Origin of the sequence: Limnobacter thiooxidans, assembly GCF_036323495.1 — a bacterium.
Lineage (GTDB): Bacteria > Pseudomonadota > Gammaproteobacteria > Burkholderiales > Burkholderiaceae_B > Limnobacter > Limnobacter thiooxidans.
In genome coordinates this window covers 172629-227429 of the sequence record NZ_AP028947.1, presented here as the reverse complement: position 1 = coordinate 227429, position 54801 = coordinate 172629, and the positions used below count along the sequence as shown (strand labels likewise).

At 54.9% G+C, this 54801-nt stretch carries 63 protein-coding genes (2 of these 63 running past the window's edge); 33 read left to right on the top strand and 30 right to left on the bottom strand.

Going from position 1 to position 54801, the window contains the following annotated elements; all coding sequences use genetic code 11:
* From RGQ30_RS01065 to RGQ30_RS01055, 3 genes are all read left to right on the top strand, one after another.
* On the top strand, window positions 1–439 hold the end of the coding sequence (locus RGQ30_RS01065) for a cytochrome D1 domain-containing protein (protein WP_130557051.1). It extends 671 nt beyond the left edge of the window; 439 of the gene's 1110 nt are visible here — the last part of the coding sequence; its start codon lies beyond the left edge, outside the window; the stop codon is at window positions 437–439.
* 3 nt (window positions 440–442) lie between these two features.
* Entirely contained in the window at window positions 443–907 is a 465-nt protein-coding gene (locus RGQ30_RS01060) for a cupredoxin domain-containing protein (RefSeq protein WP_298218565.1), read from the top strand.
* 193 nt (window positions 908–1100) lie between these two features.
* Window positions 1101–1595: a TRAP transporter TatT component family protein gene (locus RGQ30_RS01055; protein WP_130557052.1), complete on the top strand. Its 495-nt coding sequence runs from the start codon at window positions 1101–1103 to the stop codon at window positions 1593–1595.
* A 4-nt stretch (window positions 1596–1599) separates the two neighbouring features.
* Here RGQ30_RS01055 and RGQ30_RS01050 read toward each other — a convergent pair whose 3' ends face one another.
* From RGQ30_RS01050 to RGQ30_RS01030, 5 genes are read right to left on the bottom strand one after another with little or no spacing between them, the layout of a single operon-like run.
* Window positions 1600–2253 (bottom strand): response regulator, encoded by a 654-nt coding sequence (locus tag RGQ30_RS01050; RefSeq protein WP_130557053.1) that lies wholly within the window; start codon window positions 2251–2253, stop codon window positions 1600–1602.
* Between the two features lie 12 nt (window positions 2254–2265).
* A complete protein-coding gene (locus tag RGQ30_RS01045; protein WP_130557054.1) occupies window positions 2266–3597 on the bottom strand; it encodes a histidine kinase in 1332 nt (443 codons plus the stop codon).
* A 13-nt stretch (window positions 3598–3610) separates the two neighbouring features.
* Entirely contained in the window at window positions 3611–4369 is a 759-nt protein-coding gene (locus RGQ30_RS01040; protein ID WP_130557055.1) for a transporter, read from the bottom strand.
* Window positions 4370–4417: 48 nt separating this feature from the next.
* Window positions 4418–5962, bottom strand: coding sequence for a DUF5666 domain-containing protein (locus tag RGQ30_RS01035; protein WP_130557056.1), 1545 nt, complete (start codon window positions 5960–5962; stop codon window positions 4418–4420).
* A complete protein-coding gene (locus RGQ30_RS01030) occupies window positions 5955–6764 on the bottom strand; it encodes a DUF6502 family protein (RefSeq protein WP_130557057.1) in 810 nt (269 codons plus the stop codon). The genes RGQ30_RS01035 and RGQ30_RS01030 overlap by 8 nt, the downstream gene beginning before the upstream one ends.
* Window positions 6765–6901: 137 nt before the next feature.
* Between RGQ30_RS01030 and RGQ30_RS01025 the strand changes: the two genes are divergently transcribed.
* Window positions 6902–7435, top strand: coding sequence for a hypothetical protein (locus RGQ30_RS01025; RefSeq protein WP_338284621.1), 534 nt, complete (start codon window positions 6902–6904; stop codon window positions 7433–7435).
* A 74-nt stretch (window positions 7436–7509) separates the two neighbouring features.
* Here RGQ30_RS01025 and RGQ30_RS01020 read toward each other — a convergent pair whose 3' ends face one another.
* On the bottom strand, window positions 7510–8448 hold the full coding sequence (locus tag RGQ30_RS01020) for a polysaccharide pyruvyl transferase family protein (protein ID WP_130557059.1): 939 nt from the start codon (window positions 8446–8448) through the stop codon (window positions 7510–7512).
* Between the two features lie 243 nt (window positions 8449–8691).
* Between RGQ30_RS01020 and rpoH the strand changes: the two genes are divergently transcribed.
* From rpoH to RGQ30_RS01000, 4 genes are all read left to right on the top strand, one after another.
* The gene (gene rpoH, locus RGQ30_RS01015) at window positions 8692–9621 is read left to right on the top strand and encodes an RNA polymerase sigma factor RpoH (RefSeq protein ID WP_130557060.1); all 930 of its coding nucleotides are present in this window, start codon (window positions 8692–8694) and stop codon (window positions 9619–9621) included.
* A gap of 71 nt (window positions 9622–9692) precedes the next feature.
* Window positions 9693–10370, top strand: coding sequence for a glutathione S-transferase (locus RGQ30_RS01010; protein WP_130557061.1), 678 nt, complete (start codon window positions 9693–9695; stop codon window positions 10368–10370).
* A gap of 5 nt (window positions 10371–10375) precedes the next feature.
* A complete protein-coding gene (locus tag RGQ30_RS01005) occupies window positions 10376–11101 on the top strand; it encodes a FecR family protein (protein WP_130557062.1) in 726 nt (241 codons plus the stop codon).
* A gap of 201 nt (window positions 11102–11302) precedes the next feature.
* Window positions 11303–11938, top strand: coding sequence for a cysteine peptidase family C39 domain-containing protein (locus RGQ30_RS01000; RefSeq protein WP_130557063.1), 636 nt, complete (start codon window positions 11303–11305; stop codon window positions 11936–11938).
* On the opposite strand, the gene RGQ30_RS00995 is transcribed toward RGQ30_RS01000, so the two are convergent.
* Genes RGQ30_RS00995 through RGQ30_RS00975 form a run of 5 tightly spaced genes read right to left on the bottom strand, consistent with a single transcriptional unit; the run spans window position 11939 to window position 15940 of the window.
* A complete protein-coding gene (locus RGQ30_RS00995) occupies window positions 11939–12541 on the bottom strand; it encodes an SCO family protein (protein ID WP_130557064.1) in 603 nt (200 codons plus the stop codon).
* A 5-nt stretch (window positions 12542–12546) separates the two neighbouring features.
* Window positions 12547–13449, bottom strand: a complete 903-nt coding sequence (gene cyoE, locus RGQ30_RS00990) for a heme o synthase (protein WP_130557065.1) — start codon at window positions 13447–13449, stop codon at window positions 12547–12549.
* 8 nt (window positions 13450–13457) lie between these two features.
* On the bottom strand, window positions 13458–14465 hold the full coding sequence (locus tag RGQ30_RS00985; RefSeq protein WP_130557066.1) for a COX15/CtaA family protein: 1008 nt from the start codon (window positions 14463–14465) through the stop codon (window positions 13458–13460).
* Window positions 14466–14480: 15 nt separating this feature from the next.
* Complete coding sequence (locus RGQ30_RS00980) at window positions 14481–15113, bottom strand: SCO family protein (RefSeq protein ID WP_130557067.1); 633 nt, start codon at window positions 15111–15113, stop codon at window positions 14481–14483.
* Window positions 15110–15940 carry an SURF1 family protein gene (locus tag RGQ30_RS00975; RefSeq protein ID WP_130557068.1) on the bottom strand — a complete coding sequence of 277 codons (831 nt, stop codon included), beginning with the start codon at window positions 15938–15940 and terminating at the stop codon, window positions 15110–15112. The genes RGQ30_RS00980 and RGQ30_RS00975 overlap by 4 nt, the downstream gene beginning before the upstream one ends.
* A 53-nt stretch (window positions 15941–15993) precedes the next feature.
* Here RGQ30_RS00975 and RGQ30_RS00970 point away from each other — a divergent pair, with 53 nt between their 5' ends.
* Window positions 15994–16194: a twin transmembrane helix small protein gene (locus RGQ30_RS00970; RefSeq protein ID WP_130557069.1), complete on the top strand. Its 201-nt coding sequence runs from the start codon at window positions 15994–15996 to the stop codon at window positions 16192–16194.
* Between the two features lie 69 nt (window positions 16195–16263).
* On the opposite strand, the gene RGQ30_RS00965 is transcribed toward RGQ30_RS00970, so the two are convergent.
* The 8 genes from RGQ30_RS00965 to RGQ30_RS00930 form a co-directional block, all read right to left on the bottom strand.
* Entirely contained in the window at window positions 16264–17118 is an 855-nt protein-coding gene (locus RGQ30_RS00965; RefSeq protein ID WP_130557070.1) for a cytochrome c oxidase subunit 3, read from the bottom strand.
* A gap of 63 nt (window positions 17119–17181) precedes the next feature.
* On the bottom strand, window positions 17182–17412 hold the full coding sequence (locus tag RGQ30_RS00960; RefSeq protein ID WP_130557071.1) for a DUF2970 domain-containing protein: 231 nt from the start codon (window positions 17410–17412) through the stop codon (window positions 17182–17184).
* Window positions 17412–17978, bottom strand: coding sequence for a cytochrome c oxidase assembly protein (locus RGQ30_RS00955; protein WP_130557072.1), 567 nt, complete (start codon window positions 17976–17978; stop codon window positions 17412–17414). The genes RGQ30_RS00960 and RGQ30_RS00955 overlap by 1 nt, the downstream gene beginning before the upstream one ends.
* 30 nt (window positions 17979–18008) lie before the next feature.
* A complete protein-coding gene (locus tag RGQ30_RS00950; RefSeq protein WP_338284620.1) occupies window positions 18009–18146 on the bottom strand; it encodes a cytochrome oxidase small assembly protein in 138 nt (45 codons plus the stop codon).
* Between the two features lie 110 nt (window positions 18147–18256).
* Window positions 18257–19867 carry a cytochrome c oxidase subunit I gene (ctaD, locus tag RGQ30_RS00945; protein WP_130557073.1) on the bottom strand — a complete coding sequence of 537 codons (1611 nt, stop codon included), beginning with the start codon at window positions 19865–19867 and terminating at the stop codon, window positions 18257–18259.
* A gap of 19 nt (window positions 19868–19886) precedes the next feature.
* Complete coding sequence (gene coxB / locus RGQ30_RS00940; protein ID WP_338284892.1) at window positions 19887–21005, bottom strand: cytochrome c oxidase subunit II; 1119 nt, start codon at window positions 21003–21005, stop codon at window positions 19887–19889.
* A 104-nt stretch (window positions 21006–21109) separates the two neighbouring features.
* On the bottom strand, window positions 21110–21613 hold the full coding sequence (locus RGQ30_RS00935) for a DUF2244 domain-containing protein (RefSeq protein WP_130557075.1): 504 nt from the start codon (window positions 21611–21613) through the stop codon (window positions 21110–21112).
* Window positions 21614–21792: 179 nt separating this feature from the next.
* Window positions 21793–22707: a methyltransferase domain-containing protein gene (locus tag RGQ30_RS00930; protein WP_338284618.1), complete on the bottom strand. Its 915-nt coding sequence runs from the start codon at window positions 22705–22707 to the stop codon at window positions 21793–21795.
* Window positions 22708–23086: 379 nt separating this feature from the next.
* Between RGQ30_RS00930 and RGQ30_RS00925 the strand changes: the two genes are divergently transcribed.
* The 3 genes from RGQ30_RS00925 (at window position 23087) to RGQ30_RS00915 (ending at window position 24472) form a co-directional block, all read left to right on the top strand.
* Complete coding sequence (locus tag RGQ30_RS00925; RefSeq protein ID WP_130557077.1) at window positions 23087–23500, top strand: ComF family protein; 414 nt, start codon at window positions 23087–23089, stop codon at window positions 23498–23500.
* A complete protein-coding gene (trmL, locus tag RGQ30_RS00920; protein WP_130557078.1) occupies window positions 23497–23967 on the top strand; it encodes a tRNA (uridine(34)/cytosine(34)/5-carboxymethylaminomethyluridine(34)-2'-O)-methyltransferase TrmL in 471 nt (156 codons plus the stop codon). Before RGQ30_RS00925 ends, trmL begins: the two co-directional genes overlap by 4 nt.
* Before the next feature lie 202 nt (window positions 23968–24169).
* Window positions 24170–24472, top strand: a complete 303-nt coding sequence (locus tag RGQ30_RS00915) for a hypothetical protein (protein ID WP_130557079.1) — start codon at window positions 24170–24172, stop codon at window positions 24470–24472.
* A gap of 37 nt (window positions 24473–24509) precedes the next feature.
* Here RGQ30_RS00915 and RGQ30_RS00910 read toward each other — a convergent pair whose 3' ends face one another.
* From RGQ30_RS00910 to RGQ30_RS00895, 4 genes are read right to left on the bottom strand one after another with little or no spacing between them, the layout of a single operon-like run.
* Window positions 24510–25523: an NAD(P)H-dependent glycerol-3-phosphate dehydrogenase gene (locus RGQ30_RS00910; protein ID WP_130557080.1), complete on the bottom strand. Its 1014-nt coding sequence runs from the start codon at window positions 25521–25523 to the stop codon at window positions 24510–24512.
* 13 nt (window positions 25524–25536) lie between these two features.
* Window positions 25537–26016: a protein-export chaperone SecB gene (secB, locus tag RGQ30_RS00905; protein ID WP_130557081.1), complete on the bottom strand. Its 480-nt coding sequence runs from the start codon at window positions 26014–26016 to the stop codon at window positions 25537–25539.
* A 53-nt stretch (window positions 26017–26069) separates the two neighbouring features.
* A complete protein-coding gene (grxC, locus tag RGQ30_RS00900) occupies window positions 26070–26345 on the bottom strand; it encodes a glutaredoxin 3 (RefSeq protein WP_130557082.1) in 276 nt (91 codons plus the stop codon).
* Between the two features lie 2 nt (window positions 26346–26347).
* Window positions 26348–26833 (bottom strand): rhodanese-like domain-containing protein, encoded by a 486-nt coding sequence (locus tag RGQ30_RS00895; RefSeq protein ID WP_130557083.1) that lies wholly within the window; start codon window positions 26831–26833, stop codon window positions 26348–26350.
* A gap of 105 nt (window positions 26834–26938) precedes the next feature.
* On the opposite strand from RGQ30_RS00895, the gene gpmA reads away from it, so the two are divergent.
* The 5 genes from gpmA (at window position 26939) to RGQ30_RS00870 (ending at window position 31812) form a co-directional block, all read left to right on the top strand.
* Entirely contained in the window at window positions 26939–27685 is a 747-nt protein-coding gene (gpmA, locus tag RGQ30_RS00890) for a 2,3-diphosphoglycerate-dependent phosphoglycerate mutase (RefSeq protein ID WP_130557084.1), read from the top strand.
* A 5-nt stretch (window positions 27686–27690) separates the two neighbouring features.
* The gene (locus tag RGQ30_RS00885; RefSeq protein ID WP_130557085.1) at window positions 27691–28983 is read left to right on the top strand and encodes a peptidoglycan DD-metalloendopeptidase family protein; all 1293 of its coding nucleotides are present in this window, start codon (window positions 27691–27693) and stop codon (window positions 28981–28983) included.
* Window positions 28984–28985: 2 nt separating this feature from the next.
* The gene (locus RGQ30_RS00880; RefSeq protein WP_420915185.1) at window positions 28986–30374 is read left to right on the top strand and encodes a S41 family peptidase; all 1389 of its coding nucleotides are present in this window, start codon (window positions 28986–28988) and stop codon (window positions 30372–30374) included.
* Between the two features lie 27 nt (window positions 30375–30401).
* Window positions 30402–31151 carry a molybdopterin-synthase adenylyltransferase MoeB gene (locus tag RGQ30_RS00875; RefSeq protein ID WP_130557998.1) on the top strand — a complete coding sequence of 250 codons (750 nt, stop codon included), beginning with the start codon at window positions 30402–30404 and terminating at the stop codon, window positions 31149–31151.
* 106 nt (window positions 31152–31257) lie between these two features.
* Window positions 31258–31812 carry a DUF3455 domain-containing protein gene (locus RGQ30_RS00870; protein WP_130557087.1) on the top strand — a complete coding sequence of 185 codons (555 nt, stop codon included), beginning with the start codon at window positions 31258–31260 and terminating at the stop codon, window positions 31810–31812.
* A 71-nt stretch (window positions 31813–31883) separates the two neighbouring features.
* Here RGQ30_RS00870 and RGQ30_RS00865 read toward each other — a convergent pair whose 3' ends face one another.
* Window positions 31884–32576, bottom strand: a complete 693-nt coding sequence (locus tag RGQ30_RS00865) for an HAD family hydrolase (RefSeq protein ID WP_130557088.1) — start codon at window positions 32574–32576, stop codon at window positions 31884–31886.
* A 5-nt stretch (window positions 32577–32581) separates the two neighbouring features.
* On the opposite strand from RGQ30_RS00865, the gene RGQ30_RS00860 reads away from it, so the two are divergent.
* Together RGQ30_RS00860 and RGQ30_RS00855 are read left to right on the top strand one after the other, a co-directional pair.
* Entirely contained in the window at window positions 32582–33052 is a 471-nt protein-coding gene (locus tag RGQ30_RS00860; RefSeq protein ID WP_130557089.1) for a D-Ala-D-Ala carboxypeptidase family metallohydrolase, read from the top strand.
* Window positions 33053–33072: 20 nt separating this feature from the next.
* Window positions 33073–33846, top strand: coding sequence for a DUF3108 domain-containing protein (locus RGQ30_RS00855; RefSeq protein WP_298218506.1), 774 nt, complete (start codon window positions 33073–33075; stop codon window positions 33844–33846).
* Window positions 33847–33862: 16 nt separating this feature from the next.
* Here the strand turns inward: RGQ30_RS00855 and RGQ30_RS00850 are convergent, their stop codons facing one another.
* Window positions 33863–34348 (bottom strand): type II secretion system protein N, encoded by a 486-nt coding sequence (locus RGQ30_RS00850; protein WP_130557091.1) that lies wholly within the window; start codon window positions 34346–34348, stop codon window positions 33863–33865.
* 332 nt (window positions 34349–34680) lie between these two features.
* Between RGQ30_RS00850 and gspG the strand changes: the two genes are divergently transcribed.
* The 14 genes from gspG to RGQ30_RS00780 all read left to right on the top strand — a co-directional run bounded on the left by gspG (window position 34681) and on the right by RGQ30_RS00780 (window position 48717).
* A complete protein-coding gene (gspG, locus tag RGQ30_RS00845) occupies window positions 34681–35130 on the top strand; it encodes a type II secretion system major pseudopilin GspG (RefSeq protein ID WP_130557092.1) in 450 nt (149 codons plus the stop codon).
* On the top strand, window positions 35102–35611 hold the full coding sequence (locus RGQ30_RS00840) for a prepilin-type N-terminal cleavage/methylation domain-containing protein (RefSeq protein ID WP_130557093.1): 510 nt from the start codon (window positions 35102–35104) through the stop codon (window positions 35609–35611). The genes gspG and RGQ30_RS00840 overlap by 29 nt, the downstream gene beginning before the upstream one ends.
* Window positions 35608–35982: a type II secretion system minor pseudopilin GspI gene (gene gspI / locus RGQ30_RS00835; protein WP_130557094.1), complete on the top strand. Its 375-nt coding sequence runs from the start codon at window positions 35608–35610 to the stop codon at window positions 35980–35982. The genes RGQ30_RS00840 and gspI overlap by 4 nt, the downstream gene beginning before the upstream one ends.
* The gene (locus tag RGQ30_RS00830; RefSeq protein WP_130557095.1) at window positions 35979–36734 is read left to right on the top strand and encodes a PulJ/GspJ family protein; all 756 of its coding nucleotides are present in this window, start codon (window positions 35979–35981) and stop codon (window positions 36732–36734) included. The genes gspI and RGQ30_RS00830 overlap by 4 nt, the downstream gene beginning before the upstream one ends.
* Window positions 36734–37693: a type II secretion system minor pseudopilin GspK gene (gspK, locus tag RGQ30_RS00825; protein ID WP_130557096.1), complete on the top strand. Its 960-nt coding sequence runs from the start codon at window positions 36734–36736 to the stop codon at window positions 37691–37693. Before RGQ30_RS00830 ends, gspK begins: the two co-directional genes overlap by 1 nt.
* Window positions 37694–38947, top strand: coding sequence for a type II secretion system protein GspL (gene gspL / locus RGQ30_RS00820; protein ID WP_130557097.1), 1254 nt, complete (start codon window positions 37694–37696; stop codon window positions 38945–38947).
* A complete protein-coding gene (gene gspM / locus RGQ30_RS00815; RefSeq protein ID WP_298218493.1) occupies window positions 38944–39474 on the top strand; it encodes a type II secretion system protein GspM in 531 nt (176 codons plus the stop codon). Before gspL ends, gspM begins: the two co-directional genes overlap by 4 nt.
* Window positions 39471–40202 (top strand): type II secretion system protein N, encoded by a 732-nt coding sequence (gene gspN, locus RGQ30_RS00810; protein ID WP_130557099.1) that lies wholly within the window; start codon window positions 39471–39473, stop codon window positions 40200–40202. Before gspM ends, gspN begins: the two co-directional genes overlap by 4 nt.
* Window positions 40203–40228: 26 nt before the next feature.
* Window positions 40229–42574 carry a type II secretion system secretin GspD gene (gspD, locus tag RGQ30_RS00805; RefSeq protein ID WP_298218490.1) on the top strand — a complete coding sequence of 782 codons (2346 nt, stop codon included), beginning with the start codon at window positions 40229–40231 and terminating at the stop codon, window positions 42572–42574.
* The gene (gene gspE, locus RGQ30_RS00800) at window positions 42571–44034 is read left to right on the top strand and encodes a type II secretion system ATPase GspE (RefSeq protein ID WP_130557101.1); all 1464 of its coding nucleotides are present in this window, start codon (window positions 42571–42573) and stop codon (window positions 44032–44034) included. The genes gspD and gspE overlap by 4 nt, the downstream gene beginning before the upstream one ends.
* 18 nt (window positions 44035–44052) lie before the next feature.
* The gene (gene gspF / locus RGQ30_RS00795) at window positions 44053–45267 is read left to right on the top strand and encodes a type II secretion system inner membrane protein GspF (protein ID WP_130557102.1); all 1215 of its coding nucleotides are present in this window, start codon (window positions 44053–44055) and stop codon (window positions 45265–45267) included.
* Complete coding sequence (locus RGQ30_RS00790; protein ID WP_130557103.1) at window positions 45264–45992, top strand: response regulator; 729 nt, start codon at window positions 45264–45266, stop codon at window positions 45990–45992. The genes gspF and RGQ30_RS00790 overlap by 4 nt, the downstream gene beginning before the upstream one ends.
* A gap of 101 nt (window positions 45993–46093) precedes the next feature.
* Window positions 46094–46807, top strand: a complete 714-nt coding sequence (locus RGQ30_RS00785) for a response regulator (RefSeq protein WP_130557104.1) — start codon at window positions 46094–46096, stop codon at window positions 46805–46807.
* Window positions 46807–48717 (top strand): sensor histidine kinase, encoded by a 1911-nt coding sequence (locus RGQ30_RS00780; protein WP_130557105.1) that lies wholly within the window; start codon window positions 46807–46809, stop codon window positions 48715–48717. Before RGQ30_RS00785 ends, RGQ30_RS00780 begins: the two co-directional genes overlap by 1 nt.
* Window positions 48718–48731: 14 nt before the next feature.
* Here the strand turns inward: RGQ30_RS00780 and RGQ30_RS00775 are convergent, their stop codons facing one another.
* The 5 genes in view from RGQ30_RS00775 to RGQ30_RS00755 are tightly spaced (at most 60 nt apart) and all read right to left on the bottom strand, a layout consistent with a single transcriptional unit that may run on beyond the window.
* Complete coding sequence (locus RGQ30_RS00775; RefSeq protein ID WP_420915184.1) at window positions 48732–49655, bottom strand: hydroxymethylglutaryl-CoA lyase; 924 nt, start codon at window positions 49653–49655, stop codon at window positions 48732–48734.
* A gap of 11 nt (window positions 49656–49666) precedes the next feature.
* Window positions 49667–51724, bottom strand: coding sequence for an acetyl/propionyl/methylcrotonyl-CoA carboxylase subunit alpha (locus tag RGQ30_RS00770; protein WP_130557107.1), 2058 nt, complete (start codon window positions 51722–51724; stop codon window positions 49667–49669).
* A gap of 19 nt (window positions 51725–51743) precedes the next feature.
* Window positions 51744–52547, bottom strand: a complete 804-nt coding sequence (locus RGQ30_RS00765) for an enoyl-CoA hydratase-related protein (RefSeq protein WP_130557108.1) — start codon at window positions 52545–52547, stop codon at window positions 51744–51746.
* Window positions 52548–52607: 60 nt separating this feature from the next.
* Window positions 52608–54218, bottom strand: coding sequence for a carboxyl transferase domain-containing protein (locus tag RGQ30_RS00760; RefSeq protein ID WP_130557109.1), 1611 nt, complete (start codon window positions 54216–54218; stop codon window positions 52608–52610).
* Between the two features lie 2 nt (window positions 54219–54220).
* On the bottom strand, window positions 54221–54801 hold the 3' portion of the coding sequence (locus RGQ30_RS00755; protein ID WP_130557110.1) for a 2-hydroxychromene-2-carboxylate isomerase. 28 nt of this gene lie beyond the right edge of the window; 581 of the gene's 609 nt are visible here — the last part of the coding sequence; its start codon lies beyond the right edge, outside the window; its stop codon occupies window positions 54221–54223.

The window sequence follows — 54801 nt, the reverse complement described above, 5'->3', positions numbered from 1 at the left end:
CATTCGCCCACGCGGCGTGAAGCGTTCGCCCGATGGTGAGCAGTTTGTAGTCACGCTGGAATACGGCAACAAGATGCTGATTCTGGACAAGGAATATAACGTGATCAACGAAGCACCCACGGGCGAGGTGCCTTACGGTGTGACCTACACGCGGGATGGCTCTGAAATCGTGGTTGCCTTGGCGCGTGGCAAAGCCATTCAGGTATTTGATGCCAAAACACTGGAACTGAAACGGGAAATGCCCGCGGGCGACCGTTGCTGGCATTTCAGCTTCACACCCGATGACAAGCAGTTGATCGTGGCTTGCGGCCGCAGCAACAACATCCTGGTACTGGACTACGCAACCGGCAGCTTGATCAAGGACATTCCCGAAGGCAACATGCCGTGGGGTGTCATGGTGTCGCCGAAATCGGTGGGTTCACTTGATATTCCAGGTTAAACCATGAAACAGATTCGAAACTGCCTTGTGCAAGGCCTTTTTGCAGCGACCCTTGTCACAACTTGTGGCCTGCTTCACGCAGCCGGCGACCTGACCCAGCAAGAACCCAGACGGGTGTCGGTTGAGTTGAGCAACACCGCAGGCGACAAGGTTTTCACGCCCGGCCAGCTCAACTTTGAAACCGGCACTCTGACTATCCTGACTATTCAAAACAACAGCGAGAAGTCGTATTACTTCGGTTCAAACGGTTTTGCCGATTCAGTGTATACCCGCAAGCTGGTAGTTTTGGCTGCCGACAAAAAGCAGCCACTTGCTGAAATTTATGGCCCCGTGAGAAGAATTGAACTGTACCCAGGGCAAACACTGGAATGGTGGTTTGTGCCCATTCGTACAGGCACATTCGATGATTTGATGTCAAGAAAATCAGAGGCTGCGGCAGGGATGAAAGGTGTGATTGAAATCAAATAGACACACCGAACATATTCACCGATCAATCAAAGAAACAAAAAGGGAGCCTGACGTAGCTCCCTTTTTTATTACACAATTCTCGACCATTTGTATTCCTAAAACTAATTTCCGCGTTAATCAATGAAACGGTTGCACTTGCACAACACATGGAGCAACACTTTTCAAACAGCACAACGCTGCTTAGGAGTTACAGATGAGACGTATTTTCAGTGTAATTGAAGCGAACAACTCCGTGCCTGCCACACCACCGGCTCAGGCCCATGTTCAAGCCCCGGAAGAATGTATCAATGCCATTCAGGCTGCATGGGCGGAAGCATTGCGTTGCGACTTTGGGAGAGCACGAGAAGCCCTGTTGTGCAGGCTTGCTGACACCTGCAGCGAATTGGCACGCCTGTACCCCAACGATGCGAAAGTGCTACTTTGGAATGGCATCGTGATGACAGGCTATGCAAAGTCACTGGGTGGTTTGTGCGGCCTGCAGCTTCAATTGCAAGCCAAAATTGCCTTGGAGCAGGCTATGGCCTTGGCCCCCCAAGACGGCGCACCCTGCTTGTACCTGGGTTTGTTGTACGACCAAGCGCCCGAGGCCCCTTACGGATTTGGCGACGAAGCCAGGGCCAAAGCCTTGCTTGAGAAAGGGCTCAACCTGATGTTGAATTCCGGGCAGGTCGACCGCAGAACAGCATGATCATCTAAACAATCGACGGGCTCGTCAGGCCCCAGGCAATGGCGAGCTTGGTCAATTCAATGTCATTACCAACCTGTAATTTCTTTTTGATTTGGTAATGTATGTTGTGGATGGTTTTTGCACTCAGAAACAGCAACTCGGCGATTTGTTCTGTTGATTGCCCTGCTACTAACAGACACAACACCTCGAATTCACGGCTGCTCAGTTCGTCAAGGCCATTGCGGTTGTCCCGCAAGCGGGAAAGCGCCATCAGTCGCGACAGGTCGGCACTGATGAATGTGCGCCCCGCCAACACTTCACCAATAGCCCGCAGCAATACTTCGGGCCGACTGCTCTTGGTGACGTAGCCCTTCGCGCCGGCTTCCATGCAGGCCCGCGCCAATTCAATTGAATTGTGCATGGTGAACATCAGGATTTTGGCCTTGGGCCAACGCCCCAGAATCCGCTGAATCAGGCTCAAGCCAACTGGCTCGGGCATGCTGATGTCGCAGATCACCAAGCCAGGCAATTCCTTCTGACAAACAGCGTAGGCTTCTTGCGCATTTTCTGCTTCCAGCACCTGCCTGAAGCCGCCTTGTGTCTCCAGCAAATGGCGATAACCGGCCCGCACCACGGCATGGTCATCCACCAACAATATACTGATCTGTGTGTCCAGCATGAAGAACCCTTTTTAATCCAGTGTGGCCGAAACCACGAAGTTGCCGTCCACTGCCTGCGCGCGAAACACACCACCATGCACCCGAATACGTTCTGCAAGCAAATTCAAACCCATGCCGCCCGTGGGGCCATTGTATTCCTGCCCTTGGACCAGGCTGTTCTGAATCGTCAACTCAAAAGCAGCACCCAACTGGCGAAAACGTACCAACACAGGAGAGCCCCCAGACCCATGGCGCTTTACATTGGCCAAACACTCCTCAACTGTGCGGTACACACACAAGGCCCTGTCTTTGCCCAAGCTGGCCAGGGCTGCGGGATCAAGCTGCAAATTGACTGACCAGCCACTACCCGAATCAATTTCCCAACGGGTGCACAGGTCCTGAATGGCCATGGCCAGGTCGGCGCCTTCCAGGACAGGGGGGCATTTGTTGACCAAGACCGCGCGCATTCGGTCGAAGGCTTCTTCAATCAGGCAATCAATCTCCTCCAGTTTTTCCTGCGCGGGCATATTGCCTTCCTGCTTTAACTGCACGCGCAATTGCGTGCAATTCACCGCGATCAGGCTCAGCGATTGCCCCAAATCTGCGTGCACCAGGTGCGCCAGTTCGCGCCGCTCCTCTTCCTGCACATTCAACAATTTCATCATCAATTTGCGACGGGTTTGGGTCAATCGCCAAAGCCGGTCGTTCAGGCGATTTACGCCCTGCGCAATACGACCAAATTCCCGGGGCTGCACATCGGGCAACTGCTGCGGTGGGGGGCTGTCCTCGGAAATGGCGATGGAATCCAGTTTTTCGACCAACGTGGCAGCAGGCTGTAATGCGCGGCCTATCACCACATAGGTCAAGGCGGCCAGACTTGCCACAATCAAAGTGCTCAACAGCAAAAGGTCGCGCAGGGTGTGCCAGAACTTGACCAGTACCAGCTGCGGGTCGGCAGTGATGAACAATTCGCCAAAAGCCTGCCCCCACAAACCCACCGGCCGAGGTTCGGACTGAACCTGCACGCCCAACAGCTTCATCAGCCGTGCCTCCACTGGGTGCCCGGTCTGGCTTTCGCAACCTTCCTCGCGAACCTGGCCGTTCCAGCCTTCATAACGAATGCAGTAAGGCGCAAGCAGCAAACCATACTGGCTACCCACCAGCACCGGTGAGCCTTCAATTTCAGGGTTGATCTGGCGTTTGTACATGGAGTACTCCACCATCTCGTGCAGCCTGGAGGCGTCGTTGCTCAAGGCCTGCCCCACCTCGCCCGCTGTGCGCCACACCACATAAGCGGAAATGACCACCCAGCACAACAGGCCCAAGGTGATCATTCGTACCAGCAAATAGCGTTTCAGATTCAAGTATGCATTTCCGTTACCAGGTTACAGCCAGAATGGCTCCGCCCCCGATGTCCACACTAGAGGTTGTGTCGCCTGTGACAATGTAGGTTTGCAGCTTGTAAGTTTGATCAAACTTGTGTGAATAGAAAAGAGAATATTCACGCAGCGCCGTGCTTGTGTTGGTGGTTCTTTCACGCAGATCCACCACAAAACCAACGCTGTCGTTTGACGACAATTTGTAGGACAAACCTGCCGAACCATAAAATACATTGTTCAAATTGACACCAGTAGGGTCACCGAACACCTTGTAACCCAAGGTGCCCAGCCAGGTCACGCTGCCTTGGGTTTTGAAAACATCGGTGTAAAAAGAATAGTCTGTTTTACCGGAACCCAAGCCTTTTGTTTCATCGGCAGTGGGTAGCTTAACCTTGCCACCCACATCCACATACAACTGCTGCTCAAGATTGGCCACGGCGTTGTAACTTGCACCCAGCACTGTGTCGCCCAACCCGGATTCTTTGCTGCGAACAGGGCGCACACCGGCCACCACGATGCGGCTGTCCGGGGTCACGTTCGCTGGTCCTTCAATTTGAATGTAGGGCACGGTGGCTTTGAACGTCCAGCGATCTACTTCGTATTTGCCAGTGAAGGGCACATAGGTAATCTTGGTGTCCTCGGTTTGTCCGTATTTGCCAGAGCTGTAATCCAGACCAGTGGACATCACCAGCTTGGAATCTGCTGCGTGAACGTTAAAGGCGGCTGCAAAGGCGATTGCGAGCAGTGTTTTTTTCATGATCAGGGGTCCTACCTGTAAATGATTTTTTGAAATTCAGCTTGGCAATTAATCTCGGCGCTCAGGACGCTCTATTTTTTCGGGTCGGTCTACTTTTTCAGGGCGATCTACTTTCTCTGGTCGATCAATCTTTTCAGGGCGGTCCACCTTTTCAGGTCTTTCCACTTTTTCAGGCCGTTCACTGCGTTCCACGCGCTCGACCCTTTCAACCTTTTCTACCTTTTCTGCCTTTTCAACACGCTCACTGCGTTCGGGTCTGGTGGCCTTGTCAACCTTTTCAATCTTGGAGCCCCTGTCCAGCTTCTCCGAACCCCGAGACTTTTCAGTTCGCTCAGCAGACCTTTCTTTCGCGAGCTCTTTCTGGCTGCGTTCAAGCGCCTTCACTTGCTCTTCTGCAGCTTCCGTGCGCAACTCTTCAGCTTCTTCGGCACGCTCTTCTGCATCACGCTCCACTTCGCGCTGCAGATCATCCGACTTCTTCTCGGCGCGCTTGAATTCCTTCTCCTGAGAGTCATCCGACAACTGTCGCCTTCCACCCCGATCAAGAATTTTTTCAACCGGCACAGACTCAATCGATTGAATTTCTGCACGCCCAGTCGAATCAATTTGTCCACGCAGAACAGCCACTTTTCCAGCCGCCTCTCGAAGTTCGCCCACCTGCGCCCGCAACCCGGGAATTTCCTTGCCGGTAGCCTGGATCGCGCGGCCGTTGTCTGAAACATAGGCCTGCACATGAAACTTCGCACCGGGCTTGAGCTGCACCATGCTGTCCGCTTCTTTCACGGACGCTGCGTTCAATCGGCTGCCGTCCCATTGGCCTGTCACCCTGACCGCTTTGCCACTCGCTGCAGACGCACCGAATTTCGCATCAACCGGAACATTGAGAACCTTGCGCGAGTCGGTGAACCTGCCGGAAGCAAATGCCGGTGCATTGCCAGCCATCGGGTCAATTCGTGAAGCTTGAATGGCACCGTTGGGCAAAACAAATCCACTGACAGCGACAGAATCGCCAACTTTGGGCAATTGTCGCGGGCTGGTGTCCGGCCCCAGGCGTACAGCCTGACCCATCACTTCAATGGTTTTGGATGCTGCATCGATTCGGGTGACAGGTCCGCCAATCGGTTGCTCGATGGAAATCGATGTGGCGTTGACTTCCCGCCCAACACCCCTGGCACTGACAGCCACCCACTGGCCTACTTTCAAGGCTTGAATGGAACTGGATTCACCATTGCTGACCACTGGCGTGCTGGATTCATATTGCACTTCAAGACCATTGACACAAATACTGGCGAAGCCGGTGATGACACCGTAAACAAACGAATCGCCTTCCACGGTCTTCAGTGCAGAACCGGTACCACCCACACCGGGTTCGATCGATCGACCCGTACCGCCTACACCTGGGTCCAATTGACGACCTGTGCCGCCCACACCGGGCTGCATCGGTGCACCCGTTCCACCCACACCGGGTGCAGCCTTGTGCAATTGAACAGGCACACCACCATCACAGGGATTGGCATTTGCACTGGATGCCCAGACCGAAGCGAGCCCCGCCAGCAACGGCAGCAAAACTCGTACACGCAGCTTGTTATTCATCGACTTGGTCCTGCGGCTCGGCATAGAAGTACACACCCGTATTGACCCGATAGCCTACCCCGACCTGCGGATCCAGACTGTAACGAATGTTTTCTTCATTCACCCTGCGAAGAAAGGCCATGCCTTCTGTTGCGATGAATTCCTGCAACGCAGCCAACTGTTGTTCGCTCAAGCCATCGCTGAACGCCGCGCGTTCGAAAAACACCGGCTTTTCTTTGGAAATGTTGTCCACCGCAGCCGCCAGATGATCGTGTACGTTCGTTGCGAGAAACGCGGCGGTTTGCTCAAAATCACCCTTGGGTACAAAGGCCTGGCTGACCAACTCGATGGCGCCGTCCTCATCAATGCGCACAGCGCCAAGCCTTAACCATTCGTCCAGCAAAGGCTTGGATCGAATGTCTTTACTCACTTGCGCTACAAGTGCTTCGAATGAAAGCTCTCCACCATCTGCGATGGTTTTTTGAAGTCTGCGTGGCGAGCCGTTGGCGTCCTGAAATCCCTTGCCTGCCAGCCATTGAGCAATCACCTGCGAGGACAGATTGGGCTTGACCACCGGGGTACTCGCCTCCTCGGTGCGAATCCGATGAACATCCTTGCGGTGCACACCCGTCAAAAGGGTGATCCGGCTGTCAGTCTGAGGTTTGCCATCCAAGGGAAATTCACTTTCAGCAACTTTTACGAAAACCTGTTTCAGCTCTTCGAGAAGCATGGGGTAGGTCACACCATTGCCCAAGCAAAGGCGTACCAGAGGTCGAAGGACCTTTCTGACTGCTGACAGCAAAATGGATTGACGGGATTTCATGGTGAAAGGACTACTTGAGAACACGGACTTCACTCTAACAGAGCGTGTGAAAATTTTCCACATTTTATTGACAAGCAACAATTTTAAGCCTATCTTTCAATCGTGTGAATTTTTCACACAAATATTCAGGAGAAAAAATGATGTCAGCTCAACGAAAATTAATTGCATGCGCCGTGTCCATGACCCTGGCTGCCGCCTTGTCGACACCGGCCTTGGCTCTGGAAAAGTCTGTAGAAAGAATCCGCTCTGACGTGCGGGAGCAGTCACTGGTCAATGGTGTGGAAAAACGGGTACGCTTGGATCAACTGGAGAAAGTTGCGCAACTGGCCCGCCCTGAACGGGTTGAACGCCGCGAGCGCGCTGAACGACCCGAAAAAGCCGAGCGTGGTGAACGTGCAGAGCGTCCCGAGAAAGCTGAGCGTCCTGAAAAAGCAGAACGTCCAGAGCGTGCCGAACGTCCTGAAAAAGCCGAGCGGCCTGAAAAAGCAGAACGTCCAGAGCGTGCCGAACGCCCCGAGAAAGTTGAGCGTCCTGAACGTACAGAGCGTCCCGAGAAAGCTGAACGTCCTGAACGTGCTGAACGCCCCGAGAAAGTTGAGCGTCCTGAACGTGCAGAGCGTCCCGAGAAAGCTGAACGTCCTGAACGTGCTGAGCGTCCTGAACGCGACTAAATCAACACATGCCGTGTGTTGAACTTCAGTTTGTTCTGTTCAGCAAAATGCTGCGATTCAAGATACGACGCCCACTAGGTCAAGAGCTCTTTGCAACTGACTAGTGGGCTAGTTTTTGTCCACGCATCCACATAACCCGAGTTTTTGCCGTATGAATTGTCCAGCACACAATTTTTTGTGTTCAGCAAAGAAGCCAGAATATGGCCATGAAGCCTGTCTGTAATCACGAAGTCGTGTTTGAGGAAAAACTGCTCGGCCTTGGCGATCAAGCGGTTCTTGTAAATCAGCCACAGGCGCATGACCAAACAATCCAGACCTATTTTTTGGGACCGCTCAAGCTGCCGCCTGAAAAAACAGATGGTTTTCATTTCATCCGCAATCAGCAGGTCCCAATCCGTCTTGGTGTCCCACTTCATGTCGACCTGTTGGTCGGAAGACTCCTTGTCCAGCCGTTGAAACAGCAAACGCAAGCCACTGCTTGCTGGCCGTGTTTTTGACGAGTAAAGCTGGTGGGCCATGTCAGGCATCAAGTGACAATTGCCGGTCATCTGCAGGGCACTTTTAAAAGACCCCACATCACGAACCAGAATATGTAAATCCGGGTGCAACTGAAGGGTGGCTGCACAGGCATCAAAGGCTTCCGGTCTTTCAAAGTGAATACTTTGGGGCAATACAATCACCCTGTTATTCCTGTACTTCGCAATCACGCTTTCCCGGTGCAATTGGTGCACCGGGTACAGGTCACCAAAATTGCCGCCACCCTGAAACAGAATGACCTCGCCAGGCTGTATGTTTTCATTGAAATTGTGGATGGATGCAATTTGAACCACCTTCACCCGATTTTCCTTCAAGAAGGTTTCTGTTCCCTTCAAGATCAGCAGGTCACCCACATTGCCATAAACCGGGACGTCGAGAAGATGGACGGGCTGGCCGTTGATCAGCTTCAGGATATCGCGGTGGCGATTCTTCAAACTGCCCATCAATTCCTGATGGGCTGTGTACGAATTGTTCATGTTGTCTGGCCAATTGATTGGGTAAGCATGCGGGGTCTGTAAAGCGCTATGGCCTACAGCCAGCCTGCAAAGGGTGAAAAACCTGAAGTTGTACTGCGTGGGTACTCACGACCCGTATCAAGGCAAACGTAGTCGACAACATTCCCGTTGACCCAGGAACTTTCCAACCCATTAGCACTCCTAAACGAAGAGTGCTAAAATCACCGTTGAAACTGGTTCATTTATTCGGAGAACACCGCAATCATGACCACAAATGCATTAACACTTGCTAATCTTCGCGCCCCCGGCAACGCCCTTGCCGTGCGCGACCCCTGGGCACTGGTGGCCCGTGGACCGCTTGGCAACCTTGATGCCTATATTTCCGCTACCCACCAAATCCCCATGCTCACTCCTGAAGAGGAAATCGAGCTGGGTGAGCGCCTGCAACGCGACAACGACCTTGAAGCTGCCCGCCGCTTGGTGCTTAGCCACCTGCGCCTGGTTGTGGCCGTGGCACGCCAGTACCTGGGTTATGGGTTGCCCCACGCCGACCTGATTCAGGAAGGCAATATCGGCCTGATGAAAGCCGTCAAGCGCTTTGACACCACGCGCGGCGTGCGCCTGGTCAGCTTTGCGCTGCACTGGATCAAGGCCGAAATCCACGAATACATTATCCGCAACTGGCGCATGGTCAAAATGATCACGACCAAGGCGCACCGCAAGTTGTTTTTCAACCTGAACAGCTTCAAAAAATACGGCCAAACCCTGTCGCCAGATCAAGTCAACGAAGTGGCGGCAGAATTGAATGTGCGCCCCGAGGATGTTTCCGACATGGAACGCCGCATGGCTGGCCATGAATTCAGCCTTGACCCGGTGATTGACGCAGACAGCGAAGAAACCAGCTACAACCCCGTCCGCTACCTGGCCGCTGAAGGCGCTGAGCCCAGTGAAGTGCTGGAAGGTGCCAATATGGAGCGTTTGCACAGCGAGGGGCTGGACCTGGCCTTGGCCAGCCTGGATGAACGCAGCCAGCGCATCATTTCCAGCCGCTGGCTGGCGGGCGAGAATGCCAAAACCCTGCACGACCTGGCCGCTGAGCTGGGTGTATCGGCAGAACGCATCCGCCAGATTGAAACCCAAGCCATGAAAAAAATGAAAACTGCCCTGCTTAAATACGAACACGGCGAAGTTTAATTAAGACTACTAATCATTTCGGGTTAAAACTGACCTACACTAAGGGCTTGGCAACAGGCCCTTTTTTTATCATGATTGAAGTACACCACCTGGAACATTCACGCTCGCAGCGCATTATCTGGCTGCTTGAAGAACTTGGCCTGCCTTACAAGGTGACCCGCTACGCACGCGATGCCAAAACCTACCTGGCCCCACCCGAGCTGCTGAAAATCCACCCGTTGGGGAAATCGCCCGTGATTACGGACGGTGACATCACCGTGGCGGAAAGCGGTGCCATTGTGGAATACCTGATCGACAAGGCTGGCGGCAAAATGCGCCCAGCACACGGCACGCAAGCCCACCGCGATTACACCTACTGGATGCATTTTGCTGAAGGAACCGCCATGCCCCCGCTGGTCATGACACTGGTATTCAACAAAATCGAGAATGCCCCGGTGCCTGCGTTTTTGAAGCCGATTGTGTTGCCCATTGCACGCGGCATCTCCAAACAGGTGAAAAGCGGTTTCATCAACCCCAACCTTGAAAAGCAATTTGCCTACATTGAAGGCGTATTGTCGAAAAACGAGTGGTTTTGCGGCAGCGAAATGACAGGCGCCGACTTCATGATGAGCTTTCCACTGGAAGCGGCCATCAGCCGCGCCGAGTCCATCAACAGCATGCCCAAAATTGCGGCTTATGTAAAACGCATCCACGCCATGCCCAGTTACAAGAAGGCGCTTGAAGTGGGCGGCCCCTACAACTACGCTTAATGACCATGAACACAGCAACAGCGTCCATCGAACAACAGGCAAAAATCCGGGAAATCAGCGGCAATGTGCAACTGGTTAGAGACGGATTTTTTCTGCCCGCCCAAGTGGGCGTGACGCTTTTGCCTGGCGACCGCCTTGTGACCGACCAATCCGCCAAGGCTGTGATCCAGTTCACAGGTGTGAATGACGCGCTGATTGTTGAAAAAGGCGCTGCAGCCACCTTCAACCTCGAAGTGGTTGAAATGGAGCAAGCCCCCCAGTGGATAGCCACCAACATTCAGGGCGAAGGCGTTTATTTCGACAGCCTGGCACTGGTCGACGACCCAACGACGGCAGACGCCGAGGCCAATAGTGGTTTGTTTGGCTTGTTCGGAACCCCCGGCACAACTGAATCCACAGGTTACCCCGTACTGGAAAGCATCGTATTTCTCGGTGCAACCGCTGCCATTTACAGCGACAATGAGAACAACACCACAGCAATGACCAGTACCACAGAGTCCGGCAACAACGCCGGCAATGGCACTGGCGGCAGCACCACGACCCCACCCCCGGCCACTACGCCGGACACAGAAACCGAAGCCGGTCCGCTAGACGCAGTTTTGGCACCCTTGACCGGCTTGATCGATGGCTTGACTGGCAACTTGGGGGCTTCATCCCCCCTGGGCAGCCAGACCGCCCCACTTGAAAGCAATAACTTGCTCAATGTTCTAAACCTTGCCAACCTGGCCTGAACTTGCTGCAACGGGTGATTTGTACACGATAGCCAAACTTCGCCCGTTAGTAACTTCATAAACAGTTCCAAATAAAAGCCTACCAGATCTCAGCTCTGCACAACGGAATGAGGATTATGCATAGAACTATGCATGGCACGAATACGTCCGTTGTCTGCATATGATGGCTGGTGAGTTCGGCAGCAAAAAGGATGCTTTTTTATGAATGAGTACAAGCGTTTTGAGATTGATTTCTCAGAAGCCAGATCCATTTCAACCCCGTCAAGCCAAATTGACTTCAAGCCCATGGATCCCGCAAAACTGAATCAGATCTGGGGATTCACTGCGCCCAAACACCTTGAAAAAATGAGCGGGCCATGTGCCATCGGCACCATTCTTCACTACCACGGAATCGGCTGGAATCACATCCCCAAGGATAGACAAGGAAGGCCCCTGAATGACCCTTTCATTGAAGAAATTGTCAGGTGGAGCGAAACACCCGATCTGTTTGGCGGCAGCATGGGAACTTCACCGCTCATGATGCTTGGTGCACTAAGAAAAGCCGACCTCCACGCCAGCTGGTATGCGGGCAACAGTGTTGTGGATACCCTTCAAGTCATTCAGCTTGAACTGCTGCAAGGTCGGCCTGTCATGGTACTTGTCAACCATGGTCCGATTGGACACCCGTTGTCGCTGGAATGGCAGGTTGTTTACAAAATGGTTGAAAACACCATACACACGAAGCATTCAGGCGGAGGGAAAAATGACTCGGTCTGGTCGCTGCTCCAGTTCAAAGAGCTCCTTGCAATGGATCAGCCGCAGCTAAGCTGCAGCATTGTCACCGCAGCGAAAGACTGATTATTTGCCGTCGAGAATTTGTTCGACATCGCTGACCACTGGTGCCGAATCGGCATTGTGGCGCACCAGAAGCCTGGCCCGACCCTGCTGGTCAAACACATAGCTGGCTGAGGTGTGATCCATCAGGTAATTCTCGGGACTACTACCCTCGACCTTGCCCGCAAACACGCGCAAACCGGTGAGCAATGGCTTGAGTTCGTCCAGCGAGGAGGCTGTTAATGCATCAAAGCTGGGGTTGAATTGGGGCACGTACTTTTTCAGAAGTTCGGGCGTATCACGTTCAGGGTCAATCGAGACAAACAGCACCTGGAGGTTATCGCCTTTGGCACCCAACTTGGCTTTCACCTCATTCCATTGCTGCATGGTGATTGGGCACACATCCGGGCAATGGGTGTAACCAAAAAACATGGCGACCACTTTGCCTTTGTAGCTTTCCATGGTGCGCTCGGTGCCCGACAAGTCCTTCAACTTGAAATTGGCCACCAAGGCAGAACCGGTGATGTCGGTATTAACAAATGTGGCGGGCCCCATATTACATGCCGCAAGCAACACCACAGCGCCCAAAGCTGCGCCACGAACCCATTGTTTGATCTGCTTGACCATGCTGCTTATACCGCCACGTAATGATCCACCAACAAGGCCGCAAACAAAAAGGCCAGGTAGGCGATTGAATAGGTAAACGCCTTTTTGGCCAAGGCGTCGCTGTAATTTTTCCAGATCTTGTACCCGTAGCCAATGAAAATTGCATTGAGTACAACGGCGCTGGCCAGGTAGATCAAGCCGCTCATTTTCATGGCGAACGGAATCAGGGTCGTGGCCGCCAACATGATGGTGTACAAAAACACATGGAACTGGGTGAATGCGGCCCCATGGGTAACAGGCAGCATTGGCAAGCCTGCCCGCGCATATTCCTGCGTGCGGTACAAGGCCAGCGCCCAGAAATGCGGGGGCGTCCAGACAAAGATGATCAGGAACAGCACAAGCGCTTCTGGGGACACACTGTTGGTGACAGCGGCCCAACCCAGCACGGGTGGCATGGCACCAGAGGCACCGCCAATGACGATGTTTTGTGGCGTATTGGGCTTGAGCAAGAGGGTATAGATAATTGCATAGCCCACGAAGGTGGCCAAAGTCAGCCACATGGTCAGCGGGTTGACGAATACATACAGAATCCAGACACCTACACCACCCACCAGGCTTGAAAACACCAGTGTTTGCACCGAATTCAGTTCACCACGTGGCAGCGGGCGTGCACGGGTGCGCGCCATTTTCGCGTCAATCTGCTGTTCGACCAGGCAGTTAAAAGCGGCCGCTGCACCCGCCACCAGCCAGATACCCAAAGTACCCGCAATCAGCACCTGCGCATTGGGCAAATCGGGGGTAGCCAGGAACATGCCGATTACAGCACAAAACACGATCAAGGCGACCACGCGCGGCTTGGTCAGTGTCCAGTACTGTTTGGCGACGTGAGAAAAACTGCTCACGGCTTTTACTTTTTCAACGGATGGCATGGTGGGCCTTATGAAATTCGATGGCGATTGCCCGCAACCCGATAGTTTACCAAGATCAAGGTAACCAGCAACAGTGCTGCGCCCCCATTGTGTGCCACCGCCAACCACAAAGGCAGCTGAAACACCACATTGCCAATGCCCATGGCAATTTGCAATGTCAGCACAGCCACTACCTTGATCGCCAGCAACTTTGTGCCGGGGTTGCGCCACAAGGCAAAGGCCAAAACACCCAAAATAGCCGTGACGATCAAAGCCCCGATCCGGTGAATGAAATGAATGGCAGTCAACGAGGCGACATTCAGCATGTCTCCGTCGGGTGTTTCGCCCAATTCACGGACAATGTGAAACGCATGGTCAAATTCCATGTGTGGCCACATGCTTCCTTGGCACGTCGGGAAATCGGTACACACCACCGCCGCGTAATTGGTACTCACCCAACCACCCAAGATGATTTGAGCCGCCACAGCCACGAAGCCGATGCGGGCCAGCAAGCGCAAGCCAGCGGCGTCCCTGGGTGGCGCAACGGTTCGTGCGTTACTGGTTTGACGCAGCCACAACCAGGTCAAAAGCCCGAGGATGGTCATGCCGCCAATCAGGTGTCCCGTCACGATGGCTGGTTTCAACAACATGGTCACCGTCCAGGCACCAAAGGCACCTTGCAGGCACACCGCAAAGAACAGAATTGTTGGCAAGGCCGGTGATTGCTTCAGCTCACGCCGCTTGATCCAGGCCATGGCCATGATGCCAATAATCAGGAAACCGAGGAAAGTAGCGACGTATCGGTGCACCATTTCCTTCCAGGCCTTGGGAATGGACACGGGGCCATGGGTACCACCCTGTGCCTCAACCGCTGCAGCAATTTCTTCGGCTGCATGGGTCGGCGTCAGCTTGCCGTAGCAACCTGGCCAATCCGGGCAACCCAGACCCGCATCAGTCAGACGGACAAATGCGCCCAACATGATCAACAGGAAAGTTAATACAGTGGTGAATGCGACCAAACGCTTGTAACTGCTCATGATGCTGCTCTCGAATTAACCAATATTGGATGCCCACAACAGGCGGCTTACGTCTTTACGAAACTTGTCGAACTGAAGTGTGTTGTTCGGCGGAAAACGCATCATTACATGGCCCAAGGGGTCGGCCACGAAGACGTGGTCCCGCACCGTGCCAATGTCAGCGCTGCCCTTGCTGCCCACAATACCCTGCTCCAGGGGCAACCAGGACTTCAACTGGCTTTCGCTGGCGCGAACAAAATGTACATCGGGGAACTGGCGCAGCAATAGCGTTTCAAGCGGGCCGTCATCGGTGACAAAGACCACGCGCTCGATGCGCCCCTGTTCCTTGCCCTTGGTAGCCCGGGCCTGGCGCTGAAAATACATGGTATTCTGACACACGGCATCGCATTCGCTGTTGATGACCTGGATCAGCACCCACTTGTCGGCCACCTGATTCATGGTGAAATCATCGCCATTGATGTTCTTGAACACCTCGGTCGATACATTCACCTGCGGATCCAGAATGGTCCCGTAGTTGTTGGTGCCATCGGGCTTGTTGAAGAAATACAGGTAGAACGCCGCCACAATGGGCAGTGCACAGGTTAGAAAGACCAGAATGATGGTCATTCGGCTTTTGTTCAGCGTGGCGGGGGCGCTGGCTGCATTCATGGCTTATTTCCCTTGTAAAACTCTCGGTATACAAAAAACAGTGTCAACAAAACCAACACGGCTGACATGGTAAACCACTGAAAGGCATAGCCCTTGTGTTTGGCCACCTGTTCCTGCAGCGGTACCGCAACATGGTAAAAACCATTCACCTTGCGGGTTTCAAATGGTGCTTCATCCTGGCTGTCGCTGGTCTGCGCCACCGGCTGCAAGGTCACTACAAAATTGCTGACGGGTTGGCCCAGGTGCTTTTCAAACTCCTCTGCACTGAAGTTGGACCACACCTGAAAACCGTTCTGCTCTTCCTTGTAAATACTGTCTGCAGCGCCCAGCAGCACGCCACGAAGTTCAGCTGACTGGGCAAACCGCGGCAAAATGGTGCCTTTCAAACCGGTGACCTGCTCATCGGAAACAGTTGCGTCATCAGGCATCACTGGTGCGCGCCGCGGATCTGCCGGATTGCGCAACAGCAGGCCCCGATCCACCGGAATCAAAAAGCTTGCGCCTTCGGGCCGGAACCCCTGCACCACCTGCACCGCGGGCCGTCCGTTGACTTGACGGTTGTCTATGTATATCAGGGCTTTGGCATCAAATCGACCTTGAAGTTCGATTTTGCGGTAGGACAAATTGTCCAAGTCAATCTGTGCGTTACCTGGAGAAATTGGCGAAGCAGCCAAGGCACGAGCCTGTGCGTCAAACAGCGTCTGCTTTTCCGCGGCCCTACCGGTTTGCCATTGACCCAAACTGAATGTCAGCCAAACGAACACGCCCCCTAGCAACAGGGTGAGCACGAGCTTTGTCTTTCCCGGTGAATTCACTGCTTTAACCATGACATACTTCAGCTTGTGTGTTGTTCACGGTTGGTTTTTGAAGGGCATTTACCATGAAGTTGATTATTGGCTTGGCTTTTTTAGGCATTCTGGCAAGCCTTGGTTCTGCGTTTTTCTTTCTGATGAAAGACAAAAGCAAATCGAGTCGCACTGTCAACGCACTGACCATGCGTATTGGTTTGTCTATTGCACTGTTTCTTCTCATCCTCTTTTCCTACTACATGGGATGGATTGAATCCACAGGAATCCGGTAACTTCGGAATTCAAAAAAAAGCCACCGGAGTGTTCCAGTGGCTTTTTCAAGTATTGCCAGCCTGGCTTGATTACAGCCAGTAAACAATCACGTACAAGCCCAACCACACCACGTCCACGAAGTGCCAGTACCAGGCGGCCGCTTCAAACGCAAAATGGCTTTCCGGTGTGAAGTGGCCCTTGATGCAGCGGATCATGATGAAGAACAGAATGATCGCACCGATGGTCACGTGGAAGCCGTGGAAACCGGTCAGCATGAAGAAGGTGGATCCGAAAATTCCGGAGGTCATTTTCAGGTTCAGGTCACGGTAAGCGTGGATGTATTCATACACCTGGAAACCCATGAACACTGCGCCAAGCAACACGGTCAGGCCCAAGCCCCAGATCAACTGTGAGCGCTTGTTGGCGATTAGGGCATGGTGCGCCCAAGTCAGCGTCAAGCCTGAAGTCAGCAACAATGCAGTGTTGATTGTGGGAATTGGCCATGGGCCCATGGTCTGGAATGCATCCACAGTGCCCGCAGGACCAGTGTTGGGCCAGTTGGCAGTAAAGTCGGGCCACAAGAATGCTTTGTTGTCGATGTCGCCAAGCCAAGGCATTGCGATTTGACGTGCATAGAACAGCGCGCCGAAAAACGCTGCGAAAAACATCACTTCCGAGAAAATGAACCATCCCATTGACCAGCGGAAAGACACGTCCACACGGGCGCTGTACTGACCACTTTGAGATTCACCTACCACATGCTTGAACCAACCGGTCAGCACGTAAATCAGGATACCCATGCTAAGCGCGAACAGATAAGGACCGGCCTGACCGCCATTGACCCACTGGGACATGCCCAGTATGAAGAAGAACATGGCCACTGAGCCAAGCACGGGCCATTGGGACAAGCCCGGCACAAAGTAATACGGTGCATTCGCACGCATGGTTGTTTCTCCTATCTCTTTAATTTAGATGCTTCGATACTGCAACAAGGGATTCCGAACGGCTTAAGCGGAACCCACCACATAATTCACCAACAGCAGCAACCCGAAAACAAATCCGGCTGCCGCAAGCAAGCCCACGATGATCACGTGGACAGGATTCAGTTTCTGCATGTCTTCGGAATGGTTTGAGCCTTTCCGAACACCAAAAAACGACCAGAGTACTGCTGACAGGGTTTGCAGGAAAGTGGCTTTGCTCGCTTTGCGGGACGCTGCCTCTTTGATGTCTTCTGACATTATTCTGCAACCATGGCCGTGGCTCCAGCCACTTCAAAAAACGTATAACTCAGCGTGATGGTGTGTACGTCTTGTGGCAACTTGGGGTTGATCACAAACACCACCGGAAATTCTTTTGTTTCACCCGACTTGAAAGGTTGCTGCTTGAAGCAGAAGCATTCGAGCTTGGTAAAGTGTTCAGCCGCCTTGGTGGGCAAATAACTGGGTATTGCCTGGCCTGCCGTGTCGTTGGGCAGGTTGTTGTGCACCACGTAATTCACAGTCACCAATTCGCCTGGGTGAACCATCATGCGATTCGTTTCAGGCTTGAACTGGAATTTGCCGCGCTCATTCGCATCAAAAATCACTTCAATGCTTCGGCTTTTGTCCACCTGCGTATTCTTCACAATGTCGGCCGCATTCTTGGTCTGCGGGGTCAGGACATTGATACCGGTTATTTCGCAAATGGCTTTGTAAATGGGTACCAATGCATAACCAAATGCAAACATGGCCACCACAATCACCAAAAGACGCACCAGCATTTGCTTGTGCAAGCCCCCTGTTTTTCGACTACTTTGCTGTGCCATGCTGATGTGCCTCTACTGCAAATTCACTGCTTAGTTCACCAAACTCAAAATACTGGGCTCCATGACCTTGCGGATCAGGATGCCGAGAAAAAATACTGCCGCCACAGAGAGCAGAATCAAACCGGTGCGCTTGTTTTGCCGGGCTTTCTTTTCTTCTTCGGGCGTCAAAATAAATTCCTCACGGTACATCTTCGTTGGGTGAAAAAGCCTTGCCGCTGCAAAGCCTTTTTACGCAACGGGGGCCACCCGCTGGGGGCCCCGCGTTTGACTTTGGCGAATTACTTCACCAGTGGCGGTTCTTCAAAAGTATGGAATGGTGCGGGTGATGGCACTGTCCATTCCAGTCCTTCTGCACCTTCCCAAGGCTTGGCTGGAGCAGCTTCACCTTTCTGGAACATCCAGGCGCGAAGTACGCACCACAGGAAGATCAACTGTGACAGACCAAACCAGAAGGCACCGATGGTGGCAATGGCGTGGAAGTCAGTGAACTGTGTGGCGTAGTCGGCGTAACGACGTGGCATACCGGCCAGGCCCAGGAAGTGCATGGGGAAGAAAGTCACGTTGAAGCTGATCAAAGAAGACCAGAAGTGCAACTTGCCAAGCTTTTCGCTGTACATGCGGCCAGACCATTTTGGCAGCCAGTAGTAAGTACCGGCAAACAATGCAAACAGTGAACCAGCCACCAGCACGTAGTGGAAGTGAGCCACAACGTAGTAGGTGTCCTGCAACTGGATGTCAACTGGAGCCACGGCCAGGATCAGGCCAGTGAAGCCACCCATGGTGAACACGAAAATGAAGCCCACTGCGAACAGCATGGGGGTCTCGAACGTCATGGAACCACGCCACATGGTGGCCAGCCAGTTGAACACTTTCACGCCCGTGGGCACAGCGATCAACATGGTTGCGTACATGAAGAACAACTGGCCTGTTACTGGCATGCCGGTTGTAAACATGTGGTGCGCCCACACGATGAACGACAGGATCGCGATGGAACCGGTGGCGTACACCATGGAGCTGTAACCAAACAGTGTTTTACGGGCAAAGGTTGGAACGATGTGCGAGATGATGCCGAAGGCCGGCAAGATCATGATGTACACCTCGGGGTGACCGAAGAACCAGAAGATGTGCTGGTACATCACGGGGTCACCGCCGCCTGCGGCGTTGAAGAACGACGTGCCGAAATGGCGATCGGTCAACACCATGGTGATGGCGCCAGCCAAAACCGGCATTACGGCGATCAGCAGGTAAGCGGTAATCAACCAGGTCCATGCGAACATCGGCATTTTCATCATGGTCATGCCGGGAGCGCGCATATTCAGGATGGTCGTGATGATGTTGATGGAGCCCATGATCGATGAGGCACCCAGAATGTGCATCGCGAAAATGGCGGCATCCATGCCGGGGCCCATCTGAATGGACAACGGTGCATACAGCGTCCAGCCGGCAGCAGTTGCACCACCAGGCATGAAGAAGGATGCAGTCAGGATGATTGCCGCAGGCACCATCAGCCAGAAGCTGAAGTTGTTCATGCGGGCAAACGCCATGTCGGAACAGCCGATTTGCAACGGGATCATCCAGTTGGCGAAACCCACGAATGCCGGCATCACAGCACCAAACACCATGATCAAACCATGCATGGTGGTCAGCTGGTTGAAGAACTCAGGCTGAACCAGTTGCAAGCCAGGTGAGAACAGCTCGGCACGCAACATCAAGGCCAGCACGCCGCCTTCCAGCAGCATGACAAACGAGAAAATCAGGTACATCGTACCGATGTCTTTGTGGTTGGTCGCATACAACCAACGGCGCCAGCCGTGCGGGTGGTCGTGTGCGTGGTCATGATCATGGCCGTGGCCATGTCCATGGGCTAAATCTGCCGCGGTAGTGCTCATGTAAATCTCCTAAGCAATATTAACGTGCAGCCGTAACAGCACTTGGCTGAACAACCGGGTCTGTACCTGTACCAGCGTTGGCCCAGGCGTTTCTTGTGTATGTAATCACTGCGCCGATTTCAACGTCGGACAATTGCTTCCAGGCAGGCATGCCTGCGCCCTTGCCGTTCAGCAAAATGGCGATCTGGTCAGCTTGTGGACCAACTACTGATGGTGCACCAACCAATGCGGGGAAAGCACCAGGAATGCCAGCACCGGTGGCCTGGTGACAGGCTGCACAGTTGGCGTTGTAAACCTGTTCACCACGTGCAACCAGGTCTTCCTTGGTCCATTCCTTGGTGGGATCGTCCTGCTTGGACTTCATTTCGTCCAGCTTGGCTTGAACCCACTTGGAGTAGTTTTCTTCGGACATCACTTCAACAACGATGGGCATGTAAGCGTGGTCTTTACCACAAAGCTCAGCACACTGGCCGCGGTAGATGCCTTCCTTCTCAGCCTTGAACCAAGTGTCGCGCACGAAACCAGGGATCGCATCCTGTTTCACGCCGAAGGCGGGGATCATCCAGGCGTGAATCACGTCATTGGCCGTAGTCACCACGCGAACTTTCTTGTTCACTGGCACTACTACGTGGTTGTCCACTTCCATCAGGTAGTTTTCGCCGCGCGCAACAGCCTGACCTTGGTGGTCTTCAATCTGGTCACGAGGTGTAGCAAGTGTGGACAGGAATGAAATGCCTTCGCCTTCGCCAGCCAGGTATTCATAACCCCACTTCCACTGGTAACCGGTGGCCTTGATGGTCAGGTCGGCGTTGGACGTGTCTTTCATCGCTACCACTGTTTTGGTAGCGGGCAAGGCCATGCCGATCACGATGAGGAAAGGAATGATGGTCCATGCAATTTCAACTTTCACACTTTCGTGGAAAGAAGCGGACTTTGCACCCTTTGACTTTCGGTGAGCGTAGATCGAGTAGAACATCACACCGAACACGGCAACGAAAATGACCAGGCAGATCACCAGCATCAGCGTGTGCAAATCATAGATTTGCTTCGCAATTTCGGTAACCGGCTGGGCGAGGTTGTACTGCAAGGGTTGCCCAGAAACATTCTCGGCTAACGCAGCACCTCCGAAGGATGTCATCGCGACTGCAGCGGCCGTTGCCACTACGTTGCGAATACCCAAGGACGACTTCAACATGGCGATCCTCAATCTCAAAAAAAATCAAACTGGTGGAAGCAACGTGCCTAAACCGGACACGCCGCCCTTGCCAGCGCCGCCTTCAATTCGCGGTGCAACGCTGACTTGTCTTTCTCGGCAATAAATTTGCCTATTTTTACTTGTTGGCCCCTGTGACTGAACAGCAATGGCGCTTTATATTTTCCGTTGTAACTCAACTTGGCCCATTGGGGTGACCATTTGAGCTGGGTCAATTTGGTGCCGTCAGACATGACCAGCAAAAGCTGATCGCGCTGCAATTCGATCATTTCGTAGTCCGCTGCATGCCTTGCATAAACCACAAATGCCGTTCCCACCAACAACAACTCCAAGCCCGCAAACGGCAACACGATCCAGAAACCGGCGAGTAAAAACCCGGTGGCCACAATCAACGTAAGGGCACACAAACTTAAATACCATTGCAAAAGCTGTTTGGGGGTAAGCGAACAATTTCGCCGAAATACCCATTGACTGCTTTGCGGCACGTTGTCTGGTGCGACTACCTGACTTGAATTTCCTGGAATCATGCCCATTTACCTCTCAGAGAGCAGTCATTCAGACCCGACGCACTTCTTGGAGAGTGCATAAAAACCTTCGAATTATAGGCTTAAGGCCTTCTGGCAAGCAATATCGCAAATGCATTCCCTGCCTGTTTTCCGTTAAATAAGTTGAAAACAATGGGCTACATTTAAAAACGCCTGCTTTTCTAAACCTATTTTGACGCCTTTCGCCCCTTGATGTCCGATATTTTCACGCTTGTGACATCGATTTTTGGTTTCCGTTTTACTTTCCAGGCATGCCCATAGACCAATTCAAGCGTCAGGGGAATTCGCCCGCTCTCCGGAGACTTCAATGCCCTCAATGTTTGAATCGCTTGTTGGTATCGGCCAGTAGACACCAAGCCCTTGCCCCGCCCTGCCAGAAAATTGCCTGAAAAGGCACGCCAGTCCTGCAACAAAGCTTCTGGCGTACTGTAAGTCAAGGTCAATTTTTCCATTTCCATGACCGGGTCGGAAAAACCCTGCTTGCTCATCAGATCGCCAATGTCGTGCATGTCCGCAAAATCAGGAATGCTTTCACTCAGGCATTTGGCAAAGCCGTGCAATTCTTTGGCGGTATCCGGCCCAAAGCAGGTGAAGAACACCCCACCCTCGGGTTTCAACACCCGAAGCCAATCGGCCATTTGGTGGGCAGGATCTTCAAGTCCATGCAACCAAAGGGGCGACCAAACCATTGCCTGGCTTTCATCGGCAAGCGGGAGGTTGGCACCAAGCGGCAGTTCGCGGGCACTTGCGGCCTTTGCTACAGAAGCACGGCCCGGCCATAGTTTTGACAGGAAAGACTCAGCCGCCTTGTCCATCGGTGCTGCAGGCAATTCGATGGCGCTGGGCGCGAACACGGCAAGTTCACGCCCGCCGAACAAGGCTTTTACACTGGCCAGTGCAGCAGGGTGTAACCAACCTTGGTGCACTACGCCTCCCTCGACCGGGCGCATGATCTGGGCGCGGTTCACCATGCGCCTGTTGACCTCTTCAAGAATGAAAGGCAAGGGTGCCTGAACACGTTTTGCCCATTGACGGGACAGGGCGGCATTTGAGCGAGTGTATTTCCAGAACTGCGAGGACATTGTGGTCAAAGGTCTTTTAATGAAGCCGGTGTACGAAACATTGTATAGAACTTGCCGGCTTGTGAGCGACACCGCCATGCCCCGCCGCTGCGCATCCTGCCAGGGAGGTATTCAAGGCGGATTGCGGACAGGCGGATTGAACGACTTTCTGTGCCGGTCGTGCCTGTCGCTTTTACTGGAGATGCCCAAGGTGCGTTGCAAGCGGTGCGGCTTGATGCTGGGTCCAAGACCGCAGGCGTTTGGCTGGACACACTGCCGCCACTGCAGGCCTTTGCTTGCTACCAGGCCGGAAAACAAGCTTGATTGCGTGATTTGCTGTGATTACAGTGCCCCTTTCGACCAGTGGATCACCCGCCTGAAATACGGCAAGGCACATGGAATGGCTAAGTTTCTTGGACATTGGCTGGGTCTTAAAACACAAGAGACGACCCACTTGCTCCCCGACCTGCTGATTCCTGTGCCTTGCAGCAATACCAAATTGAAACAGCGGGGATATAATCAAGCCGCTTTGATTGCCAGACATGCTGGTCGGGTACTGAAACGCCCCGTTTACACAGACTGGCTGATTAAAACCAGTGAGGCAAGTGCACAGGCGGAGCTGGGCAGGGAGGCCCGCCTTCAGAACCTGCTTGGCGCGTTTCAGACCACACGCCCAATGCCTTCAAATACCAGGATTGGTTTGGTGGACGATGTGATAACCACAGGCGCCACACTTCAAAGTTGCGTGGCGGCGCTTGAAAAAGCAGGCGCCGATTCGATTGTACTTATGGCAGTTTGCAGGACCCCGGAATGATTCACGTCGTGTTGGTTGAACCAGAGATTCCGCCCAATACGGGCAACATTATTCGTTTGTGTGCCAACACGGGCGCACAACTGCACCTGATCGAACCTTTGGGCTTTCCGCTGGAAGACGCCAGAATGCGCCGTGCCGGGCTGGATTACCACGAGTTCGCCAACATGAAGGTGCATGCCAGTTGGCAAGCTTTTCTGGACACCTGCCAACCTGAACCGAGCCGTTGCTTTGCAATGACCACGAAAGGCACGCGATCACCCTTTGATGTGCAATTCAAGACCGGCGATTACCTGATGTTTGGCAGTGAAACGCGTGGGTTATCCGAAGATGTGCGCAACTGGTTTGCCAGCGAGAACTGGCTACGGCTGCCCATGCGGGCGGAGAGCAGGTCGCTGAACCTGTCCAATTCGGTGGCAGTTTCGGTGTATGAGGCATGGCGACAACTCGGATTTGCGGGCGGCAGCTGAACGGCCCGTTCGGTGCGAATTCCAATCGCCTGCCAGAGAGTTAAGCCCACTCGGCGCGAATTCCAATCATTCGCCTGAAAACCTGCTGATCCCTTTTTGAAACTCACCCTGACTCACCTTCCTCGGCAAAAGGGAAGGCCGAGGAAGGTGTCGACCAGAGGTCGAACGTTGCGGGTGAATTCAAACGGGCAGGTTTTCTTGAATGGCGACGCGATTGGAACCTCGCTGCCTTGCGGGCTTTACATTGCTGGTGATTGGTCGCGACCGCATGGCCACAACATCCACGGCCCGCATGAACAGACTGCATTTCAGCTTTGCCGGCAATGCACTTGCTTGTTGCGCACAGTCAAGAAAACCGCCCCGATTTGAACAAGGTTTGCATGCTCGCCCAAAGGGCGACACTCCAGCCCAGCCTTCTTTTTTGCTGGGCTGGGGTGAATGCAAACCTTTGTTCAAGAAGGGGCCAGCGGTTTTCTGTGCGCAATGGGCAAGGCATGCCGGTTAAGCCAAAAACAAAAAGCACTGTTCTGCGCTGGGCAACGTCAGTCCGCGTCTTCAGACCTGGCGCCCCGCGACAACAGTCGCATGACACCTTCACCGGGACTCAAGCCATCAAACAGCACCGAGTTGACAGCCGCTGTAATTGGCATGTCCACACCTAGCTTGCCCGCCAGTTCCTTGACCACCGGCGCGCATTTCACACCTTCTGCCACTTGGCCTAGTTCTTTCAGGATGGTGTCCAGCGATTTGCCTTGGGCCAGCATCAAGCCAACCCGGCGGTTTCGGGACAGGTCGCCTGTGCAGGTCAGGATAAGATCGCCAAACCCAGACAAGCCATTCAGCGTTTCTGCCTGAGCACCCAACGCAACAGCCAGCCGCTTGATTTCAGCCATGCCACGGGTAATCAGCGCTGCACGGGCATTCAAACCCAGCTGCATGCCATCGCAAATACCAGTGGCCACCGCCATGATGTTTTTAACCGCGCCACCGACTTCGGCACCGACGAGGTCATCGAGCTCGTACACGCGCAGGGCTGCGTGGTGTGCCGCGCGAACCATGGCCTGGCGCGTTGGCTCATCGGCCGATGCAGCGGTGAGGGCGCAAGGCAATCCACGCGCCACCTCAGCGGCAAACGAAGGGCCGGTCAGCGCCCCGCCATAAGGTTTGCACAACACGTCTTCCACAACCTGGTGGGGCATGAGCCCGGTTCCCACCTCGAAACCTTTGCACAACCACACCAAGGGAGGCCATTGCTCGACAGGTGCAATCTGTTGAAGCTGCTCAAGCGTTTGGCGCAATGCACCCATGGGCGTGCCCAACACCCAAAGGCTATCGGGCTGGCCAAGCGAGTGCTTTGCGGCAAGTGCAAAATCGGCTTGAACTTTCAGGGAGGGATTCAGCTTGATGCCGGCAAGGTAACGGGGATTCTCCCGCTGGCTGGCAATCGAAACAAGCACCGTGGGGTCGCGCCCCCACAACACCGTTTCATGTGCAAACGACATGTGGGCTGCCACTGCAGTACCCCACGCCCCAGCGCCAAAAACGGTGATGTGCATGCGCGCCACCGTTTTAAGCGGTTGTGATAATGCCGGAACCGTTTTGCTTGGCAGCCTGTTCCTGGGCTGCGGCCAAACGCTGCTGGTAGAACTGCTCGAAATTGATATCAGACAAATGCACGGGCGGGAAGCCAGTGCGGGTAATCAGATCGGCCACGTTGGCGCGCAGGTAGGGGTAAATCATGTTGGGGCAGAGAATACCCAGCAACGGGTCAAACTGTTCTTCAGGCACATTGGCAATTTCAAAAATACCGGCCTGCTTGCATTCCACCAAAAAAGCCACTTTGTCGTCAATTTTGGCGGTCACGGTCACGGTGACTTCTGATTCAAAAATATTTTCAGCCAGGCGCTGCGCGCCCACATCCACAGCCACTTCGATCTTGGGCGCGTTTTTCTCAAGGAAAATTTGCGGTGCATTGGGCAATTCAAGCGAGGCGTCCTTGATGTAAACGCGCTGCATTTGAAACACGGCTTCTGAATTCTGTTCGGCCATTTGCTGGCTCCTATCGAAATGATTGGTAATTATTGGAATTGGTTTGGTCTGAATTAGCCAGCCTGGTTCAACAATGGCAACAGTTTGCCAGCGCGGTCCAGGTCGTGCAGGTCGTCACAACCACCCACATGCGTGCTGCCAATATAGATTTGCGGCACGGTGCGGCGACCTGTTTCAGCCATCATTTTTTCTTTTTGGCTGGGGTCCAGATCAACCCGGATTTTCTCAATGTTCTGCACACCACGTTCATTCAACAAACGTTCTGCGCGCATGCAATAAGGGCATACGGCGCTGGTGTACATGCGGACAGGGGCCTGTTGACTGCTCATGATTACTCCTTGACTGCTGCTTTCGTGGCCTTCGGTTGCTTCGGTTTGGCTGGTACTTCTGAAGAGGCCTGCTGCGCCTTTTTGACGGGCATGCCCGCTTCCTTCCAGGCGTTTACGCCGCCATCGAGCACAAACACGTCGGTGTAACCTGCCGCTTTCAATACTGTGGCGGCCGCACCGGATCGCGCGCCCGTTTGGCAAAGCACGATCAAGGGGATTTCCTTGGTTTTGGCCAAGGTGCCGGCTTTGTCTTTCAAGTCCTTGATGGCAACCCGCTTGGCATTGGGCACAACACCAGTGTTGTTGACGAAATCATCGTCGCGAATGTCAACCAGAACCGCCTTGCGCTGGTTGATCATCAGGGTGGCCTGGGGCACGGTTACACGGGTTCCGCCACCTTTGGTCAGCATGGGCCAAAGCAACATGACGCCAGAACCAACGGCGAGTGCGATGAGCCAGCTGTTTTGAATCAGAAATTCCTGCGACATAAATCCTGCAATAAGTGGGTCTTGATGGGCTGACCATTATATCCCCTTGAATCGAGGCTAAAATGTCGCTTTGCCTAATTAGACAGCAACTTAAAGGCCACAAACATGTACAAACTCGTATTGATGCGTCACGGCGAGAGCCAATGGAACCTCGAAAACCGCTTCACCGGCTGGGCCGATGTGGACCTCACCGACAAAGGCCGTGAAGAAGCCCGCAAGGCCGGCGACCTCCTGAAAGCAGAGGGCTACCGGTTTGATGTGGCCTATACCTCGGTATTGAAGCGCGCCATTCGCACCCTGTGGATTGCCCTGGACCAGATGGATCAGATGTGGCTGCCCGTGGTGCATGCGTGGCGCCTGAACGAGCGCCATTATGGCGACCTGCAAGGCTTGAACAAGTCTGAAACAGCCGCCAAGTTTGGCGAAGAGCAGGTTCTGATTTGGCGCCGCGCTTACGCGATTGCGCCCAACCCTCTGAAAATTGACGACCCTCGTTTCGCGGGCAACGACCCCCGTTACGCCAAGTTGAAACCGGAAGAAATTCCATTGACCGAGTGCCTGAAAGACACCGTAGACCGGGTTATTCCACTTTGGAAAGAAGGCATTGCCCCCGCCATCAAGGCGGGTAAGCAAGTGTTGATCGCCGCCCACGGTAATTCCTTGCGGGCTTTGATCAAGTACCTGGACAACCTGAGTGAAGAGGACATTCTGAAAGTGAACATTCCAACCGCACGCCCACTGGTGTACGAACTGGATGAAAACCTCAAGCCAATTCGCCATTATTACCTGGGCGACCAGGCCGAGATTGAGGCAGCCATGGCTGCGGTGAAGAACCAGGGCAAGGCGAAGTAAGCCGGGTGACTATTTTTTCCTGTTTGATAGGTCAAACCGATAGCGCGTGGAGAATCTTTTTCCTCTGCGCCTGTCTGGTTACGCCCTCGCATGCCACGGCACAAAGCAACGTTCGGGACCCAGCGGGGGTCAAGCAGGAACGGGAAGAAGTGCGCCGCAAACTTGAAGCCTTGAAAAAGGAAATCAATGAAACCAGCGGCGAAAAAAAGCAGGCTGCCAAAGCCTTGGGTTTGCTCGAAAAAAGACTTGAAACAACCCAAACCCGATTAAGCCTGCTGGACAAGGACCGGGATGCCCTTGAGAAGGACATCAACAAGCTGAGCCAGGACGAAATTCAGCTACAAAAAGACCTGGCCAGCACCCAGATCAGGCTGGCGCAGGTCATTCGCAACCAATACCGCCGCGTGGAAGTGAACCCCACACAGGCCTGGCTGGCTGGCAAGTCGGCAAGCGAAGCAGCGCGGGAAAGTTATTGGTACGAACGCATTTCGGCAGCCGAACGCGAGCTGGCTTCACAGCAGGCTGCACAGGCGCGCGAACTCGAATCCATTCGCTTGGGGCTTGAGAAAAAGCAGGACCGCCTGGACAACACCATCGCCGAGCAAAATAAAAGTCAGCGCGAACTTGCGGCCCAGCGCGAGGAACGCAACCAGCTACTCGCGGATCTGAATTCCAAACTGAAAAACCAGGAACTGGAGCGCAAGCGGCTACAGCGGGACGATGCGCGGCTGGGCAACGTGATCACCGAACTAACTCGCGCCATTGAAGAAGCAAAACGCAAGCAGGCCTTGGCCGCTCAACAACAAAAACAGCAGGGTCAAGTCAGTTCAGGCGGCAAAGCGCCCGCGAAAAAGGAATATACAGCCCCGCCGCCGCCCATGCCCAGTTCGGGTGAGTTTGCCAAACTGAAAGGGCGTCTTGTGCTGCCTGCGCAGGGTACGGTAGCCGGGCAATTTGGGAAGACCCGCTCAAAGGACGGCCAAGGCCCTTCCTGGAAAGGCATTTTCATCGCAACCGAGGCGGGGCAAGCGGTTAGAGCTGTTTCGTCTGGCCGGGTGGTGTTTTCGGAATGGTTGCGCGGATTCGGTGAAATCGTGATTATTGACCACGGTGACCAGTTCCTGAGTGTGTACGGCAACAACGGTAAATTACTGAAAAGATCGGGAGATTCCGTGAAAGCGGGTGACACCATTGCCGAAACCGGCAACAGCAGTGGTAATCTTGATACTGGTTTATACTTTGAACTAAGGCATCAGGGGCAGCCCTTTGATCCTATTTCATGGACCCAAGGTCAGTAGGAATTATGCATCAGAAATTGCGTCAAATCAGTTTGGTATCCGTCGGCGTAGTGGCCGGTGTGTTGGTCAGCGTAGGTATCAGTGCAGTGGCCCAGCGCCAGCAGCCTGAAGCTCTGCCCTTGAGTGAGCTTCGGCAGTTCACCGAGGTGTTTGGCGCCATCAAGAATTTTTATGTCGAACCGGTTGGTGACGACAAGCTTTTCAACGGTGCCATCAGCGGCATGGTTGCCAACCTGGACCCTCATTCCAGCTACCTGGATGCCGAAGCATTCAAAGAGTTGCGTGTGGGCACTCAGGGCGAATTCGGTGGCTTGGGCATTGAAGTGGGTACCGAAGACGGTTTCGTCAAAGTGATTTCCCCAATTGAAGACACTCCAGCCGCCAAGGCGGGCGTGAAAGCGGGCGACCTGATTGTCAAGATTGACGACAAGCCCACTAAGGGCATGAGCCTGTCCGACGCAGTCAACCTGATGCGCGGCAAACCCAAGACTGAAATCCGCCTGACTTTGCTGCGCAAGGAAGTCGAGAAGCCGATTGAAGTCAAGATCATTCGCGATGTGATTCGCGTGCAAAGCGTGAAGTTCAAGATGCTGGAAGACAGCGTGGGCTACGTGCGCATTACCCAGTTTCAGGAACACACAGGCGAATACCTGGTGAAGGCCATCAATACCCTGCAAGCCAAAACACCGATGAAAGGTTTGGTGCTGGACCTGCGCAATGACCCGGGTGGTTTGTTGAACGCCGCAGTGGGCGTAAGTGCTGCCTTCCTGCCACAGAACACCCTGGTGGTTTCTACCGACGGCCGCACTGAAGACTCCCAGCGCAAGCTGGTAGCGGGTCCGGAAGACTACCTGCGTGGTCGCGAAAAGGATTACCTGAAGGACTTGAACACGATTGCCAAAACCGTGCCCATGGTGGTGGTGGTGAACGGTGGTTCGGCTTCGGCCTCCGAAATTGTGGCTGGTGCACTGCAAGACCACGGCCGCGCCAAGGTGTTGGGTACACAAACATTCGGCAAGGGATCAGTGCAAACCATTTTGCCGCTGAACAACAACACGGCAATCAAGTTGACTACGGCGCGTTATTACACGCCAAAAGGCCGCAGTATTCAGGCCAAGGGCATTGAACCCGATTACGTGGTGACTGAAACACCCGAGGGCGACATTGTTGAGCGGGTTCGTGAAGCGGATTTGACCCGCCACCTGAGCAATGACAAAGGTGAGGAAACACCAAGCGAGAAGAAGGCCGAAAGCAACAAGAACGCCGACCTGAAACCGGTTGTTTTTGGCGAAAAAGACGACTACCAGTTGCAGCAAGCCCTGAACTATCTGAAAGGCAAGCCCGTAGTACAAAACCGCAAGGCAGCACAAACCGCCAACGCGACCAAATAAACCCCAGCTTCAATGGAACTGCGGGACTTGAATGACGAGGAGTTACTTCGGTACTCCCGTCATATTCTTCTGGATGAAATCGGTATTGAAGGCCAGTCACGTATTGCCAGCGCAAAAGTACTGGTCGTCGGTGCTGGCGGGCTGGGATGCCCAAGTGCCCTTTACCTGGCCAGCGCGGGCGTGGGCACCATCTACATTGCTGACGATGACCAAGTCGATCTGACCAACCTTCAGCGACAGGTATTGCACACCACGGCACGTGTGGGACTACCCAAAGTGGAGTCTGCAAAAGCCCACCTCAATGAATTGAACCCCTGCAGCACAATAGTGCCGATAGCACACCGGCTTGAAGGTGAGGCACTTGAGCAACTGGTTGCACAGGTGGATCTGGTGCTGGATTGCTGCGACAACTTCAAGACCCGCCATGCGGTGAACCGCGCATGCGTCAAGTTTGGCAAACCATTGGTATCCGGTGCGGCCATTCGGCTGGATGGCCAGCTTGCAGTGTTTGAGCTGAACAACCCTGAGGCACCTTGCTATCACTGCCTGTTTCCGGAAGGTGATGATGTGTCAGAGGTGCGTTGCGCGACCATGGGTGTATTTGCACCGCTAACGGGTGTCATTGGTACGCTGCAGGCCAGCGAAGCACTGAAAATTCTGGCTGGCTTTGGAAAGCCTTTGTACAGCACCCTTCAAATTTACGATTCCCGCAATTGCGAATTCACGAAAATGAAAATTCGCAAAGATCCCGAATGCCCTGTCTGCAACGGGCATTAATTTAATTTCACGAAAGTGCCTCCAATTCACGGCCGGATGCGTTGTGTGTTTATCAGGCCTAAAAAAAGTCTGATCAACAACATCTAGAAATCTTTGGAGTAATGCAATGTCTTCTCGTATTCTTGCCGGTGCAGCAGCACTGGTCGCAGTTTCCGTATTGTCTGCATGTGGCACCATGAGCCAGGCCCCCGCCTTTGATCAAGCCAGTTTGCCTGACGCCGTGAAAGTACCCGCTGGCAACGTGGTCAGCATGGAAACTGTTGGTGTGGGCGAAATCACCTACGAATGCCGCGACAAAAAAGACGCCGCCGGCCAGACTGAGTGGGTGTTTGTTGGCCCCAAGGCCGTGTTGAATGATCGCAGCGGCAAGGCAGTGGGCACTTACTACGGCCCCCCCGCAACTTGGGAAGCCAACGATGGCTCCAAGTTCACTGGCACCCAAGTAGCCATTTCCCCAGCATCAGCGGGCAACATTCCCCTGCAACTGGTAAAAGCCAACCCAGCAACCGGCAATGGCGCGATGACTGACGTGACTTTCGTTCAGCGCGTAGCCACTGTAGGCGGCGTAGCACCCAAGTCCGAGTGCAGCACAGCCACCAAAGGCACCAAGGAAATCGTGAAGTACCAAGCTGACTACATTCTGTACAAAGCCGCCAAGTAATTGCGCGCCAGCCCGCAAAGGGCTCGGTTCATGTGGCCAGGTCTATTCTTGGTCACATGAACACACACCCATTAAAACTTTGCAGTCCGAATTGCTTCGAATTGCCGTATCCGGTGTTTGACCCGGCCCTTCAGGCCGATGGGTTTGAAACCCAAGCCAGGGAAAGTGATCCAGCTGGTTTGAATGCCGTGTCGCGCAGCTTGCTCAAGGTGACCCAGGGTGTCGTCTACCAACAGGGCCTTGCGACCCTTCAATTTGCTTTTCAGATTGGGCCACAAAATGCCCGCAGGCTTGGGCCGCCAGGCCTGATGCACCACCATGTCTTCAATCGCAATGACTGCGTGAAGATGCCGGTACAAACCCAGCTCTTTGCACAAGGCCACCGCATACGCACGCGGCGCATTGGTCAGCATGATTCGGACACCATTCAAACTGCGCAAGCGATGTGGCACACTGCCGTGGCGGGAACTCACAGTTTTGAGCTCTGGAAACACATGGGTATTCGCCAGGAAGTGGTGGGGGTCTGTTTGATGGTGCCGCATCATGCCCAACAAGGTGGCGCCGTAACGCAACCAGTACTGGGTGCGCAATTCGCTGGCCTTTTGGGTATCCAGTTCAAGGTGTGTTTCGAGATAACGGGTCATTTGCCGGTTAATCTCGGGCAGAATGTGAGAAGAAGCAAGGTGAAGCGTGTTGTCCAGGTCCAGCAGGTAGACTTTGCAAGACAAGCCCGCGTGGGGACGACGAATATAACGAATGCGCAAAACGAATGAACCTGAAGTTGAATTTTCATCCCGAATTTTGTCAGGACACCTTGTGCCATTCTGACACCGCATTGCGGTGCGGTCTAGACAACCGTTGCCCACCCGACTTGTTGCACAACCTGGGCAGACTTTCCGTACTGCTGGGTGATATTCGGCAGTCCCTGAAACTGCCCGCTGGTGCGTTGAAGATCAATAGCGGATTCAGGGCTGAGGCACTGAACGCCAAGGTGGGTGGTGTACCCCACTCGCAACATTGCCTGGGGCTGGCCGCTGATGTGGTTTGCCCGGAATTTGGTTGTGCGTATGAGTTGGCGGCCGCGATTGCGCAGTTACCCTGCGAGTTTGATCAACTGATTCTGGAGTTTGGAAAATGGGTGCATGTGTCGATTGCACCTTTGGACCAGATTCCCCGGCGGGAATGCCTGAGCATTTTCAGCAAAGACGAAGGTTATCTGGAAGGGATAGTGAAACGATGAACAACTTGATGAATAGGTCAATGAAACACAGGCTGCTGAAATTTGCAGCGTGCACCGGGTTCGCCATTGCCATGCTGCCTGGAGCCCATGCTGCCGACATGGCATGCAAGGGTATTGCGAAACACGTGATTGACACCGACTTGCAGTTTTCGCTGACCCACAGCCAGATCCCCGGTGAACTGGCTGTGAGCAAACACACCCTGCGGGTTGCCGGTACGCAATACAAGCTGGAATCGGTTTCACAGGCCAAGGGGTTTGTAGCCATGCTGTACTCAGGGCAACTGACTCAAAAAAGCGAAGGCTTGGTGGATGCGCAAACTGGGCTGGCCCCGCTTTACTACGCTGAGCAACGCGGCAAAAAACCTGTTGCCGAGACCATGTTGAACGCAGACACCCAGCAGGTGCTGTTCAAACGCAATGGCAATTCAGCGCCTTTCGAGAAAGGCTTACAAGACCGTATCAGCATGATTTATCAAATCTCGGCCCGACTGCGCTGCAATAGCGACCTGAAGGCTGGCGACACCCTGGCCATGCGGGTGATGAGCACCGGGCGAGTGGGCAATGAAGTGTTCACGGTGTTGAAGGCCGAGGACGTGACGTTGAACCTGGGCAAAGGCGATCGACGCGTGGATACGCTGTTGCTTGAAACAAAACCGGAAGAACAGGGCGATGAGATTGTACGTATCTGGTATTCAAAAGACCTGGCTTGGCAACCCGTCAAAATCGAGATCAAGGACAACGAGGGCAAAAGCCTGACGCAGACCCTGATTGGGCTTGGCAAACCGCAGCCCTGATCTCGAGATTGTAAAACTAGCCGTTGGCTGGCACCCTGCGCAGCAAATTGGGATCTGCTTCCAGTACAGGCAAATTGACCTGGTGACGCTGCCCGCTGCGGCGCATGACCGCGAAGGTGGGGCCTACTTCTTCAAGAAGCCAGCCATTGGCGACCTCATCGCCGACGCGCATGGACTGCGCTGGTTGCCCTTCAATCGACATCACAGCGGCGCCTTTTCCCTCACTGTTGGCAAACACGCCCACCAGGTTGACCGAAGGCGGGGTGAGGCCACCCGCGGTTTCAACACCCATCAAACGCGCTTCAGGTGACTGGTCGACCTGGTAATTGGCAGAAACTTGCGACGGCATTGCAGGCGCCACCACCGGCGAGGGGGCAAACAGCTTGATCAACACCCAAACGGTCAACCCCACTGCCAGCAACCACAACAAGGTGCCCAGCCCCTGCATTAGACGGGGAGAGAGACTGAAGTTGGAAAATCCGGATTTCAAGGCGAGTTTCATGTGATGAAGTTCAATATGACGTCGGAAAACATCATAACCCGCGACAAGCTCGCAGTTCAAAAAAAACCGGTCTATCCATCGGGATGACCGGCTTTTAAGCCATGCTTCAAGGGTTGTGGGCAAAGTAAATTGCCTACACGCACAGTATGAGCACCAGTGAATATTCAGCAAAGCCCCTGTTTAAGTGACACGCGGGTGGATTTTACCGATTCCCCAAAATGCGGGGGATACACACTCACGCCGTGCAAAGGCTCGAACGGGCTGCTGTCAAATTTTCACAAAATAGGTGTAACCTTCGTCAAGGATATTTCTGGATCTTTCTACGGTTGTTTATGAAAAAATCAAATTCGCGTCAAAACATTCAACGCAACAAAGGTTTTACCCTGATTGAAATCATGGTGGTGGTGGTGATTTTGGGAATTCTGGCCACACTGGTTGTGCCAAAAATCATGGGGCGCCCCGATGAAGCGCGTGTTGTCGCTGCCAAGCAGGACATCGCATCCGTGATGCAGGCACTAAACCTTTACAGGCTGGATAACAGCCGCTACCCAACCACCGATCAGGGGTTGCAGGCACTGGTTGAACGCCCCAGCACAGAACCGCAGCCACGCAATTACAAGCAGGGTGGTTATTTGTCTCGATTGCCGGTCGACCCGTGGGGCAACAACTACCAGTTTTTGAGCCCTGGCATCAATGGCGAAGTAGACGTGATGAGCCTGGGTGCAGACGGCAAGGCCGGTGGTGAGGGTGTAAATGCCGACATTGGTTCCTGGAGCCTCTAAACAGGGGTTCACCCTGCTGGAATTGCTGGTGGTGATCGTTGTACTGTCGATTGCCGCAGGACTGATCGTGGTCCGCGGCACGCCCGGCGATGCCAACTACCTGGAGTCGGATGCGAAAAAGCTCTCGCAGCTTTTGCGGATAGCGCAGCAGGAGTCGCTATTGAAATCAAAAGACATCCGCTTTCTGGCCAGTGACGAGGGTTACACATTCGAAGAATTCACGGGCAGCCGCTGGGTACCTGTCACGACAGAACCCTTGTTACGCCCAAGGTTGTGGGACCACGGCCCTTTCAAGATCACCTTGATCAATGAGGGGCTGGAGAACAAGTTTCTGACCCTTGAAAGCCAGGCGGGCTTGACGCGTCAGGCCATTGTTCTTCAACGCAATCAGGTGCAGGTAGTGCTGGAAAGCCAGGCCAGTGGAACATTCCGTGTAAGCCAGGCGCGAACGGTGACGAGCGGGACACAGCAAAACCTATGAGGCAGCAACGCGGTTTTACCTTGATCGAAGCCCTGGTTGCCATGACCATTGTTGCTGTCGCCTTGATTGCCTGCCTGAAAGCTGCGGGCAATTTGAATATTCAGCAAGACGACATGATCAAGCGCCAATACGCCCAATGGAGCGCCAAAAACACGGCAAATTTCATCCGTGTATCAGGTGTTTTTCCAAGCGCGCAGGCGGCGCAACACCTTTGTCCTCAGGGCAACTTCCGCTTTGTTTGCCGGGTGGACATTACCAATACACCCAACCCGAATTTTCGTCGGGTTGAAATCCAGGTTCGAGACGCCTTTGAAGGCGAAAAGGGCAACCAACTGGCGCGATTGGTGATTTTTTTAAGCAGCGCACCATGAACAGGCAAAGCGGATTCACCTTGCTGGAAGTCTTGATTGCCCTCGGGATTGTGGCAGTGATTTCGATACTTTCATGGCAAGGTCTGGAAGAAGTACTGCGTTCGGCGGGTCGTGTAACCCAGGTTGATGAGCAGATACAAACTACCACCGCCGTGTTTGCCCAGCTTGAAAAAGACATCGCCGCCCTTGAATTGGGGCTGGAAGCCCCCACCCCCGCCAGCGATCTGATTGAACTCACTGGCAGCGGTCTTCTGCTCCAGTTCACCCAACGCAACACCAGTGAGCCCGCCTACCGCGAACGCGTGGAATGGGTGCTGGATGGAACAAACCTGCTGCGTATTTCACGGCGCGAGTTGAACCCGGACCAACCGTCGGTCAGTGAACCGATCCCTGCCCGCGGCCTGCAAATCCGCTTTTTACGTGAACCCGGTGGCTGGACCAGCCCGCTGGCTTTTGGTACACCCGCCCCGCAGGAACGCAGTGACCTGGAACTGCAGGGCCCCGCCTTGCAATTGAATACGGGCGCTCCCTCAGGACCACCCCCGGGCGAAGCTGGGGAAATGCCCCAAGCACCACAACCTCCTGAATCGCCAGAATCACCTGAGGCCCCGGCGACCCCTGAAACGCCCGGAACGCCGGGAACGCGCCAGACACAGCCTGCAGCAAACCTGATTCGTGCGGTAGAGGTGAGCGTGACGCAAGCCAACAACCAGGCGGTGACCCGCGTGTTTCGCACTGGCGGGGTGTACTGATGAAACAATTGAAACACCACCGACCCAAAGCACAGGCTGGCGCAGCGGTGGTGATGGCCTTGTTCATCGTGGTGCTTTGCACGCTGGCGATCAGCCCTTTGATCTGGAATCTGTTTGCCACAGCGAAAACCATTTCGGTCGCAGCAGCAAGGGATCAAGCAGATGCAGTCAGCGTCAGCGGCGTGGACTGGGCACGGGTTATTTTGCGGGAGGACGCACGGGTGTCCACCACGGACACGCTGACCGAACCCTGGGCGGTGCCGCTGGCCGAAAGCCGGATCAACGAAGGGCTGATGCGCAAGGAAGAAAACGCCACGGAAACGGATGACCGCGAAGTGGTGCTGACCGGTCGAATCGAAGACGCGCAGGGTCGCTTCAATTTGCGCAATCTGGGTGCTGGCAATCCTCGTCAGCAGACCTGGCTGGCAGGGTTCTCGAAGTTGTGCGATTTGCTGAGCATACCCACCGAACAGCGCAACCTGCTGGTGCAAACTTTGGGCAGCATGTTCATGCCAATATTGGCCAACCCGGAAGAGCAGGGCACCACGCCAGATGAAGTCCCCATTTTACCGGCCCTGCGCTGGGGAGAGTTTCGCGGCAAATACGGCATAGCAGAGGAAACCTGGAACCAGTTGCGACCCTACGTAGTGATTTTGCCCCGGACCAGTGCGGTGAATGCCAACACTGCATCTGCGGAAGTGCTCTATGCGGTAGTACAAGACATGAGCTTTGCAGATGCCCAACGTGTGATTGCACAGAGGGAACGCGTGACATTCCGCGATTTGGCTGATATTCGTGCTGTTCTGAACCCGAATATCACCATAAACAATGATTTAATAACTGTGAACAGCAATTACTTTCTGGTGGAAGGCACGGCACAGGTTGAGGAGGCGTTGATCCGCACACGAGCCTTGCTCGAGCGGCGCGATCAGCGTGTGTATGTGATGTGGAGACAATAATTGAATAACAACCAACCCCTGTTGGTGATTTGGTGGCCCAAGGCGCTGGATCAAGCCCGCGCAGAGGAAGAAGGCCGAGTCATTCGGGTGCGCTATGAAGTGCAAAGCCGCAGTGGCGACAAGCAGCATGGCGGCGAAGAAGCGCTGAACCGGCTGCCAAAGGACCTGCCTTGCCTGGTGTTGCTCAAGCCCACCGAGGTCGGGCTGTTTGCCGTGGTGCCACCCAAGCTTTCAGGCAACAAGTTGAAGGAAGCATTGCCCTTTCTGGTTGAACCCTATTTGCTCAATGAGCCCGAAGAAAACCATGTGAGCCTTTGGTCCGGTTTGCCCGACCATGCAGGTGGTGCAAAACTGGCTGCGGTTCTGGGGAAAACAAGGGCACGCAGTGTTGTTACTGTCTGTAACCAACACGGATTGAAACTGGCGGCACTGAGCTGCGAAACCCTTCGTGAACGAACTGGCCATGAAGGAGCAGCCTGGATAAGCGGGCAGGACTTCATCGTGGTGGACGGTATCGACACGCCTTTGTTGACCCCGACAGAACAGCCCGCTGTACTGAAGGTGATGCTTCAGCGCAGATTGCAACAGGTGGGCGCCCCGACCATTCAAGCCAGTGCCGCGGACTATGGCTGGCTGGGCCAACAGGTAGACGGCGCGCTCGGCGACAACAGGATCCAGGCTGCGACCCGCGCGCCCATCGAACCCTTGCCCCGCCTCTTGAACAAAAGCCTGCTTGGTGCTGACGAGCTTCGCAAAATGGGCATGCGCCCCATGGTCAACCAGCTGGGTGCGCGCAAACTGATTGCGCCTGCACTGACACTGCTGGTTGTAGCGGTGTTGGGGCTGAATGCTTTGGCCTTCAAGGCACAACGCGCCAACGCAGCCATTGAAGCGCAAATTGCAGAAACCTACGCGCAGGCGCTGCCCAACACCCCCATGGTGGCCGACCCGCTGTTGTTGATCGAACGCGAAAAGCGCAGCCTGAATGCAGGGCTGGACACCAGCAGCGCACAGGGCGTAAGTGCCTTGTTGCACGAAGTTGGCCAGGCCATGGACCTGGCACCCTTTAACAGCATGGTTGACTTTGCCTGGGCGGACAACACCCTGAGTGTGCGCTTCAATGCCAACGTGACGGAAGACCAACAAGGCGCTGCCCTGCAAAAGCTGAAAGCCCGACGCCTGGAAGCGAAATGGTTGATCGGTGCGAAATCGAATTTGCCAGTGCTGCAAGTAGAAAAAGGGCCGGCCCAATGAAACACACTGAATTGCTGACGCAGATACAAACCCGTCTGGACCAGTTGAACACTCGCGAAAGAAAACTGGTTACTTGGGGTGGTACCGTGGCCTTGGCGTTGATTGGATGGTTCGTGCTGCTCGAACCTGCAATCGTGACCATTCAACAAGCACCCGCAAACCAGGCTGCGCTGGTTGACAAGGCAGGGCAAGTGATGCGTGCTGCACAGGACCTGGAAGCCCTTCGCGGCGCGCGTTCGCGGGTTGTGGTACCTGAAAGCGATTTGCAGGTCCGTTTGCAGCAGTTGCTTGAAGAACAGGGAATTGCAGAACAGACCAACCTGGTGCGCACAGAGGAAGGCGACATCCGCATCGAGTTCAAGCAGGTCTCTGCCAGCGGATTTCTGGCTTGGCTGTCACGGGCGGAAGCCATATCCAGCCTTCAGTTGCATTTGGCAGAGGTGGAAAAAGTGGAAGCTGGCGTGTTGAGTGGCTATGTGAACCTTCTGCCAGGCACTTCGGGAAATATGGGCAAATCATCGCCATGAAAAACCTGCGCTGGTTGTGGCCTTTTGCACTGTGCGCGGTGGTGGTACTGATCTGGAATTACCCGGCGTATGCCCTGAGCGGTCGCATTGAAGCAGCCAGTGGCGGAAAAGTCAGGGTGTTGAGCAGCAATGGTTCAGTGTGGTCGGGGCAGATGCAGTTGGGTTTGGCTGATGGCACCCAAATCTACGCCATTCCCGAGGCCTTGAATTGGCAATTGAAACTAGGACAACAGGGCAGTTGGGTTGCCCTTGAAGTTGAACATCCAAAATTGGCACTTCCGCTGCATCTGGGATTCAATGCGGCAGGTATTAATGTGGGTGGCGGAGAACTTCGCTTGCCCGCGTCCTGGCTGACAGCACTGGGAGCGCCGTTCAATACCATTCGACCCGAGGGCTTGTTGCAGTTAAGCTGGGCACAGTGGCAAAGTGACGCAGCCATGCAGGCGACACTTAAGTGGCTTGACGCACAGTCCGCCTTGGCCAGTATTCGCCCTTTGGGGGAATATGTCATCACAGTGACTGGCACACCGGGTACAAAGACAGAGATGACATTGACCACGACCAAGGGCCCGCTGATGCTGGAAGGAAGTGGGCAGTGGACGAAGGGACAGCGGTTTGCGTTCAATGGCTACGCCAGCGCACAGGAACGCAGCAAAGAGGCATTGACAGGGCTATTGAGCCAGATGGGACGACTTGAGGGTGATCGCTATCGCCTGGGTGTATTTTGATGACAGAAGCAAAAAGAAAAGGAACAGTGAGCTTGAACACTGCACACATGGGACGAATGAAACGCTCACTGCTGAGCTTGGCTGTGGCGTCGATGGGATTGGGGCTGGGAGCTGGCGGTCACGCACAAAACCTGGATTTGCAAAGCAATGCGAGACCACAGAACAGTCAGGAAGACCGTTTTGCATTGAATTTTGTGAATGCGGAAATTGATGCCGTCGTGCGGGCAATTGGCTCCTTCACCAATCAAACCTTCGTGGTGGACCCCCGAGTGCGGGGCACCATTTCCCTGGTATCGCCCGAGCCCTTGAGCGCCAAAGATGCCAAGAATGCCCTGTTGGCCGCATTGCGCCTGCAAGGCTTCACCATTGTGGAAAGCGGTGGTGTAGCACGTGTGCTACCGGAAAACGATGCCAAGGTGCAGGCCAACAACACCGTTGACCCACGACGCGCGATGAGCCAAAGTGGCAACGCCATTGTGACCCAGGTGTTTCAGCTGAACTACGAATCAGCCACGGCGCTGGTGCCGGTGCTACGCCCGTTGATTGCGCCCAACAACACGATTGCGGCCTACCCCAACAACAACACCCTGGTGATTACTGATTACGCAGACAACTTGCAGCGCATTGCGAGAATCATTGCGAGCATTGATGGGCCCTATTCCGGTGACCTGGAGGTGGTGCCCCTTGAGCATGCTCTGGCGGTTGACCTGGCGGCCATTCTCGGTCGCATGCTGGATGAGGGCAACCGGGGCACCGGCGCTGCAGTGGATGCGGGCCAACGGCTTTCGGTCATGGCAGACCCACGCACCAATTCGCTGTTGCTGAGAACACCCAGCAAGGCGCGCCTGAACCTGGCCAAGGCACTGATTGCCAAACTGGACCAACCCACCAAGCAACCGGGCAATGTGTGGGTGGTTTACCTGAAAAACGCGGAAGCCGCGAAACTTGCCAAAACCTTGCAGGCCGTGTTGAGCAGCAGCCCGATTTCAGAAAACAGCAATTCCGGCCTGAACCAGCTTTCCTCAGGCGGCGGGCTTGCAGGCGGATTGACCAACGACAACCCCAACAACAACAATTCCACACGAAATGTGACCAATGGCAGCCCAGGCTTGGGCTCATCAGCGCTGGGCGGTTCTTCAAGCGGACAACTCAGCTCTGCGTCAGGCAACGTGGAATTGAACAACGGCGGTATTGTACAGGCCGACCCGTCCACCAACTCATTGATCATTACCGCGCCCGAACCGATCTATCGCAACCTGCGTTCGATCATCGAGAAGCTGGATGTGCGGCGTGCACAGGTGTTTGTCGAATCGCTGATTGTGGAAGTGTCCACAGACAAGGCGGCCGAATTCGGTATTCAGTTCCAGGGACTTTCCGGTGTGGGTGCTAACGGTGTTCGCGTCATCGGTGGCACCAATTTCAACGCCCCCGGCTCAGGGGCCAACATTCTGGGTGCCGCAACCAACCTGGGTTCGGTGGGCCGTGGCCTGAACATTGGCGTGATCGACGGGCAGGTGAACATTCCAGGCATTGGTACCATTTCCAATTTGGGCTTTTTGGCCCGCGCGCTGGAAAGCAAAGCCAACGCCAACATCCTGTCCACACCAAACATTTTGACGCTGGACAACGAGGAAGCCAAAATCGTGATCGGCCAGAACGTGCCATTCATCACCGGGCAGTTCACCAACAGCGGCGGCAATGGCGCCACGGTCAACCCATTCCAGACCATTGAACGTCAGGACGTGGGCCTGACCTTGCGGGTGAAACCCCAGGTGTCGGAAGGCGGCATTGTGAAACTGGGAATTTTCCAGGAAGTAAGCTCGGTAGTGGACAGCACCAACGTGTCGGGCATTATCACCAACAAGCGGTCCATTGAAAGCAATGTATTGGTGGAATCGGGCAACATCATCGTGCTGGGCGGTCTGGTTGAAGACCGGGTCACCGGCAACGAGGAAAAAGTACCAGGCTTGGGTGACGTACCCGTTCTGGGCCAGTTTTTCCGTTACGACAACCGCCGCCGCCAGAAAACCAACCTGATGGTTTTCCTGCGCCCGGTGGTGGTTCGCAACGAAGACCAGGCCCAGGGCATTGTGACCAACCGCTACGACTACATGCGCCAGTTACAGCGCGAAAACCAGCCCGAACAGCGATTTGGCTTGCCCAATATGGAAGCGCCTGTTTTGCCGACACGTAGACCGCAGGCCGTTGCACCAGCTGCCGAGGCAGCCCCTGCGAAAACAACACCAGGCGAAGAAACCATTAACCTGACGCCGAGCAACAAGATACTGGTGATTCCGCGCCCTGGCCAAGCCAGTGGTGACGCAGAAGTCGGTCCGAATGGCGGTCGAATCATTCGAGGCAAAAAACCTTGAGCGAGTTGAATTTCAACCCACAGACCGTGGGCCGCCTGCACTATGGTTTTGCCAGGCAAAATCAGGTGCTGTGTCTGGATGCCCAGAATGAATTGTGGCGCCTGGCCTTCAGCCCGCGCACGCCAAGCCATGCCTTGATTGAGGCGCAGCGTGTGGCCCCCTGCCCGATTGACTGGGTGTTTTGTGAAGACGCTGTGGCGCTTGAAAAAACCATCAACCAGGCGTATTCAAATCAGGAAACCAGTGCAGCCGCGGTGGCCAACGAGGTGGCAGGCGACCTGGACCTGGACCAGTTGATGCAGGACATTCCCGCAGTGGAAGACCTGCTGGAAACCGAAGACGATGCGCCAATTATTCGCATGATCAACGCCCTGCTGACCCAAGCCAGCCGCGACGGGGCTTCCGACATTCACATTGAAGCCTTCGAGACCCATTCTGCTGTACGGTTTCGTGTGGACGGCACCCTGCGCGATGTGTTGCAACCCCGACGCGAACTGCATTCCGCACTGATTTCCCGCATCAAGATCATGGCCAGTCTGGACATTGCTGAAAAGCGATTGCCCCAGGACGGCCGCATTACCCTGCGAATTGGTGGCAAGCCCATGGATGTACGAGTGTCCACGCTGCCGACAGGCCATGGCGAACGCGCAGTGCTGCGCTTGCTGGACAAGGAAGCAGGCCGCCTTGAATTGAGCCGCCTGGGCATGCCTGAACACACCCTGAAAGAAATGGACCGCCTGTGCAACACACCACACGGCATTATCCTGGTGACAGGCCCCACGGGTTCCGGCAAAACAACCACGCTGTACGCGGCGTTGTCGCGCATTGATTCCGGCACCACCAATGTGATGACGGTTGAAGACCCGGTGGAATACGATTTGCCTGGCATCAGCCAGACCCCGGTGAACACAAAAATTGACATGACATTTGCCAAGGCCTTGCGCGCCATTTTGCGGCAAGACCCTGACGTGATCATGATCGGCGAAATCCGTGACCTGGAAACCGCGCAAATCGCGGTACAGGCATCACTGACGGGGCACCTGGTGCTGGCCACCTTGCACACCAACGATTCAGTCAGTGCGGTGACCCGGCTGGTGGACATGGGTGTCGAGCCTTTCCTGCTGTCATCAAGCCTGTTGGGTGTATTGGCCCAACGCTTGGTGCGCCGCTTGTGCCCACACTGCAAAACCAGCACATTGAATGACTTGGGGCAGGCCCATTGGCATGCCAACGGCTGCGACCAATGCGGACACACGGGCTATGTGGGAAGAACGGGCGTGTATGAACTGTTCACCCTGGACGACGAGTTGCGCGCCATGGTTCACAACGAAAACTCCGAAGCAGAAATGCGCCAGCGCGCGCAGGCCAAGGGCATGAAAAACATGCGGGAAGACGGACAGCGCTGGGTAGAGAGTGGTACTACCACGCTGGAAGAATTGCTTCGAGTCACAAGAGACTAAGTGAGACACTGAGCAGCCATGGCAGTATTCAGATACGAGGCATTAAACGCCCAAGGCAAAACGGTCAAAGGCTCGATGGAAGCCGATTCGCCCCGCGCCGCACGCAACCAGATGCGGATGCAGGGAATGACCCCCATCGAAGTGCTGGAAGTGGGCAGCGCCAAGATGACAGGCAAAAAGGCTGGGCGTTTTGACCGGGAACTGAGCACCCGCGAGGTGGTGTTGTTGACCCGACAGTTGGCCAGCCTGTTACAGGCTCGGCTTGCACTGGCCCAGGCCTTGGCGGCGCTGGTTGAACAAGCCGAGAAACCCCTGATACGGGAACGGATCAACAGCATTCGCTCGGAAGTGGTTTCTGGCACCCCCCTGAGCCAAGCCCTGGCCCAATACCCAAAAGCATTCCCCGAAATGTACGTGGCCACTGTGGCTGCTGGTGAGAACACCGGCGACCTGGGTGGGGTACTTTCCAAGCTGGCCGATGCGCTGGAAGCACGGCAAGCCCTGCAACAAAAAGTCAGTGCCGCATTCATTTACCCGGCCATTGTGACCGTGGTGGCCCTGATGGTTGTCATTGGCCTGTTGACCTACGTGGTGCCGCAAGTGGTGACCGTGTTTGAAAGTAACAACCAGCAATTGCCCACACTGACCCTGGTCATGATTGCCCTTTCAGACGTGCTGCGGGACTGGGGCTGGCTGATGGCCCTGACCTTGGCGTTGGCTGTTTACCTGTTTCGCAATGCGCTCAAGAACAAAGCTTTCAAGCTGAAATTCGACGAATCGGTGTTGACCATTCCGGTGATCGGTCCTTTTGTTCGGGCAGTGAACACCGCACGACTGGCATCTACCCTATCTATTCTTGTGGGCAGTGGTGTACCTATTCTCAAGGCCCTGGCTGCCGCCAACCGCACCTTGGGTAACTCGGCCTTGCAACTGGCCATGGTCGATGTACAGGAGCGGGTGAAAGAAGGCAGCGGTTTGAGCAAGGCCATGGGAAAAAGCGGCCTGTTTCCACCGGTACTGACCCATCTTGTGGCCAGCGGCGAGGCCACGGGCCAGTTGGCGGCGATGCTGGAGCGAGCCTCGGAAAGCCAGCGCACAGAAGTGGAGCGCAAGGCGATGTGGCTGACCAGCCTGATGGAGCCGATCCTGATCCTGGTGATGGGTCTGATCGTGTTACTGATTGTTTTGGCGGTCATGATGCCGATTATTGAAGTGAACCAGTTGATTCAATGAGTATTATCCAAAGTGAAGTGCGGGGAAAAACAATCCGGGTGCTGTTGGTCGATGACGACGAGCAATTACAGGACAGCCTGAAACAGGCCATTGAACTGGACCCGGCATTGACCCTTCTCGGTCAATGCCATTCCTTGAGCGAGGCCTTTGCGGCGCTTGACGAACTACAACCCGATGTGGCGCTGATCGATCTTGGACTGCCGGATGGCAACGGGCTGGCGTTGATCAAACACATTCACGAACATGTGCCCAACTGCGAAAGCATGGTACTGACAGTGCTGTCAGATGAAAGCCACGTCATCGCCTGCATCGAGGCCGGGGCCACCGGTTACCTCACCAAAGACACCCGCCCCCCCGAAGTTCTGGAACGTTTGAAGCAGTTGCGGGCGGGCGGCTCTCCGATCAGCCCCTTGATTGCCCGGCGTTTGCTGAACCGTTTTCGGGGTGCATTTACAGGCGAAGCCCTTTCTGCAAACACCAATGCTGCAGCGCCTGCGCCATTTGAAGCTGCTGAATTTACCCCGCTTTCAGACCGGGAACAGGAGGTTCTCGAAATGGTGGCCAAAGGCTTCTTGCAGGCAGAAATTGCCAGCATGATGGGCGTGAGTATCAACACAGTGAGCACCTATGTGAAGCGAATTTACAAGAAGCTTGCAGTGAATTCACGGACAAGCGCTGTTCACAGGGCCAGTGAACTGGGACTGATCAGTTTCAAGGACTTCTGAGACGGTAAACGGTCAGGGGACCTAATTGCGTGGGTGTGCAAGTCAGCGTGTAAAGCGTAGCATTTCAACCAAATACCAACGAACCTGAAAGAATCCTGTTCATGACCATGAGCGCCGACCAAGCTGTTGACATGGAGCCAATCGGCGTCATTCTCGTGGAGGATGAACCAGCCACACAAGACCACCTGGTTCAGGTGTTGCAGTCCAGCAGTGCATTGCGTTTGCTGGGCTTGGCCAGCACGGTTCAGGACGCCTATTCCCTGCTTTTCATGACGCAGCCCAAAGTGGCCTTGATTGACCTTGGGCTTCCTGACTCATCGGGTATCGAGATCATCCGGTGGCTGAGCAAGAACAAACCCGAGGTTGAGCCACTGGTGATCACTACCTTTGGCGACGAAGACCATGTGGTGCGCAGCCTTGAAGCAGGTGCCACGGGTTATCTGCTGAAAGACTATTCCAATGAAGAGTTGATCAACCACATTGTCGAGGTGGCCAATGGGGGCTCGCCCATCAGTCCGCTGGTTGCGCGGCAACTGCTGTTTCGAATGCAAAACGAGCGCGTGCCCGAACCAGGTTTGCAGCAGGACAAAATCACCCAGAAAACCTCGCCAAATGCAGGCAGCATCACGGACAGGGAGTTGAAGGTAATTCAGCAGGTGGCGAGGGGATTTACTGCCCAGGAAATAGCGGCCCAAATGGGTATTTCTACCCACACCGTGTCCACACATGTGAAACGGATTTACAAAAAACTGCATGTTCACAGCCGCTCGGAAGCGGTGTATGAAGCGTCGCTGCTTGGACTACTTGACCTCTGATGTCAGCAGTTCAGCAACCAAAATCTCGTTTTGTATGGCAATTCTGCCTGCTGTTTTCCGGCACCTTGTTGTTGGCCTTGTTGGGCACGTTCAAGGCACCGCTCCATGTGCTGGGCAATCCGGATTTGCAGAAGTCGGGGTATTTCCTGACTCAGGCACAGGTTCTTTTCTCGGATTCCGGTGAATGGACATCCAGTCAGGCACTTCAACAGAATGGGGCGCAACAGATTTCCTTGCCTGACACCTGGGACAAATCAAAACCTGATTTTGAAGGCGATGGCTGGTATCGCATCGACTTCAATCTCGACCCGGCCAAGCCCAAGCCAGATACCTTGTTTATTCCCAAAGCCATCATGAATGCGCAGGCTTATCTCAATGGATACTGGATCGGCGGCTTGGGATCCATGCAAGGTGAACTGACACGTCACTGGAACCGCCCCTACCTTTTTCAGTTTTCCCCCGAGTTACTGAACAGTGGCAACAATGTGCTGCAAGTTCAGGTTGCCGGTTATCGAAACTACCGCAGTGGCCTTGGGCGCCTGTGGCTTGGCCCCAGCGCTGACCTGGAGCCACTGTATGCCACAGCCTACCGTTGGCAGGTGACGGGTTCCATGCTGGCCACCCTGATTGCCTTTGGCAGCGGTGTAATGCTGCTGCTGTTTGCACGCGTGTTCAGGGAACAGGAAGGTTTTCTGTTTCTCAGCCTGGCGGTGATGGTGTTTGCGGTGCGCAACACCGGGTACTTCATGGATTGGGCCCCACTACCGCACGCCAAATGGGGGCAGCTGGTGCACAGCCTGCATGCCTGGTTTGCCTGCCTGTATGGCATGTTCCTGATCCGTTACATGGGTTTGAACTGGAAATGGATGCGATATGGCTTGATGGCTTACGGGGTGTTGCTGACCGCATTAACGTTCGCCGTGGGTGGGCAGGAGATTCTCCAGTTCACCTTCTGGCTGCTTCTTCCTGTCATACCCTTCATATTTTTTCTCAATGTGATGTTGCTGGCCTATTCCTGGCGGACTCAAAACTTTGAGGGGGCCATTCTGGGGTGCAGCTCTATCCTGTTTGTATTACTGAGCATACGAGACCTCAGCATCATGATGGAAGCCTTGCCGATTGAGTCGGTACTGCTGTCCCAGTACACCGGCATTCTGCTTTTCGTCTCAGCCTGCTGGATTATTTACAGGCGTCACAATGCCCTGCTTGTTGCGTTGAAACAGTCCAACGAGGGCTTGAATTCCGAACTGGCTGTGCGGGAACGGCAATTGTTTCAACAGTTCAATTTGCTGCGCAAGATCGAACAACAGCGCACTCTGGACGATGAACGCAAACGGATCATGCAGGACATTCACGATGGCGTGGGTTCCAGTTTGGTATCAGCGCTCAACCTCAGTGAAACACGCCCACTGGAACAGGATGAGATGCGGGATGTCCTTCAGGAATGTCTGGACGATTTGCGCATGGCCATCGACTCGCTGGACCCGCAAAGCGATGACTTGCTGGCCTTGCTGGGCAATTTCAGGTGGCGCTACGACCGCCGCCTGAAAGCCAGTGGAGTAACCTTGCTGTGGCGCGTGCACGATGTTCCGAAACTGGAAGGCTATACCTCCCGGGATTTGTTCGATTTGCTGAGAATGGTACAAGAGGTATTCGCCAACACCCTGAAGCATGCGCAGGCCACGCAGATTGAGCTTAGCGTGCGATGGGACGAACTTGCCAATCTTGTTCAGCTGACCATTCGTGACAACGGCCTGGGTTTACCCAAACACACCCTTGGCCGGGGGCGCGGCCTGGCCCACATGAACATTCGCGCCAAGTCGATTTGTGTGGACTTATTGGTCAACAATGCGAACCCGGGGCCTGGGGTGTCAGTTCAAATCAGCATACCCAAAGTCAGAAAACGATGAGTATGGCCTTGTGCCTAGACGTTTTTCCTGCTCCAGAGCGCACGCCCTGATCGACTGCCATACGGTTTGCCGATGGTTCCTGAAATCCATGCGCCCGTGCTGACCAGCTTGTGCAAATCCAGACCGGTTTCAATGCCCATGCCGTGCAACAGGTACACCACATCCTCGGTGGCCACGTTGCCCGTGGCGCCCTTCGCATAGGGGCAACCGCCCAAACCGGCAATTGAACTGTGAAATGTGGACACGCCCAACTGCAGTGCTGCCAGGATGTTGGCCAATGCCTGGCCATAGGTGTCATGAAAATGACCTGCCACGCGGTTCAAGCCAACTTGCTTGCCCACGGCCTCAAACACCTGACTTACACGCAAAGCAGTGCCAATGCCGATGGTGTCAGCCACGTCGAATTCCTGTACACCGATGTCTTGCAGACGCAAGGCCACCTCGGCCGCACTTTGAATGGGCACTTCGCCTTGATAGGGACAACCCAGCGCACAGGAAATTGAACCGCGCAAATGAATGTTGTGCGCACGGGCCAGTTCAGCCACAGGTCTGAATCGCTCAATACTTTCAGCAATCGTGCAGTTGATGTTCTTGGCGGTGAAGGCTTCCGAGGCTGCGGTGAAGACTACGGCCTCCTGAACACCCGCTTCAATGGCGGCCTCCATTCCTTTGAGGTTGGGCACCAGTGCGGAATAAGACACTTTGTAGCTGTTCAGCGAGGGCATTGCCTTCAAACCCGCCAACACATCCGTGCCATCAGCCATTTGCGGCACCCATTTCGGAGACACAAAAGCGGCAGCTTCAAGACGTTGTATGCCTGCCTCGATCAACTGTTTGCACAGGTCCACCTTGATGGCCGTGGCGATGGGTGTTTTCTCGTTTTGAAGCCCATCGCGGGGGCCGACTTCAACAAGGGTGACTCGGGTGGGTAGTTTGATCATGCTCACGGTCAGTCTTTTGAAAAGTGAATCAGTTCGGTGCCTTCCGTGACCTGGTCGCCAACCGGGTGGGGAATCGATTCCACCACGCCGTCGCAGGGCGAGTTCAGGGTGTGTTCCATTTTCATGGCCTCCAAGCCAATCAAGGGTTGACCTTTCTTTACGGTGTCGCCCACTTTGACAAACACAGCGAACACCTTGCCAGGCATGGGGGCAGCTACACCTTGCCCATCATGCCCCTGATCAGCGCGAATGTGTGCCGGGTTGAGCCACTGCAGGCTGGTTTGTTCGGTGCCCACGTGCAGGCTCAGGTTGTCGCCATGCCAGATCAGGTCAAAGCAGTCACCTGCATGCGGGCCAGTGGTCAACAGGCCAGTCAGGCGGGGCAAGGGGTACGGCTGACTGACCACAGTCAACTGGCAGTTCAGGCTGTGCTCGCTGCATTGAACCAGCGCCTGCTGGCCTTGTATTGAAACGTGGCTGTGACTGACCATGCTTTGGTCGCGCTGCAACCAGCGGTCTTCACGCAAAGGCGGTGCGCTGGAGTAAAAGCCGTCCAGCACAGCCAATGGGTCGGTGCCTGTTTTGTGTGAACGGGCGATTGTTTGCTGGTGCAATGCCCAGCGGGCAAGGCCGGCCAGTGCGGTCAAGGTTTGCGGATCGATTCCTGTCGGCGTGGTAGCCGGTGTTGCAGCCAGGGTCATCCGGTCAATCAAACCTGTGTCATAACCACCCGCCGCAAACTCCGGGTGCAGGCACAGGCTGCGCAGCCAGGCGATGTTGTTCTTCACGCCCACGCAACGCAGGCGCGCCAGCGCATCGGCCAGTTTTTGAAGGGCAGCCGCGCGGGTGGGTGCCCAGGTAATCAGTTTGCCCACCATGGGGTCGTAATACGGTGACACCGCCAGGCCTGAACGCATGGAGGAATCAAGCCGAACACCAGCAGTTCGGCCGGCATGGGTACCGGTGTGGAATTCAATGGCTTCGGGTGCTTCCCACAATTCCACGGTGCCAATGGCGGGCAGAAAGCCTTGGTCGGGGTTTTCTGCATACAGGCGCGCTTCAAAAGCATGGCCGTCGATGTGAATGGTTTCCTGCGTGGCCGGCAAGGGCAAGCCTGCAGCAATTTCAATTTGCCACTGCACCAGGTCAAAGCCGGTGATCATCTCGGTGACTGGGTGTTCCACTTGCAGGCGGGTGTTCATTTCCATGAAATAGAATTCGCCGCGGGCATCCAGCAAAAACTCCACCGTGCCTGCGCCCACGTAATTCACCGCACGGGCCACCTGCACGGCTGTGTCGCCAAAGGCTTTGCGTTGGGCCTCGGTCAGGCCGAAGGCTGGTGCTTCTTCGATCACTTTCTGGTGGCGGCGCTGGGCTGAACAATCCCTTTCAAACAGGTGCACCACGTTGCCATGGGTGTCAGCAAACACCTGCACTTCCACGTGGCGTGGGTTGATGATTTGCTTCTCGAGCATCACCGTGGCATCACCAAAAGCGTTGCGGGCTTCACGCTGGCAGCTTTCCAGCGCAGCAGGCAATTCACCTTCGTTGTTGACAATGCGAATGCCCTTGCCGCCCCCGCCTGCCACGGCCTTGATCATCAGCGGAAAACCAATGCGCTGCGCTTCGGCTTGAAGGGTGGCGAGGCTTTGATCTGCACCAAAGTAACCGGGAATCAGCGGAACACCGGCGGGTTGCACGCAGGCCTTGGCTTCGCTTTTGCTACCCATGGTGCGAATGGCTTGAACACCGGGCCCGATGAATGCAATGTGCGCGTCGGCACAGGCTTGTGCAAAGGCCGCGTTTTCAGACAGAAAACCGTAGCCGGGGTGAATGGCCTGCGCACCAGTTCGGCGGGCAGCGGCGATCACTTTCTCGATGTTCAGGTAACTGAGGGCGGCTTCAGGCTCGCCCAGGCACACCGCTTCATTGCATTCCTGCACATGCAGGGCCTGCGCATCGGCCGTGGAATACACCGCCACGGTTTGTATGCCCATGGCTTGCGCGGTGCGGTTGATTCGTCGGGCAATTTCGCCGCGGTTGGCTATCAGGATCTTGGTGAACATGTTTTGTTGTGGTCCTTGGTTAGCCAACCCACTGTGGTTTGCGTTTTTGCATGAAGGCCATCATGCCCTCGGCGGCTTCGGCACTGCCACGCACGGCGGCCAGTCGGGCAGCCACATCGGCATGGGTTTCATCGGCAGTGATGTCCATGCGTGACACATCGCGAACCAGTTTCTTGCAAGCCGCCATGGCGTCGGGGGCGCAACTGTCGAGTTCTGCAAGAATGCTGTCCAGCGCTGCATCCAGCTTCTCGAGCGTGGTCAGTTCATGCACCATGCCCAGTTCATAGGCCTTTTGCGCAGAAAATGTTTCGCCTGTAATGAAATATCGGCGGGCCGCCTGCACACCCATGGCCTGCACAACATAAGGGCTGATGGTGGCAGGAATCAAACCGCGCTTGACTTCCGGCAGGCTGAACTTCACGTTGTTGCTGGCCACGATGATGTCGCTTGCACTGACCAAACCAGTGGCACCGGCCAGGCACAGGCCATGCACACGCGCCACAACGGGCTTGGGGCATTCGGCAATGCCACGGAACAGGCTGGTCAAAGTGACAGCGCTTTGCTGGTTGGTGTTTGAGGCCGCAGCCTGCTGGGCCATTTGCATCATGTAGCTTAAATCGGCGCCAGAACAAAAGGCATCGCCATTGGCCGCCAACACAATGGCGCGGGTGTCGGGGTCAGCGCCCAAACGCTGGAAGGCTTCCACCAGCATGGCGATCATTTCGCCATTCATCGCGTTTTTGATGTGCGGGCGGTTCAGGGTCAGCCACACGGATTTTCCCTTGCGGGTTTCAATCACGGGCTTCTCTGTAGTTTCAGTCATAGCGTCTCCGTATTTTTATTGTGCTTTATGTTCTTTTGGTGCATTTTTTGCTGTGCCCGCTTACATGCGGTACACGCCGAATTTTGTTTCCGGAATGTCGGCATTCAAGCTGGCAGAAATCGCCATGCCAAGGATGCGGCGCGTGTCGGCCGGGTCGATCAGGCCGTCGTCCCACAATCGTGCGGTGGCGTAGTAGGGCTGACTTTGCTCATCAAACTGTTTCAGGGTGGGGGCCTTGAATTCGGCTTCCTCTTCCTTGCTCCAGCTGCCGCCCTTGGCCTCAATCTGGTTGCGCTTGACCGTGGCCAACACGCCCGCAGCCTGCTCACCACCCATCACGCTGATGCGGGCATTGGGCCACATCCACATGAAGCGCGGGCTGTAGGCACGGCCGCACATGCCGTAGTTACCGGCACCAAATGAGCCACCAATCACCACGGTGAACTTGGGCACCTTGGCGCACGCCACCGCCATCACCATTTTTGCACCGTGGCGGGCAATGCCTTCGTTTTCAACTTTTTTGCCCACCATGAAGCCGGTGATGTTCTGCAAAAAAACCAGCGGAATTTTTCGCTGGCAGCACAGTTCAATGAAATGCGCCCCTTTCTGGGCCGACTCGGAAAACAGAATGCCGTTGTTGGCCACAATGCCCACGGGCATGCCATACAGGCGGGCAAAGCCGCACACCAACGTGCTGCCAAAACGGGCTTTGAATTCATCGAATTCGCTGCCGTCCACCACGCGGGCAATGATGTCGCGCACGTCGAACGGCTTTTTCGCATCAGTGGGCACAATGCCGTAAATTTCCTCGGCGCTGTAGAGGGGTTCCCGAGATTCACTCAAAGCCCAGGGGTAACGTTTTTCCGGGCGACCCAGATTGGCCACAATGCGGCGGGCAATTTCCAGCGCATGCTGGTCGTTCTCGGCCAGGTGGTCGGCCACGCCAGACAAACGGGTGTGCACGTCGGCACCACCCAGTTCTTCGGCGCTGACAATTTCACCCGTGGCGGCCTGCACAAGGGGTGGCCCACCCAGAAAAATCGTGGCCTGGTTTTTGACAATAATGGCTTCGTCGCTCATGGCGGGCACGTAAGCGCCACCGGCGGTGCAACTGCCCATGACCACGGCAATTTGCGCAATGCCTTGCGCGCTCATGTTGGCCTGGTTGAAGAAAATTCGGCCAAAGTGATCGCGGTCGGGAAACACTTCATCCTGGTTGGGCAGGTTGGCCCCGCCGGAATCCACCAGGTAAATGCAGGGCAAATTGTTCTCGGCCGCCACTTCCTGCGCACGCAGGTGTTTTTTCACGGAAAGCGGGTAGTACGTGCCGCCTTTCACCGTGGCGTCGTTGCACACAATCATGCAGTCCACACCGCTGACGCGACCAATGCCTGCAATGGCGCCTGCACCGGGTGCCGCGCCGCCATACAAACCCCAGGCAGCCAGGGGGGCAAGCTCCAGAAAAGGCGAACCGGGATCAAGCAAACCAGCCACGCGTTCGCGCGGCAGCAATTTTCCCCGCGCGGTGTGGCGTTCATTGGCCACCTTGCCACCGCCCTGGGCCACCACGGCCAAATTGGCCTTTAACTCATCCACCAGCTTTTTGAGGGCGGCGTGGTTGGCTGCAAAATCGGGCCGGTTTTTGACCTGGCTGGAATCGAGAATTGCCATGCTTAAAACGGTCCTTCAACAACCCAGCGGCGCAATTGCTCCATGCGGTCCTGACCCCAGAATGCCTCGCCGTCCACCACGAAGTAGGGTGCACCAAACATGCCTGCATCAATGGATTCCTGCACGGCGTTCTTCATTTGTTCCTTGATGGACTCGTCCTGTGTACCCGCCACCAAAGCGGTACCGTCCAGCCCAATCGAGCTGGCCACTTCAGCCACAACCGCTTCCTCGGTGATGTCTTGCCCGGTGACAAAATAGGCTTTGTACAGGGCACGGGTCAGCTCACCGGCCTTTTCGGGCTGGGTGTTGATGACTTGCAAAATGGCACGTGAACCCACAGTGGCGTTGATCGGAAATTTCTTGGGCCAATTGATTTCCAAACCATGAAAACGGGCTGTGCGTGCGAAGTCTTTCGCAGAATACTTGCCCTTGGCCGGGTTCATCATCGGTGCGCTGTTGCCCGTGCTTTTGAATACAAAACCCAACAAGGTGGGCTTGTAGTTCACAACACGGTTGCCGGCGGCGGCAATGTCTTCGATTTGCTCAGCGGCCACGTAGCTGTAAGGGCTGGTCAGGTCGAAAT

What these genes read in the sequence shown, in the direction of transcription:
- RGQ30_RS00970 (WP_130557069.1), top strand. Translation starts at nt 15,994, where the DNA reads ATGAAGTTGATTATTGGCTTGGCTTTTTTAGGCATTCTGGCAAGCCTT.
- RGQ30_RS00980 (WP_130557067.1), bottom strand. Translation starts at nt 15,113, where the DNA reads ATGAATGCAGCCAGCGCCCCCGCCACGCTGAACAAAAGCCGAATGACC.
- RGQ30_RS00925 (WP_130557077.1), top strand. Translation starts at nt 23,087, where the DNA reads ATGGCTAAGTTTCTTGGACATTGGCTGGGTCTTAAAACACAAGAGACG.
- rpoH (WP_130557060.1), top strand. Translation starts at nt 8,692, where the DNA reads ATGACCACAAATGCATTAACACTTGCTAATCTTCGCGCCCCCGGCAAC.
- ctaD (WP_130557073.1), bottom strand. Translation starts at nt 19,867, where the DNA reads ATGAGCACTACCGCGGCAGATTTAGCCCATGGACATGGCCACGGCCAT.
- RGQ30_RS00770 (WP_130557107.1), bottom strand. Translation starts at nt 51,724, where the DNA reads ATGTTCACCAAGATCCTGATAGCCAACCGCGGCGAAATTGCCCGACGA.
- RGQ30_RS00895 (WP_130557083.1), bottom strand. Translation starts at nt 26,833, where the DNA reads ATGTCGCAGGAATTTCTGATTCAAAACAGCTGGCTCATCGCACTCGCC.
- RGQ30_RS00765 (WP_130557108.1), bottom strand. Translation starts at nt 52,547, where the DNA reads ATGACTGAAACTACAGAGAAGCCCGTGATTGAAACCCGCAAGGGAAAA.
- RGQ30_RS01025 (WP_338284621.1), top strand. Translation starts at nt 6,902, where the DNA reads ATGATGTCAGCTCAACGAAAATTAATTGCATGCGCCGTGTCCATGACC.
- RGQ30_RS00850 (WP_130557091.1), bottom strand. Translation starts at nt 34,348, where the DNA reads ATGAAACTCGCCTTGAAATCCGGATTTTCCAACTTCAGTCTCTCTCCC.
- RGQ30_RS00915 (WP_130557079.1), top strand. Translation starts at nt 24,170, where the DNA reads ATGGCGACGCGATTGGAACCTCGCTGCCTTGCGGGCTTTACATTGCTG.
- RGQ30_RS00960 (WP_130557071.1), bottom strand. Translation starts at nt 17,412, where the DNA reads ATGTCAGAAGACATCAAAGAGGCAGCGTCCCGCAAAGCGAGCAAAGCC.
- RGQ30_RS01000 (WP_130557063.1), top strand. Translation starts at nt 11,303, where the DNA reads ATGAATGAGTACAAGCGTTTTGAGATTGATTTCTCAGAAGCCAGATCC.
- gspI (WP_130557094.1), top strand. Translation starts at nt 35,608, where the DNA reads ATGAGGCAGCAACGCGGTTTTACCTTGATCGAAGCCCTGGTTGCCATG.
- RGQ30_RS00955 (WP_130557072.1), bottom strand. Translation starts at nt 17,978, where the DNA reads ATGGCACAGCAAAGTAGTCGAAAAACAGGGGGCTTGCACAAGCAAATG.
- RGQ30_RS00840 (WP_130557093.1), top strand. Translation starts at nt 35,102, where the DNA reads ATGCCGACATTGGTTCCTGGAGCCTCTAAACAGGGGTTCACCCTGCTG.
- RGQ30_RS00965 (WP_130557070.1), bottom strand. Translation starts at nt 17,118, where the DNA reads ATGCGTGCGAATGCACCGTATTACTTTGTGCCGGGCTTGTCCCAATGG.
- RGQ30_RS00910 (WP_130557080.1), bottom strand. Translation starts at nt 25,523, where the DNA reads ATGCACATCACCGTTTTTGGCGCTGGGGCGTGGGGTACTGCAGTGGCA.
- RGQ30_RS00930 (WP_338284618.1), bottom strand. Translation starts at nt 22,707, where the DNA reads ATGTCCTCGCAGTTCTGGAAATACACTCGCTCAAATGCCGCCCTGTCC.
- coxB (WP_338284892.1), bottom strand. Translation starts at nt 21,005, where the DNA reads ATGACATCCTTCGGAGGTGCTGCGTTAGCCGAGAATGTTTCTGGGCAA.
- RGQ30_RS01040 (WP_130557055.1), bottom strand. Translation starts at nt 4,369, where the DNA reads ATGAAAAAAACACTGCTCGCAATCGCCTTTGCAGCCGCCTTTAACGTT.
- RGQ30_RS00995 (WP_130557064.1), bottom strand. Translation starts at nt 12,541, where the DNA reads ATGGTCAAGCAGATCAAACAATGGGTTCGTGGCGCAGCTTTGGGCGCT.
- gspF (WP_130557102.1), top strand. Translation starts at nt 44,053, where the DNA reads ATGGCAGTATTCAGATACGAGGCATTAAACGCCCAAGGCAAAACGGTC.
- RGQ30_RS00975 (WP_130557068.1), bottom strand. Translation starts at nt 15,940, where the DNA reads ATGGTTAAAGCAGTGAATTCACCGGGAAAGACAAAGCTCGTGCTCACC.
- RGQ30_RS00855 (WP_298218506.1), top strand. Translation starts at nt 33,073, where the DNA reads ATGAAACACAGGCTGCTGAAATTTGCAGCGTGCACCGGGTTCGCCATT.
- RGQ30_RS00760 (WP_130557109.1), bottom strand. Translation starts at nt 54,218, where the DNA reads ATGGCAATTCTCGATTCCAGCCAGGTCAAAAACCGGCCCGATTTTGCA.
- RGQ30_RS00830 (WP_130557095.1), top strand. Translation starts at nt 35,979, where the DNA reads ATGAACAGGCAAAGCGGATTCACCTTGCTGGAAGTCTTGATTGCCCTC.
- RGQ30_RS01055 (WP_130557052.1), top strand. Translation starts at nt 1,101, where the DNA reads ATGAGACGTATTTTCAGTGTAATTGAAGCGAACAACTCCGTGCCTGCC.
- cyoE (WP_130557065.1), bottom strand. Translation starts at nt 13,449, where the DNA reads ATGCCATCCGTTGAAAAAGTAAAAGCCGTGAGCAGTTTTTCTCACGTC.
- RGQ30_RS00860 (WP_130557089.1), top strand. Translation starts at nt 32,582, where the DNA reads ATGAACCTGAAGTTGAATTTTCATCCCGAATTTTGTCAGGACACCTTG.
- grxC (WP_130557082.1), bottom strand. Translation starts at nt 26,345, where the DNA reads ATGAGCAGTCAACAGGCCCCTGTCCGCATGTACACCAGCGCCGTATGC.
- RGQ30_RS01035 (WP_130557056.1), bottom strand. Translation starts at nt 5,962, where the DNA reads ATGAATAACAAGCTGCGTGTACGAGTTTTGCTGCCGTTGCTGGCGGGG.
- gspM (WP_298218493.1), top strand. Translation starts at nt 38,944, where the DNA reads ATGAAACACACTGAATTGCTGACGCAGATACAAACCCGTCTGGACCAG.
- RGQ30_RS00785 (WP_130557104.1), top strand. Translation starts at nt 46,094, where the DNA reads ATGACCATGAGCGCCGACCAAGCTGTTGACATGGAGCCAATCGGCGTC.
- RGQ30_RS01020 (WP_130557059.1), bottom strand. Translation starts at nt 8,448, where the DNA reads ATGAACAATTCGTACACAGCCCATCAGGAATTGATGGGCAGTTTGAAG.
- gspG (WP_130557092.1), top strand. Translation starts at nt 34,681, where the DNA reads ATGAAAAAATCAAATTCGCGTCAAAACATTCAACGCAACAAAGGTTTT.
- RGQ30_RS00870 (WP_130557087.1), top strand. Translation starts at nt 31,258, where the DNA reads ATGTCTTCTCGTATTCTTGCCGGTGCAGCAGCACTGGTCGCAGTTTCC.
- RGQ30_RS01050 (WP_130557053.1), bottom strand. Translation starts at nt 2,253, where the DNA reads ATGCTGGACACACAGATCAGTATATTGTTGGTGGATGACCATGCCGTG.
- trmL (WP_130557078.1), top strand. Translation starts at nt 23,497, where the DNA reads ATGATTCACGTCGTGTTGGTTGAACCAGAGATTCCGCCCAATACGGGC.
- secB (WP_130557081.1), bottom strand. Translation starts at nt 26,016, where the DNA reads ATGGCCGAACAGAATTCAGAAGCCGTGTTTCAAATGCAGCGCGTTTAC.
- RGQ30_RS00780 (WP_130557105.1), top strand. Translation starts at nt 46,807, where the DNA reads ATGTCAGCAGTTCAGCAACCAAAATCTCGTTTTGTATGGCAATTCTGC.
- RGQ30_RS01010 (WP_130557061.1), top strand. Translation starts at nt 9,693, where the DNA reads ATGATTGAAGTACACCACCTGGAACATTCACGCTCGCAGCGCATTATC.
- RGQ30_RS00935 (WP_130557075.1), bottom strand. Translation starts at nt 21,613, where the DNA reads ATGGGCATGATTCCAGGAAATTCAAGTCAGGTAGTCGCACCAGACAAC.
- RGQ30_RS01060 (WP_298218565.1), top strand. Translation starts at nt 443, where the DNA reads ATGAAACAGATTCGAAACTGCCTTGTGCAAGGCCTTTTTGCAGCGACC.
- gspK (WP_130557096.1), top strand. Translation starts at nt 36,734, where the DNA reads ATGAAACAATTGAAACACCACCGACCCAAAGCACAGGCTGGCGCAGCG.
- gspN (WP_130557099.1), top strand. Translation starts at nt 39,471, where the DNA reads ATGAAAAACCTGCGCTGGTTGTGGCCTTTTGCACTGTGCGCGGTGGTG.
- RGQ30_RS01005 (WP_130557062.1), top strand. Translation starts at nt 10,376, where the DNA reads ATGAACACAGCAACAGCGTCCATCGAACAACAGGCAAAAATCCGGGAA.
- RGQ30_RS00790 (WP_130557103.1), top strand. Translation starts at nt 45,264, where the DNA reads ATGAGTATTATCCAAAGTGAAGTGCGGGGAAAAACAATCCGGGTGCTG.
- RGQ30_RS01030 (WP_130557057.1), bottom strand. Translation starts at nt 6,764, where the DNA reads ATGAAATCCCGTCAATCCATTTTGCTGTCAGCAGTCAGAAAGGTCCTT.
- gpmA (WP_130557084.1), top strand. Translation starts at nt 26,939, where the DNA reads ATGTACAAACTCGTATTGATGCGTCACGGCGAGAGCCAATGGAACCTC.
- RGQ30_RS00985 (WP_130557066.1), bottom strand. Translation starts at nt 14,465, where the DNA reads ATGAGCAGTTACAAGCGTTTGGTCGCATTCACCACTGTATTAACTTTC.